30 protein-coding genes (1 of these 30 only partly in view) are annotated in these 57,671 nt (G+C 69.6%); 20 read left to right on the top strand and 10 right to left on the bottom strand.

The features are described from left to right. Both IFU40_RS01140 and IFU40_RS01135 read right to left on the bottom strand, forming a co-directional pair. Nucleotides 1–342, bottom strand: the 5' end (the start) of a protein-coding gene (locus IFU40_RS01140; RefSeq protein WP_191925099.1) for an ABC transporter substrate-binding protein. 978 nt of this gene lie to the left of the window's left edge; only the first 342 of its 1,320 coding nucleotides appear in the window; its start codon is at nt 340–342; the stop codon falls past the left edge of the window. Further along, nucleotides 339–2,522, bottom strand: coding sequence for a glycoside hydrolase family 36 protein (locus tag IFU40_RS01135; protein WP_191925098.1), 2,184 nt, complete (start codon nt 2,520–2,522; stop codon nt 339–341). Before IFU40_RS01135 ends, IFU40_RS01140 begins: the two co-directional genes overlap by 4 nt. A gap of 191 nt (nt 2,523–2,713) precedes the next feature. Here IFU40_RS01135 and IFU40_RS01130 point away from each other — a divergent pair, with 191 nt between their 5' ends. Together IFU40_RS01130 and IFU40_RS01125 are read left to right on the top strand one after the other, a co-directional pair. Further along, the gene (locus IFU40_RS01130) at nt 2,714–7,051 is read left to right on the top strand and encodes a LamG-like jellyroll fold domain-containing protein (RefSeq protein ID WP_191925097.1); all 4,338 of its coding nucleotides are present in this window, start codon (nt 2,714–2,716) and stop codon (nt 7,049–7,051) included. 13 nt (nt 7,052–7,064) lie between these two features. After that, a complete protein-coding gene (locus IFU40_RS01125) occupies nt 7,065–7,649 on the top strand; it encodes a substrate-binding domain-containing protein (protein WP_342343477.1) in 585 nt (194 codons plus the stop codon). Nucleotides 7,650–7,740: 91 nt separating this feature from the next. On the opposite strand, the gene IFU40_RS01120 is transcribed toward IFU40_RS01125, so the two are convergent. Together IFU40_RS01120 and IFU40_RS01115 are read right to left on the bottom strand one after the other, a co-directional pair. Beyond that, nucleotides 7,741–7,920, bottom strand: a complete 180-nt coding sequence (locus IFU40_RS01120) for a hypothetical protein (protein ID WP_191925095.1) — start codon at nt 7,918–7,920, stop codon at nt 7,741–7,743. 202 nt (nt 7,921–8,122) lie between these two features. Continuing rightward, nucleotides 8,123–12,454, bottom strand: coding sequence for a family 43 glycosylhydrolase (locus IFU40_RS01115; protein ID WP_191925094.1), 4,332 nt, complete (start codon nt 12,452–12,454; stop codon nt 8,123–8,125). Between the two features lie 375 nt (nt 12,455–12,829). On the opposite strand from IFU40_RS01115, the gene IFU40_RS01110 reads away from it, so the two are divergent. From IFU40_RS01110 to araA, 12 genes are all read left to right on the top strand, one after another. Next, a complete protein-coding gene (locus IFU40_RS01110; protein WP_191925093.1) occupies nt 12,830–15,811 on the top strand; it encodes an immunoglobulin-like domain-containing protein in 2,982 nt (993 codons plus the stop codon). 319 nt (nt 15,812–16,130) lie between these two features. Then, entirely contained in the window at nt 16,131–16,784 is a 654-nt protein-coding gene (locus tag IFU40_RS01105) for a hypothetical protein (RefSeq protein WP_191925092.1), read from the top strand. Nucleotides 16,785–16,922: 138 nt separating this feature from the next. Continuing rightward, complete coding sequence (locus IFU40_RS01100) at nt 16,923–18,056, top strand: hypothetical protein (protein ID WP_446724818.1); 1,134 nt, start codon at nt 16,923–16,925, stop codon at nt 18,054–18,056. Then, complete coding sequence (locus IFU40_RS01095; RefSeq protein WP_191916471.1) at nt 18,053–18,322, top strand: LPXTG cell wall anchor domain-containing protein; 270 nt, start codon at nt 18,053–18,055, stop codon at nt 18,320–18,322. Before IFU40_RS01100 ends, IFU40_RS01095 begins: the two co-directional genes overlap by 4 nt. Before the next feature lie 217 nt (nt 18,323–18,539). Further along, a complete protein-coding gene (locus tag IFU40_RS01090; protein WP_191916470.1) occupies nt 18,540–19,562 on the top strand; it encodes a LacI family DNA-binding transcriptional regulator in 1,023 nt (340 codons plus the stop codon). 201 nt (nt 19,563–19,763) lie between these two features. After that, entirely contained in the window at nt 19,764–20,768 is a 1,005-nt protein-coding gene (locus IFU40_RS01085; RefSeq protein ID WP_191916469.1) for an ABC transporter substrate-binding protein, read from the top strand. Nucleotides 20,769–20,879: 111 nt separating this feature from the next. Then, a complete protein-coding gene (locus IFU40_RS01080; protein WP_191925090.1) occupies nt 20,880–22,451 on the top strand; it encodes a sugar ABC transporter ATP-binding protein in 1,572 nt (523 codons plus the stop codon). Beyond that, entirely contained in the window at nt 22,451–23,488 is a 1,038-nt protein-coding gene (locus IFU40_RS01075; RefSeq protein WP_191925089.1) for an ABC transporter permease, read from the top strand. Before IFU40_RS01080 ends, IFU40_RS01075 begins: the two co-directional genes overlap by 1 nt. Next, a complete protein-coding gene (locus IFU40_RS01070; protein ID WP_191925088.1) occupies nt 23,485–24,537 on the top strand; it encodes an ABC transporter permease in 1,053 nt (350 codons plus the stop codon). The genes IFU40_RS01075 and IFU40_RS01070 overlap by 4 nt, the downstream gene beginning before the upstream one ends. Next, nucleotides 24,534–25,295: an L-ribulose-5-phosphate 4-epimerase gene (locus IFU40_RS01065; protein WP_191925087.1), complete on the top strand. Its 762-nt coding sequence runs from the start codon at nt 24,534–24,536 to the stop codon at nt 25,293–25,295. Before IFU40_RS01070 ends, IFU40_RS01065 begins: the two co-directional genes overlap by 4 nt. Then, the gene (locus IFU40_RS01060) at nt 25,292–26,899 is read left to right on the top strand and encodes an FGGY-family carbohydrate kinase (RefSeq protein ID WP_191925086.1); all 1,608 of its coding nucleotides are present in this window, start codon (nt 25,292–25,294) and stop codon (nt 26,897–26,899) included. Before IFU40_RS01065 ends, IFU40_RS01060 begins: the two co-directional genes overlap by 4 nt. A 40-nt stretch (nt 26,900–26,939) precedes the next feature. Beyond that, on the top strand, nt 26,940–28,451 hold the full coding sequence (gene araA, locus IFU40_RS01055; protein ID WP_191925085.1) for an L-arabinose isomerase: 1,512 nt from the start codon (nt 26,940–26,942) through the stop codon (nt 28,449–28,451). Between the two features lie 428 nt (nt 28,452–28,879). Here araA and IFU40_RS01050 read toward each other — a convergent pair whose 3' ends face one another. The 3 genes from IFU40_RS01050 to IFU40_RS01040 form a co-directional block, all read right to left on the bottom strand. Continuing rightward, a complete protein-coding gene (locus tag IFU40_RS01050) occupies nt 28,880–31,816 on the bottom strand; it encodes an immunoglobulin-like domain-containing protein (protein WP_191925084.1) in 2,937 nt (978 codons plus the stop codon). 396 nt (nt 31,817–32,212) lie between these two features. Then, nucleotides 32,213–35,551, bottom strand: coding sequence for a family 43 glycosylhydrolase (locus tag IFU40_RS01045; protein WP_191925083.1), 3,339 nt, complete (start codon nt 35,549–35,551; stop codon nt 32,213–32,215). A 92-nt stretch (nt 35,552–35,643) separates the two neighbouring features. Further along, complete coding sequence (locus IFU40_RS01040; RefSeq protein WP_198424663.1) at nt 35,644–38,856, bottom strand: LamG-like jellyroll fold domain-containing protein; 3,213 nt, start codon at nt 38,854–38,856, stop codon at nt 35,644–35,646. A gap of 383 nt (nt 38,857–39,239) precedes the next feature. Between IFU40_RS01040 and IFU40_RS01035 the strand changes: the two genes are divergently transcribed. The 5 genes from IFU40_RS01035 to IFU40_RS01015 all read left to right on the top strand — a co-directional run bounded on the left by IFU40_RS01035 (nt 39,240) and on the right by IFU40_RS01015 (nt 48,192). Continuing rightward, a complete protein-coding gene (locus IFU40_RS01035; protein WP_191925081.1) occupies nt 39,240–41,948 on the top strand; it encodes a LamG-like jellyroll fold domain-containing protein in 2,709 nt (902 codons plus the stop codon). Between the two features lie 53 nt (nt 41,949–42,001). Then, the gene (locus IFU40_RS01030; protein WP_191925080.1) at nt 42,002–44,965 is read left to right on the top strand and encodes an immunoglobulin-like domain-containing protein; all 2,964 of its coding nucleotides are present in this window, start codon (nt 42,002–42,004) and stop codon (nt 44,963–44,965) included. Nucleotides 44,966–45,046: 81 nt separating this feature from the next. Beyond that, a complete protein-coding gene (locus IFU40_RS01025; protein ID WP_191925079.1) occupies nt 45,047–46,099 on the top strand; it encodes a permease in 1,053 nt (350 codons plus the stop codon). Then, nucleotides 46,092–46,832 (top strand): TIGR03943 family putative permease subunit, encoded by a 741-nt coding sequence (locus IFU40_RS01020; protein WP_191925078.1) that lies wholly within the window; start codon nt 46,092–46,094, stop codon nt 46,830–46,832. Before IFU40_RS01025 ends, IFU40_RS01020 begins: the two co-directional genes overlap by 8 nt. Then, nucleotides 46,813–48,192 (top strand): hypothetical protein, encoded by a 1,380-nt coding sequence (locus IFU40_RS01015; RefSeq protein ID WP_191925077.1) that lies wholly within the window; start codon nt 46,813–46,815, stop codon nt 48,190–48,192. Before IFU40_RS01020 ends, IFU40_RS01015 begins: the two co-directional genes overlap by 20 nt. 394 nt (nt 48,193–48,586) lie before the next feature. On the opposite strand, the gene IFU40_RS01010 is transcribed toward IFU40_RS01015, so the two are convergent. The 3 genes from IFU40_RS01010 to IFU40_RS01000 form a co-directional block, all read right to left on the bottom strand. Continuing rightward, a complete protein-coding gene (locus tag IFU40_RS01010; protein WP_191925076.1) occupies nt 48,587–52,735 on the bottom strand; it encodes a beta-L-arabinofuranosidase domain-containing protein in 4,149 nt (1,382 codons plus the stop codon). Nucleotides 52,736–53,012: 277 nt separating this feature from the next. Next, a complete protein-coding gene (locus IFU40_RS01005) occupies nt 53,013–54,422 on the bottom strand; it encodes a hypothetical protein (protein WP_191925075.1) in 1,410 nt (469 codons plus the stop codon). A 292-nt stretch (nt 54,423–54,714) separates the two neighbouring features. Continuing rightward, nucleotides 54,715–55,929 carry an amidohydrolase gene (locus IFU40_RS01000; protein ID WP_191925074.1) on the bottom strand — a complete coding sequence of 405 codons (1,215 nt, stop codon included), beginning with the start codon at nt 55,927–55,929 and terminating at the stop codon, nt 54,715–54,717. Nucleotides 55,930–56,420: 491 nt separating this feature from the next. Between IFU40_RS01000 and IFU40_RS00995 the strand changes: the two genes are divergently transcribed. Continuing rightward, the gene (locus IFU40_RS00995; RefSeq protein ID WP_191925073.1) at nt 56,421–57,614 is read left to right on the top strand and encodes an NAD(P)/FAD-dependent oxidoreductase; all 1,194 of its coding nucleotides are present in this window, start codon (nt 56,421–56,423) and stop codon (nt 57,612–57,614) included. The last annotated feature ends 57 nt before the right edge of the window (nt 57,615–57,671 follow it).

Raw genomic sequence — 57,671 nt, 5'->3', positions numbered from 1 at the left:
CGCGGTGAGCTGCGACGCGGTCGGCTGCCAGAAGGCCAGGTCGGGCTTGTCGCCCGTGGCCACCTTGGTCTGCACGCTCTGCTCGTAGGGGTCGGGGATCGTCACGACGTCGACCTTCGCGCCGGTGGCCGCTTCGAATCCCTTCACGACGCTGTCGGGCACCGTGTTCGAGTTCTGCGCGGCCCAGATCGTGAGGGTGGTGCCGTCGAGTTTCGTGTCCTGCGCGGGCCAGTCGGCAGGACCGGCGGCGGCGCCGCCGCCGGCTCCCGGGTCCGAGCAGCCGGCGAGTGCGAGGGCCGCGACGGTGGTGAGCGCCGCGGCGGCGATGAACCGCTTCTTCATTGAATTGCTCCTTGGATGTGATCAGTGTGATCTGGTGCGGGCGTCGGTGTCGAACCGGTGGGCCGTGTCGACAGACGCAGGGTGCGCGCGGCGAGGGGGCCATCGGTGCCGCGCACGTGGAGGGTTCCCGTTCCGGCATCCCATTCGGTGTGCCAGGCGGGGAGGTCCAGGGGGAAGACCGTGGTCACCTCGACGTCGGAGCCGACGAGGTGGGGGAACGAGAGCGTGATCTCATCGGGGCCGCTGCGCCGCCAGACCGAGACGATCTCGCCGTCACCGGTGCGCAGACCGAGGGCGAGCCAGGCGTCGTCCCAGCGGGGGAGGCCGAGCGGCCAGTCGGGGTGCGATGTCGCGATCTCGGCACGCAGGTCCTTCGCCACGGCGATGGCCGACGCCACCCGCTCGCGCTGTGCGGCATCCATGCGGTTGAGGTGGCCCGAGACGTAGAAGCGTCCGAGCAGGCCCGTGACGAGGCAGAACGTCGACTCCTCGGCATCCATCTCGGGCTGAGGGTAGGCCCAGCTCGCCGCCTGCTCGGGGAGGATCGACAGGGGCGCGGCGACCGCGATCGGGGGGTACTTGCGGAAGTCCTGCTGGTCGGACGTCGACTGCATCGCCAACCGCGAGAGCATCGCGTAGTCCATGCGCATCGCGCCCGAGCTGCAGTTCTCGATCACGAGGGTCGGATGCCGATCGAGCACCCCGTCGAGCCAGTCCAGGACCGCCCGGTTGTGTTCGAGCAATCCGTCGCCGACGCTGTCGGAATCGCGGTCGGTGCCCGGGCCGGGGTTGATGTTGTAGTCCATCTTGAAGAACCCCACGCCGAAGTCGGCGACGAGGCGGTCGACGACGGCGTCGAGGTGACCGCGCGCCGCGGGGTGGCGCAGATCGAGGTGGAAGCGGTCGTGCTCGACGACGCGCTCGCCGTTGCGCTGCAGGAACGCATCGCGGGGGAGGGCGTCGGCGAGAGGACTGCGGATGCCGACCACCTCCGGCTCCAGCCAGAGTCCTGCGACCATGCCGGCCGCATGGATGGCGTCGATGACCTCGCCGAGTCCCCCGGGGAACCGCGTCGTCGAGGGTTCCCACGCACCGACCGTGTCCCACCAGAAGCCGGAGTCGTCGTACCACCCGGCGTCGATGCAGAACACCTCGGCGCCCACGTCGGCGGCGGCGCGGATCAGCGGCAGCAGCTTCTCGGTGGTGGGGTCGCCGTCGAGGGTGTTCATGTAGTCGTTGAACACGACCGGCATGGCGACGTTGTCGGGGTGGTCGCGGCGGGTGGCGCGTCGGTGATCGGTCAACGCATCGACGGTCGCACCCGCGGAGTCACCGACCGCGATGGTCACCGGCACGCTGACGAAACCCTCGGCGGGGTCGAGCACGCGCGTCCACCCCGAGTCGGCGTCGGTCGGACCCGACAGGGCGAGGTATCCGCCCGAGGTGTCCTCGCCGATCTCCCAGCGCCAGGCGCCGTTGTGCTCGATCTGCCATGCCAGCGCCAGGCCCGCCGCGGAGGATTCCAGGATGCCGGTGGGCAGGTGCTGCGCGGTGGACCAGGTGCCGGTCGAGACCGCGCTCAACGCTCCCCGGGGGTTGTGCCCGGTGAGGTGCTCGGCGAGGGGCACGAAGTCGGGGCCGCGCAGGGGCGTGCGTGTCCACCGTCCCTCTCCCAGCCAGTCGCTGGTCCCGGTGATGCGATCCCAGCCTGCGAGGGCGTCGTCGACGCCGTCGCGCTCGGTGAACCCCGCGACCCACGAGGCGACCGCGCGCAGGACGATGCGCCCGGTACCGACGTTGACGACGCGCACGCGGCTGGTGATCGCAGCGACGCCGTCGCGCGTCGTGAGCTCGATGGTCGCTTCAAGGTCGGCCGAGCGCTGGCGCAGGGTCAGCGTGCGCGCATCGCCGCTGGCCGTCTCGGTGTGGTCGACGTAGCGGAGACGGGCGCCGTGCTCGGTGTGCGCGAGGCGCCCTGACGCGGGGCGGTGGCCGGCGTCGGCGGTGAGGATCTCGACGAGCGGTACGCGGTGCACGCGGTGGTGGCCGGAACGGGTGACGTAGCCCGCGCACGTCACCGGGTGCTCGTCGTCCCACTGCAGATCCAGCGACAGCGTGTCGGTGCCCCACTGCAGGCGGGCGGGGGTCGCCCCGGTGGTCGGGGGATGCGTCGTCGTCATTCGTCTCTCCGTCGTGTCGAACGAGAGGGACGCTAACCCATTCTGAAAGCGTTATCAACACCAACGTGAAACCGTTATCAAGAATGCGGCGTCACGCCTTGCCTCCGAGCGCGGCGTCACCTTATGATCTCGCCTTGAAAGCGTTATCAGATCTGATCGCGCCCTGCCCTTCCACTCGACGACGAGGAATGATGAGCACGAAGCCCCACCCCTATCCGCTCCGGCGGCAGGCGGTCGCCCTCTGCGCTGCCGCTCCGCTGGTCCTGAGCCTCATCGGCGCGGCTCCCGCGTCGGCCGAGACCACCGCACCCGCACCCATGGTGAAGTACACCTTCGACGGCGGTGCGACGTCATCCACCATCGCCAACTCCGGCACGAAGGGATCCGCCTTCGACGCGCGCGTGCGCAACGCCGCCTCGCTCGCCCGCGGGACCGGCCCCACGGCCTCCTCGGGTGCCTCCGGCCTCTTCCCCGGCGGCGCCCAGAACTCCTCGAGCACGGCGGCGCCCTACCTCGACATCCCCGCCGGTCTCTTCGACGGGGTGGATGCGCTCACCGTGTCGACCTGGATCAAGTGGGACGGCCGCAACTCCGGCAACCTCCCGTGGGCCTACATCGTCGGCAGTGACGCGCTGCCGAGCGACAACTGGGGCCTGTACTACGTCCCCAACGAAGGCGGGCAGTCCAAGGCGGCCGCCAATTCCGGTACCGAGGTCAAGGCCGTCTCGCCGGTCCCACTGACCGCGGGGGCGTGGACGCAGATCACCTCCGTCGCCGACGGCGAGACGCTCTCGTATTACATCAACGGCGAACTCGTCCGCCGCGAGGCGGCAGCGGTCGACTTCAACACGCTGAGTGCGTCGGCGAGCACGCGGTCGGGTCTGATCGGACGCGTGCCGTGGGCACCGCAGTGGGCGGCGCTCTTCGGCGGCGAGTTCGACGACTTCTCGATCTACGATGCCGCCCTCACCCCCGAGCAGGTGGCCGACGGCTTCGCGCAGTCAGCCGGGCCGGTCACCGCTGTGGCGCAGACCTCCTGGCAGATCGCCACGACCGCGGGCCAGGCGCCCGTCCTTCCGGCCCGTGTCGGAGTGACCCGGGAGTCCGGTCTGCAGACCGACGCCGCCATCCGCTGGGACGCCGTCGCGGCATCCCAGTACTCCACCGCGGGAAAGACCTTCACCGTTGCCGGGGTCGTCGCGGGGACCGACCGTGCCGTCACCGCCACGGTCACCGTCGGCGCGCGACCCACCGAAGAGATCGTGGCCGACCTCGGCCGCCGCACCGGCGACTTCCGCGGCGGCGCATCGGGCACCCTGTACGGCCTCGGCGACGAGCAGTCGCCCACGCAGGCGCTCGTCAACGGCGCCGCCATGACGAACGTGTCGCAGAAGCCACCGTTCGGCACGCAGCACCCGGGCGGTGACGCCTTCAACATCGAGGACACCTTCTTCGACAAGCACGGCGAAGACCTCTACATCTACACGCAGGACTACTACCCCGACTGGCCCTACAACCGCGGAGTCCGTCCCGGCGACGACCGCACGTACGTGCGCGACGCGAACGGGAAGCTCACCTCGGAGTGGACGGCCGGCGGCAACGGGCTGTGGGACTACCTCGAGGTGCTCGAGATCGTGACGGAGGCCGTCGCCACCGGTGCGGACGACCCCGAGAAGTACGTCTTCATCCCCTTCAACGAGCTCGATCTGCAGTGGCTGAACTCCGACGACCTCTACTACCGCTACCTGCAGCAGGGCGGGCAGTCCCACAGCTTCACTCCGGGAGGGGCGAGCGATTGGGCCGCGGCCTGGAAGGTCATCACTGACGTCTACGCCAAGCACGGACTGAGTCGGCCTCTCATCGCGGGCCCCGGCGACGCCGCGTGGCGCGGTGAGGGCAATATCAAGGCCTTCCTGCGCTCGGCGATCGCCACCGACACCGTCCCCGACATCTACGTCTGGCACGAGCTGCGGGGCTATCAGTGGATGCCGGAGCGCACGAACGCCTTCCGTCAATACGCGCGGGACCTCGGTATCGCCGAGGACAAGATCCCCCGGGTCAACATCACCGAGTACGGCGCGAGCAACGACATGAGCTCTCCGGCCAACCTGCTGCGCTGGTTCGCCAGCTTCGAGGCGGCCAAGATCGACGCGCAGACGGCGTACTGGACGGCATCCGGAACGCTCTCCGACAACCAGGCGAAGGTCAACGCCGCCAACGGCGGATGGTGGATGTTCAAGTGGTACGGCGACCTGCACGGTTCGCAGACCGCCGAGGTCACGACGAACCGTGAGAAGGCGATCGCGGCCGTCGACGACTCCCACCGTCGCGCCCAGATCATCGTCGGCGGGGTCGAACAGGGCCGCGACGGTCTGCTGACCGTGCGCGGAGTGTCGAAGGACACCTTTGGGGACTCCGTCGACATCGAGGTCCGCGAGGTCCTCGTGTCGGGGACCGACGGTATCGCCGACACCCCGCGCGTCGTCGCCGCCTACGACGACACCGCGGTCGCCGACGGCACCGTTCAGGTGCGCGTGCCCTCCGCCAGCGCGAGCGCCGCGTACCAGGTGGTCATCACCCCGGCGACCGGACGCGATGTCGAGGCCGCAGCTGCTGAGCAAGCGCCGCACCAGTGGTCGGAGGCCGAGGACCTGGCCATCACCGGCGGCGCGGTGCGTTCGCAGCCGGGCGGCGGCTATCGCCTCTCGGGCGACCGCGACGTCACGGGTCTGACCGGAGCCGACGCCCGCCTCGACTGGCAGGTCGAGGTGACCGAGCCCGGCACCTACCGCTACACCGTGCTCGCAGCCACTCCGGGTCGCGCGGCCCAGCACGCCCTGTTCGTCGACGGTTCGAGTGCTGCCACGGTGCAGTACGGCGCCAACGCGGTCAAGCCCGACAACGTGCGCGGCACCGCACGCGGCACCGCCGAGGTGTACGTCACCCTCACCGCGGGCACGCACACCCTGAGCCTGCGCACCAGCCGCGACGGTCAGAGCGTCCTGCCGGGCGCGGGAGCGGACGGCGGCGTCACCGTCGACCGGGTCGAGCTCACGCGCGTGGGCGTCGACACCAACGCACAGCGCGCCGAGTACCCCGCGACGACCCTGCGTCTCGCGGGCGCCGCGACGCTGGCGGGCGGAGTGGCGACGATCGGCGCGGGCGACCGTGTCGACGTGTACCCCTCGGCCGACGAGTCGGGGTACTACGACGTCGTCGTCGATTGGGCGGGCACCGACCTGGGCCTCACGGTCAACGGCCGCCTCGCCACGACGTTCGCGTCCGGTCAGACGAGCGCTCGCATCCACCTGCCCGAGGGCATCAGCGAGATCGAGCTGCGCAGCACCGGCGGAGCACGTGTGAGCGCGCTCACCACGACCCGCGCGGTCGAGGGCGACGCCGCGATCGTGAAGGTCGAGGTCGAGGATGCCGCGAAGGCCACGCTCGGTGGCACCGCTGTCTCCAAGGGCTTCGGGTCGGAACTGACCAACGGCTCCGGCTCCGGGTACGTCACGGGTCTCGGTATCACCGACACCGACGCGGCCAACGAGGGAACCCTGACCATCCCGCGGGGCGCCGGCTTCGATAGTGCGGGCGCGTACAACGCGATCGTGCATTACTCGAACGACGACATCGAGGGTCGTCACGACTACAACCCGCAGGTCGTCGATCTGGGGCTGCAGGCGCAGGAAGCCGGTCACGACGGTCTGGTGGGGCGTTCCACGTTCCGCTACACCTACACCGCGAACAACTTCTGGGAGGCCGTCATGCCGGTCAACCTGGCGAGCGGCGACGGTGCGGTGACCTTCGGGAACACGAAGCAGACGCTCGTGATCGACGAACGCACGAGCCAACAGGACCAGGTGGTGCTCGACGGCTACGCGATCGCCCCCGATGTGGACTGGATCGCATTCGCTCCGCTGGTCCTGGAGACCGATGGAGTGGCCGTCACCGCTCCCGCAGCCCCGGCGGCGCCGACGGCTTCCGTCACGGGCGCGAAAGCCACCGTCGAGTGGGACGCCCCCGCCGCCAACGGGTCCGCGATCAGCTCCTACGTGGTTCAGCTCACCCCTGCCGACGGAGGCGCGGGACGCACCGTCACCGTCACCGAGAACCTGCAGGCGCGCATGTCCGTCGAGGTCGCCGATCTGCGGGTCGGCGCGTGGACGGCTCGCGTCACGGCGGTGAATGGAGCAGGCTCCTCGCCCGCGTCTCCGCCCTCGGCGAGCTTCACCGTCGCGCCGCCTCTGAAGGTGGACGCGGCCGCTTCCACCCGCAAGATCGCCGGCAAGGCGTACGTCGCCGTCGAGGTCGTGAACCGCTCGGCAGTCCCGGTGGATGTCGAGGTGGTCACCGGCTACGGCAAGAAGTCGTTCACCGCGGTCCAGCCGGGCAAGAAGGTCAGCGCCGTCATCAACTCGGGGAAGGCGTCGATCCCCGCCGGGAAAGCCACGGTGACGGCCACCGGCACGATCGACGGCACGCGCGTCACCTCGAGCGTCGAGGCGCCGTACGCCGCGCAGAGCTGAAAGACCGGGTGGGATCGGGCGCGCCCGGCCCCACCCGACCACCGGACGCCGCGAAATCGGCCGCAGCCGTGAACACCAAGAGCAGTGGGCCGGGTCCTCAGGGGGCCCGGCCCCCCGTCATCTCGGTCACCGCACGATCGCCCATCTCGCCGGTCCGATGGACGGGTTCGAGGCCCGCGAACGCGTCGAGGGCTGGCGTGAGAGTCTCGCCGAGGCGGGACTGCCCGAGGGGCCGCTCGTCGTCGGCGACTGGACGTCGGACCTCGGCTACGCGTTCGGGCGCTCATTCGATCTCGGGGAGACTACGGCGGTGTTCGCGGCGAACGACCAGACCGCGCTCGGCGTCCTTCACGGGGTGCACGGTCGCGGCATCCGGGTTCCCGACGACATCAGCCTCGTCGGCTTCGACGACCTCTCGGACGCGCGGCACTTCCTCCCGCCGCTGACCACCGTTCGGCAGGACTTCTCGGCGGTCGGAGCATCGGCGCTGCGACAGATCATCGCCGCCATCGAGGGGGACGCGACGCCCCGTCACGACATGATCCCGCCGGAGCTGATCGTGCGCGGGTCGACGAAGGCTCCGCAGTCGAGGCGTTGATCGCGGTGTCCCTCCGGAGCGAACCGGGATGCTGATCCACTGATCGAGGGGGCGGACGATCGCGCGACGGGCCGGATCGCCCGCGGCGGTGTCACTCCAGAATGAACGCGCGCCCGTTGATGAAGAGGGTGTCGGGCTCGGAGGCATCCATCTGGAAGACGGCGCTGCTCTCGAAATCGGCCTGCTCCCAGGCGACCAGTCCCATCGGCGCGACGGCCGAGGTGACGAGCAGCCCTCTGGCGAGGACGGAGAGAATCTGACGGCGGGTCATCGGGAATCCTTCTCGGAGCCGTCGACATCGACGGCCCTACGCGGGTTCGGGGAACCCTGGTCGGTGGGAGAGGGGGAACTCTCGTACAACGCTAACCCGGTCGTGTTCTCGGTAACAAGTGGTTTTCCTGAGAGAACGACAAGTGGGCCCCGGCCGAAGCCGGGGCCCACCCTCCTCACCCACCGGTGAGGTGCATTACGTCTCAGCCGCAGCTGCGCGCGCCGTGCGCGGCCTTCACCTCGGTCGCTGCGCCACCCGCGTCGGTCGCGGTGACCGTCACGGTGCCGGCCGCCAGAGACGACTGGCGCACCGTGAAGCTCTGCGTCGTCGTCTTGCCTGCGGCGAGAGCGGCGACCGTCTTCGACCCGTGGGCCGAGGTCATCGTCAGCGAGACCGGGGCATCGTCACGGTTGGTGACCGAGACGGCCAGAACGACCTTGCCTGCCACACACCGGCTGCTGACCGCGGCCGTGACCTCGGGGCCCGCTGAGGGAACGGTCTGCGGCTTCACGCTCTCGAGCGTGGGGATGATCTTCTGCATGAGGCCGTCGTCGCCGAACGTCACCTTGTCGATGGTGGTCTCGCGGTTGTTCCCGTTGCCGTTCGGCATCGCGAAGCGGTGATACGCGATGTACCAGTCGTCGGTGCCCGGCACGTTGATGATCGAGCTGTGGCCCGGCCCCTTGATGCCGAGGGACAGGTCCTTCTCGAGGATCACGCCGCGGTACGTCCAGGGCCCGTTCATGCTCGTCGCGGTGGCGTACCCGACGCGGTAGTTCTCCGATCCGGTGTCGTCGATGGCGTAGGTGAGGTGGTACAGGCCCTTCCGGTAGTTGAAGAACACTCCCTCGCGGAAGTCGGTCAGCCCGTTGATCCGCTGGTAGGTGCCCGGCTTGATCGAGGTCATGGTGTCGGACAGCTCCGCCAGGACGGGGGAGCCGTTGCCCCAGCCGAGGTACCACTTGCCGGTCACCGGGTCGTGGAAGGCGGCGGGGTCGATGGCCTGGCCCGACGTGACGGCCTCGTTGTTGAGGATCATCGCGTTCGGCTCCGCTGTGAAGGGCCCCTCGGGGTTGTCGGCCACGGCGACGCCGATCGTCTTGCGGTCCAGGGCGGCGTTGTGGCCGCTGAAGTAGAAGTAGTACTTCCCGTTGCGCTCGATGATGGTGGGCGCCCACGCGTTGCCCGTGGCCCACGGCACGTTGCCGTTGGTGCCGTCGAGCGTGAGGAAGGGCGTTGTCGACCGCGTCCAGTCCGTCAGGTTCTTCGACTTCCAGACGTAGAACTCCTTGCCGCCCCAGCCGGGGAAGCCGTCGGACGTCGCGTAGATGTAGTACGTGTCGCCGAACACCGCGATGTTCGGGTCGGCGTACAGGCCGGGCAGCACGGGGCTGTTGACCACGCGCGCCTCGATCTTCCACTCCGCTTTCGCCCCCGAGGGGGTCGTCACCGTGTAGGTGACGGGGGTGCGCAGGTCGACGATGGTGCCCGAGGCGGGCGACACCGTCGAGCCGGGGACCGTGGTGAAGGTGGGCGCGAGCTGGGACACGTCGGTGCCCTTGACCACCGGCAGGATGGCGGTGCGCGCCGTGCCGTCGGTGATCGGTGCCGTCTTCAGCTTCTCGGGCTGCGCGAGCGACACGTCCAGCAGCTGATCCTCGATGCCCGCGTTCTGCAGGATCTCGGTGTTCGACAGCGCCCGGTTGTACACCCGGACGTTGTCGTACCAGCCCTGGAAGTACCCGTCCGCGCCGTAGAGCGACTTGCCGAGGTATCCCGCGAGGTTGGTGCCGAGCTCGCTCACCGACGCGTTCAGGGCGAGATTCTCACCGACCTTCACCCCGTCGATGTACATGCGCAGTGTCTTGCCGTCGTAGACGAGGTCGTACTTGTGCCACTGACCACTGGAGATGCTGGCGGTGACGTCGGACTCCGCCTGCCACGTCGCCTTCGTGATCGCGGTGCGGGCCTCGCCGCCGCGCACCCGCAGGAACGAGTACTTGTCCTGGCCCTGTCCGAAGGCGAAGGTGAAGAAGTTGCCGCTCGTGCGCTCCGACTTGATGTCCATCGACACCGTCATCGTGTCGCGGCCGTCGAAGAACCCGGTCGGGAACGAGGCGAAGCCGTTCGCCGCGCCGGTCAGCTTCAGAGCCGAGCCCTTCTCGGCATCCGTGGCGATGGATGCCGTGCCGGAGGCGGTGAGGTCGGCGTCGCCCACCGAGTCGGCGAGCGAGCCGTTCTCGAAGGTGTACTCCGCGATGGGCCCTTGTGAGGGCTCTTCCGGATCGACCGGAGCGTCGCCGTATTTGGCGAGTAGGCGCGTCTCCTCGGCCTTCGACAGCCGCAGGACCGATCCGTGGCGGAAGCTCTGATCGAACGAGAACTGGTCGGCGCCGGACCCGCTGCTGAGCTGACGGAACGTCAGGCTCGCCAGCGAGTCGGTGACGTGCGCGTAGTAGTTGAACTCGTCGCCCATGACCGACCAGCGGCCGTCGGGCAGCGGGTAGACGGTGAGGCCCTCCATGCGACCGCGCAGGCCCGCCGCCGCAGCTTGCCCGGGAGCGATCTTCTGCGTCCACGGACCATCGAGCGACGGGGCGGTGTCGACGACCGTGTCCCAGTCGGAGGTCGAGAACCGGTAGTAGGTGTCGCCCTCCTTCGCGATGGTCGAGTCGATGATGTTCCGACCGCCCTGACCATCGCCCTTCGGGTTCATCGTCGTCCAGATCTCGGGCTCGGTGAACGTCGTGAAGTCACGGGTCTTGGTGAGGTACATGCGCAGCGCCCAGTCGGGCGTGTTGTTGTCGGCCTGATCGCGCGCCGCCCAGTAGACGTAGTACTCGCCGGTGGCCTCGTTGTAGATCGCCTCGGGTGCCCACACGCAGCCGGCCGTGTCGAAGCCGGCGAAGACGATGCGCTGATCGCTCCAGTTCACCAGGTCGGTGGATTCCCAGACGACGAGGTTCTGGCTGGCGTTCAGCTGATCCCAGCCGGAGCCGCCGGCGCCGCCGCCTTCGGCGTGCAGGTCGGTGCCGATGATCCAGTACTTGTCGCCCTCGGGGGAGCGCACGAGGTGCGGATCGCGCACGCCGAGGTCGCCGCCCAGGTTGGCGAGGATCGACTTGTTGTCGTTCAGCTTCTCCCAGTGCAGACCGTCGGTGCTGTGCCCCATGAAGATCTTCTCGTAGCCGCCCTCGGTGGCGAAGTGGGTCCACAGGTATCCGGCCGTGTAGTCCTTGTCGAGACCCGCCGGAGCAGCCTTGACGGTGACCTCGATCTGACGGGTGACGGAGGTTCCGGATGCCGCGGCGGTCAGCGTCACCTTCGTGTCGGTCGCGCCGCGCGTGACGACGCCGGCAGCCTTGCCGTCGGCCGTCGACGTCGAGATCACACCCGACGGCGAGGCCGACCACGTGATGGCCGTGCCGTTGACCGATCCGGCGGCCGGGAGGGTGATGTTGCCGCGCACGTCGGTGGCGTTCGGGATGCTGATCTGGTCGAGATCGGCCTTCGCGAGCTCGGCGTCGCCCGGCATCGCCGCCACGGTGACCGCGAAGGCGCGGGTCTCGGTGGCCGAGCCGCGGGTGAGGGTCGCCGTCAGCGTCGCGGTGGCGGGCTGCTGCCCGGCCGCGGGTCGGGTGACCTTGCCGGCCGCGCTCACCGCGGCGGCGTTGCTGGAGGCCCAGCTGATCGCGGCCCCGTTGACGCCCGTCGCGGGAAGACGCAGGTCGGCGGTCACGGCGCTCAGGTCGCCGAGCGAGAGGGCGGCGGCGTCGCGCTGCAGGCGGGTGGCGTCGGTGGGCACGAGGGCGGCGACGTCGGATGCCGTCAGGGCGGTGTTGTAGACGCGGAAGTCGCGCACGCTGCCGGCGAGGCGGCGGTCGTTGTTGTAGACCGAGCGGCCGATGTAGTTCGCGGCGGTCGATCCCCCGCCGATGGCGCTCGGCTTGGTCGTGACGCCCGTTGCCTGACCGACCTGCGCGCCGTCGAGGTAGATGCGCGCCGTGTCGGTGGCGTCGTCGAGGGTGTAGGTGAGGGTCTTCCACACGTCGCGCTGCAGGTTGGCGTTGCTGTTGACCGTCTGCTCGGTGCTCCAGTTGCCGGTGGCGATCGACGACTTGAAGGTGTTGCCGGTCGCGTAGAGGTACCCGTTGCCGGCTCCACCGGCATCGGTGTTGCCGAAGCCGTAGATGAAGTACGGCGTGCCCTGATCGCCGCGCACGAGGACATCGGTGCTGACGGTGATCGAGTCCAGGCCGGCCAGCAGGTTGTCGGGAAGATCGACATAGTCGTCGGTGCCGTCCAACCGCACACCCTCGCCGCCCGTCAGGGCGGCGCCTCCGACGTAGGTGGCGTTTCGACCTTTACCGGATGCATCGACGGCGGTGGTGCCGCTCGCGTCCGTCAGGGGGTAATGGGCGACCAGTCGGTCGTCGGCGGCGGCGGCGGGCTGCGCGGCGACGAGGGCGCCGGTCAGCGCGAGGGCGAGTGTCGCGACGCTGGCGAGCGCGCGACGGGGCAGGGAGTGCTCCATTGCGATCCTTTCGGACAGCCCACGTTGGCTGCCGTCATGCGGGGATGCTGAATGTTATCGCTCACAGGCGCGCGGAACAAGGCTCGCGGCGACGCAGCCCGCGCGGGCTGGGTCGCGGGCGGAGCCGATCGCCACCGAGGTGGAGCGTGCGGATCGCGACGCCCGTGAAGGATTGCCCCGCGTCAGTGGTACCGCTAACGTGAGCACCACAATCGGCATCCGTCGTCTCGTCCCACGGGAGCGCACGAACGTTTTCCGAGGTCGTCCTTCCCGGGGGCGACCCACGCGTCGCCGCGGTGACGCAGCACCCCACCGCTTCGCTTCGGTCCCCACCGTCGAAGCTGCGCGTACAGCGCCGAGAGAAAGGTCTCGAAGATGAGATCACAGGTCACCCGCCCTCCCCGAGCCGCTCGTTCGCGTCGTGTGTCGAAGGCGCTGGTTGCGTCTCTGACCGGCGTGCTCGTCGCCTCGACGATGAGCATGGTCGCGCCCGCCGCTCACGCCGCCGACGTGCCGGCGCCCACCGCGCACTACGACATGTCGCACTCGGGCACGTCGCTGCTCGACGTCTCGGGCAACAACCGCAACGCCTCGCTCACCGGGTTCACCGACGCGTCGTTCGCCGACGCCGAGGGCGATGCCGTGCTGCGCTTCAAGGCCGACGGCTACGCGGCGCTTCCGAAGGGCCTGGTCACCGGCACCGACAACGACTTCACCGTCGAGTACACGGTCGCCGCGCAGTCGGCGGCGAACCACTTCGGCTGGGTCATCGGCGACGGCATCGGACCGTGGAACACCACGCAGCTCGGCAACCACATCTTCCTCAGCCCGCGCTCGGCGCAGGGCGGCTACACCGACCAGGCGCTCGCCGCCATCCGCGTCAAGAGCGGCAGCAGCAACGGCGAGACGCGCATGCCCGCCGGCGGCGGACTCAACCCGGGGTTCACGACCCTGACGATGGTCGGCAGTGGCAACACGTTGACGCTGTACCGCGACGGCAGCGTCATCTCGACCCTCACGCACGCCAATTCGCTCAGCTCGATCATCCCCACGGGCACCGTGCTCGGCTACCTCGGCCGGTCGCTCTACCAGGGCGACTCGCTGCTGCGCGCCGACGTCACCGACGTCAAGTTCTGGGACGCGGCGCTCACCTCCGAGCAGGTCGGGTCGAGTATGCCCACGGCGTCGCAGAAGTCGTCGACCACCTCGGCGCTCCTGCGCGGCGACGTCGCGACGACCATGCTGCGCTCCAACACCTCGCTCGACAGCGTCTCGAGCAACCTCAACCTCGCCGCGTCCGTGAACGGCGTCGCCTTGACCTGGGCGTCGTCCGACCCCGCCGTCGTGTCGACCACCGGTGTCGTCTCGCGATCGATCAGCGCCAACACCCCGGTGACCCTCACGGCGACGAGCTCGCTCGGCACCCTGACCTTCGACGTCACCGTCATCGCCCCCGACGTCGCCACCGATCTGGATGCCATCTCTCTGGCATCCCGCACGACCGAGAACCTGCCGCTGGCGACGAGGGGCTCCGTCAACGGCGCCGCGATCAGCTGGACCTCGTCGAACCCCGCCCTGGTCACCTCGACCTCGGCCGCGTACGTCACTCCGGCCGTCGGCGCCGCCGACCCGTACCGTGGCGGCGGTGTCGTCGCACGTCCCGCGTACGGCGCGGGAGACGCGAAGGTCACGCTGACGGCGACGGCCACCCTGAACGGGCAGTCCGCGCAGAAGACGTTCGACATCACGGTCGCCGAGAAGGGACGCTGGGCTCCGGATGCCGGATACGCAGCGGCGTACTTCAAATCCGACGGCGACGAGAAGATCTACCAGGCGGCGACGTCGGGCAACGACTTCTTCTCGTTCTCGCCGGTGAACTCGGGCCAGCCCGTCATCACCTCGACGACCGACACGAAGGGTCTTCGCGACCCGTACATCCTGCGGTCCAAGGACGGCGACAAGTACTACATGGTCGCCACCGACCTGTGCATCAGCTGCGGCACGGGCTGGGGCCCGGCGCAGTCGAACGGGTCGCTCAAGATCGAGGTCTGGGAATCGACCGACCTGGTCACCTGGGCCCGCACGAACGGCGCCAACGAGGGCATCACCATCAACCAGCCCGAGGCGGGCATGACCTGGGCGCCGGAGGCGTACTGGGACGACGCGCTGCAGTCGTACGTCGTGCACTTCTCGTCGCGTCTGTACAACAGCGCGGCCAAGACGAACACCGACAACCTGCACGCCCGCGTGTTCTCGGTGCTCACGCGCGACTTCACAACCTTCACCTACCCACCCGCCGAGTGGCAGAACACCGGCTTCGCACGCATCGACTCGACCGTGCAGAAGATCGGCGACTACTACTACCGCTTCACCAAGAACGAGGAGGGCGGTGCGGCCGACGGCCTCGAGGCGGGCAAGGACATCTTCCTCGAGCGGTCGAAGGTGCTGACCGCGCCGACGACGAGGTCCGACTGGAACGCTGACCCCGAGACGACGTGGCAACTGACGGACACCAACATGACGCGCCTCGAGACGAACGAGGTGGGTGAGGGTCCGCAGATCGTCAAGCTCAACGAGGGTGACCCGAACAACGCCGGAGGCGACGGATACGCCTTCCTCGTCGACAACTTCGGTGCGGGCGGGTACCGCGCCTTCGTCACCACCGGCGCCGCCATCGCGAGCAGCTCGCAGAACGATCGCTTGTCACGTCGTGCCGACTGGAACGTCCGCCCGGTCGGCGGCCTGCCCGCCAGCCCACGCCACGGTTCGTTCGTGAGCGTGAACCAGTCGGTCCTCGCCGCCATGCGCGACTGGACATCGGTCAAGGCGGTCGCCTCGACCACGACGCTCACGAGTGAGGGGCGAACGGCCACCGCCGTCGTCGCCGCCGCCGACCGGGGCGATGTCGCGGGCACCGTGACCTTCTCGGGCGAAGGGTGGACGCAGACGGTGAAGCTGAACGAGCGATCCGCCTCCGTCGAGGTGCCGGCCACGGTGCGCTCGGTGACGGTTCGCTACGACGGGTACGCCGACGGCCGTGTCACCGCTTCGTCGTCCGAGGCGCTGTCGCTGGGTCTCCACCTGTCCGCCGCCGTGGCGAACCGCTGTGTCGCCGGAAAGGTGACGCAGGTCGTCACGGTGATCAACGCCGACTCCGCCGCCGCCGATGTCACGGTCGCCGGTGCCTTCGGCAGCAAGAAGATGACCGTCGCGGCGGGCAAGACCGCGTCGACGACGTTCTCGACGCGCGCGACATCGGTCGACGCCGGCACGATGTCGATCGACGCGGTCGCCAGCGGCACGAAGGCCCGCGTGACGACGCTCGCTGTGCCGGCCCCCCGGGGCAGCTGCGGCTGATTCTGCGCCGCTGGCGGGTGGCCCGATTCGATCGGGTCGCCCGCCGGCGCGCGAGGCTTCCCGAGCAGTCCCGCGAGTCGGGAGACCACCGCTGTGACCAGAAGAGGGGTCACGGTTCGAACGCGCGCGCTCCGTCACGGGACCCTCGATCTGGATTTTTCGACCGCCATCAAAACACTTGTCTTCGGACAGTGTTCTCGCTAACATTCAGGATGTCGCGGGGCGGAGGATGTCCCGGATCCTTCCCGTGACGACCGGAGCGTCCGGTGAGCTTGCTAGTCGTTCGACGTCGGTGTCGAACGAAGAATCGGAGTACACAATGAAGTTTTCCAAGGGTGCCGCGGCTCGTATCGCCGTGGCTGCTGCCGGTGGCCTGATGCTCGTGGGCACGGCTGGTGCCGCGTTCGCCGCCGAGGTCGGAGACCAGGACGTCGACGTGAACGTGCAGATCGCGCCTGTCGTGGGTCCGGGCAGCCTGAGCCTGACCGTCGCCGGCACGTCGTCCACGCTGACGGAGTCCCCGTCCGGCGATGCCCAGGTGCGCCAGTTCGACGGCGCCCTGCCCACCGTCACCGTCACCGACACCCGCGACGTCGCCGACATCCCGGCGGACCGATTCTGGTACGTGGTCGGTCAGGCCTCGGCCTTCACCGGCCCGGGCGGCGCCACCATCTCCCCCGACCACCTCGGGTGGACCCCCCGCCTCGTCGACGCCGGCGACACCGGTCTCGTGGCCGAGGGTGAGCCCGTCAAAACGTCCGAAGACACCGGCGACGACGCGGTCGGCCTCGTCGACCAGGAGCTGCTGTACACCGCACTCGAGTCGGCCGCCGTCAAGGAGGGCGGAGAGTCGTCGTGGACCGCCGACGCCGCCCTGGTGTTGAAGACCGATGCCGGTGTCACGCCGGGCGCGTACTCCTCGACGCTGACGCTGTCGCTGTTCGAGGACGTGTTCACCCCGGATCAGCAGTAACTCGACGAAGAGAGGGGCCGGGTCCTCCCTGGACTCGGCCCCGAACTTCGTGCACAGCGACACCTGTCGAACGTCTTCAAGGAAACTCCGGGGTGGTGACTCGGCGTCATGTTCTGGAAAAACCCTCTTCTCGTGCGTATGACGGCTGCCCTGGCCGCGCTCGTCGCTCCTGTTCTGCTTCTCCCCCTCGCCGCGCAGGCGGACACGGGTGCCGACATCACCTGGTCGGTCACGCCCGCCGATCAGTCGGGCCCGGACGACCGGGGCGTCATCGAGCAGCAGTTGGATCCCGGCGCTTCGCGCGAGGATTACCTGGCGGTGCGAAACCTGAGCCGAACCGAAGTGGTTTTCGCGCTCTCGGCGGCCGACGGCTACTACACGGCGAACGGACGGTTCACGATGTTGCCCTCCGACCGTGAGTCCGTCGATGCGGGACTGTGGATCGATCTGCCCGACACGGTCACGGTCGGACCGAACGCCACCGTCGTCGTCCCCTTCACGACCACCGTGCCCGAGGGGGCCATCCCGGGCGATCACGCTGCGGGTATCGCCGCGTCCGTCACCTCGGCGGGGACGGACGCGAGTGGCTCCGAGGTGGGCGTGGAGAGTCGCGTGGGCTTCCGGCTGATGACGCGTGTCACCGGAGACATCGTGCCGTCGTTCTCCGTGACGGGCGTTGACTCGGCGTACGACATGACGTGGAATCCGTTCCGTCCAGGCTCGGCCCGCACCACGTTCACGGTTTCGAACACCGGGAACGCCAGTCTGCAGCTGGGCGGGACCGTGGGGGCGGGCACGGGATCGGCGGTCTTCCCCGTCGAAGGAGCACCGCGCCAGGAACTGTTGCCGGGGGAGTCGCGCACGTTCGCGGTGGCAGTCAGCGACGTCTGGCCCACGGTCTTCGTCCCGGGATCCGTCGATCTCGCTCCCACGGCACGCGATCTCGGGGACAACCCCGTCGCCGTCTCGCCCGGGTCGGCATCTGCTCCGCTCTGGGCCATCCCCGTTCCGCAGGCGCTCGTTCTTCTCGGAATCGGGTTCATCGTCGCGGCGCTCTTCTGGAGACGTCGCCGTTTCGCGACCGCTCTCGACCGCGCGCGCGAAGAGGGACGCGCGGCGGCGAGCCACGGCGCAGCGTCGTCAGATCCTCCCGTAGGCGGCGCGGACGACGGGTTCGGCTCTCCGGTGCCGTCGTCCCCGACGCCCGAGGAGGTGTCCCGTCGCGCGCGCCGCCTGGGCTCGGGCGGGTCCTCCACAGGGAGTTCGTCATGATCCTCGCTCCCGCCGCGGCGTCCACGGGCGACGGCGGTGTGAACATCGATGTCGACATCACCCCCCTTCCCACGCCGATGCCGAGTCCTCCGGTTTCACCCACGCCCGTCGACGGCGTGCCGTCTCCGTCCCCCTCGGAGGTGCCCGACGTCGGGTGGCTGGCCCTCACGGGCGTCGAGCCGGTCTGGTGGCTCATCGGCGGTGCCGCGCTCCTCCTGATCGCCGGAGTCGTTCTGCTCGTGGCCCGTCGGCGCGCACGACCGTGATCCCCTCGCCTCGCTCTCTCGTTCCGTCTCGTCACCGTCGCGTCGAGCCGCACCCGAAAAAGCCGGCGCAATTCTGAGGGTCGCACAACAATCCCGGCGCACTCGGCGCGTAATATCTTTGTGATCGCTATCTCTCTCGATGGGCTCCGCGGTGCGCCGCCTTCTTCAGAGTGGTCGGCGGGCGCCATGATCACGACGTCGGGATCGGAAGAACACCATGCCCCAATCCTCGAGTCGCGGGTGGCAGCGGCCCAGCATCTATGACGTCGCCCGCCGCGCCGGTGTGTCGCATATGACGGTGTCCCGCGTCCTGAACGCCCACCCGAACATCCGGGAAACCACCCGCACGCGTGTGCTGCAGGCGATCGACGAGATGAACTACACGCCGAGTTCGATCGCTCGTGCCCTTGCCACTCGGCGTGCACGTCGCATCGGCGTGCTCATCGACGGCCCCGTTCAAAACGGTCCGAACAGCACCTTGCGCGCGCTCGAGATCGCCGCCCGCGAGGTGGGCTACGCCGTGAGTGCCTTCTCGATCGGCGACGACGACGCGTCGCAGATGGACTCCGGTGTCGTGGAACTCGTCACTCAGGGGGTCGATGCCCTCTGCGTCATCGCTCCGCGCGAGTCGTCTCTCGACCTGCTCCGCCAGCAAGCCACGGGACTGCCCACGATCGTCATCAAGGCCGAGGCGGACGAATCGTGGCACACGGTCGGCGTCGACCAGCGCGCGGGTGCCCGTCTCGCCGTCGATCACCTGGTGGGGCTCGGGCATCGCACCATCGCGCACCTGGCCGGCCCGTTGGACTGGCTCGACGCCCGTGAGCGTGTGCAGGGGTGGAGGAAGTCGTTGGCGGAGGCGGGCCTGCCGGAGGGGCCTTACGTCATCGGTGACTGGACCTCGGATTTCGGGTTCGAGTTCGGGCGGTCATTCGATCTGGGAGAGACGACCGCCGTCTTCGCCGCCAACGACCAGATCGCCCTCGGCGTCGTGCACGGGCTGCATAGTCGCGGGCTTCGGGTGCCGGATGACGTCAGCGTCGTCGGCTTCGACGATCTGTCGGATGCGCGCCATTTCCTCCCGCCGCTCACCACGGTGCGGCAGGACTTCGCGGCGCTCGGCAAGCTTGCGCTGCAGCAGATCATCGCTGCAATCGAAGGCGACATCGAGCCCAGCCATGACATGATCCAGCCGAACCTCATCGTCCGCGAATCGACGCAGGCGGTCACGCCGCGCTGAATCGGCGAACCGCGGCGGGGGATACGCGCACCCGTCACGTCGTGATCGATTCGTGATGTTCGGGGGCTGATTTCGCCGAAATCTCACTTGCATTCGCGATTGTTAGCGCACACACTGGACCTTGCAAGAGAGTGCTGCCACACAGCTGCACGACATTCCTCTCCAACCCGAATGCTGGAGAGATCTCAAGGAGGAGAACCTATGTCCATTTCGAAGCGCATGCGAGGCGTCGTCGGTCTGTTCGGTGCGGGTGCGGTTGTGCTCAGCCTGGCTGGCTGTGCCGGCGGTGCGGATGCAGGCAGCGACGCGAGCAGCGAAGGCGACGTCACGACCGTCGGTTTCGTCGCCGTCGGTCCCGAGGGTGGATGGCGCAACGCCAACGAGCAGGCCGTGAAGGACGCCTTCTCGGCGGACGCCGGCTTCGACCTCAAGTACGCCCCGGCCGCCAGCCCGAGCGACCAGAAGTCGCAGCTCGATGCCTTCACGACCTTCGTCAACGACGAGGTCGACGTCATCCTGCTGACGGCCACCGAGGCCTCGGGTTGGGATTCCGCCCTCGAGCTCGCGAAAGAGGCCGAGATCCCCGTCGTGCTCCTCGACCGTGGTGTCGACGCGTCCGACGACCTGTACGTCACGCGTATCGCCCCCGACAACAAGCAGGTCGCGGCATCGGTGGGCTCGTGGGCGGTCTCCGCCTTCCCGACCGGCGCGAACTACTTCGTCCTCGAGGGCGTCCCCGGCCTTTCGGTCGTCAACGAGCGCAACGAGGGCTTCGACTCCGAGGTCTCCAGCGCCACCGGCTTCACCAAGGTCGGCGCTCAGACCGCCAACTGGAAGACCGACGAAGGCAAGTCGGTCGTCGAGACCGTCCTGAAGGCCAACAACAACGACATCCAGTTCATCTTCGCTCAGAACGACGAAATGGGTATCGGTGCAGCTCAGGCCGTCTCCGCCGCGGGTCTGACCCCCGGCACCGACGTGAAGATCGCCACCATCGACGGCACCAAGGGTGCGCTCGAGGCCCTGTCCGCCGGTCAGCTGAGCTTCGTCGCCCAGTACAACCCGTTCTTCGGTGACACCGCCGTCGACGCTGCCAAGAAGGCCCTCGCCGGCGAGACGGTCGAAAAGACCATCATCGTCAAGAGCGCGACCTTCGACTCGCCCGCCGCGGCCGACACCGCGCTGTCCGAGGGCCTGGGCTTCTAAGCCCCGTCCCACCCGCTCGACAGCACCACTTCAGGAGTGGGGGCGGCCCGACGGGCTGCCCCCGCTCCGCATTCCCCACCCGCTCCGTACCAGCGAGGAAGTTCGTCAGCGATGGCAGAATCCCTACCGATCGTCGAAGTCCGCGGCGCATCGATCACATTCCCCGGCGTCAAAGCCCTCGACGAAGTTAACTTCCGACTGCTGCCGGGAGAGGTCCACACCCTCATGGGTGAGAACGGGGCGGGAAAGTCCACCCTGATCAAGGCGCTGACCGGCGTCTACCAGATCGACTCCGGGTCGATCCTGATCTTCGGCGAGGAGCGGCGCCTCACGGGCACCGCCTCGGCGCAGGCGGCCGGCATCTCGACCGTCTACCAAGAGGTCAACCTCTGCACCAACCTCACCATCGGTGAGAACGTCATGCTGGGCCACGAGATCCGCGGGCCGTTCGGCATCAACTGGCGCGCCACGCACGCTCGCGCCAAGGAGGCGCTGACCGGTATGGGTCTCGGCCACCTCGACTCCCGTGCTCCGCTGTCGTCGATCTCGATCGCCCTGCAGCAGCTCGTCGCCATCAGCCGCGCGATGGTCACCGACTCGAAGGTGCTCATCCTCGACGAGCCGACCTCGAGCCTGGATGCCGCCGAGGTCGAGGTGCTCTTCACCGTCATGCGTCGCCTGCGCGACCAGGGCGTGGCCATCCTCTTCGTCTCGCACTTCCTCGATCAGGTGTACGCGATCAGCGACCGCATCACGGTGCTCCGTAACGGCGGTTTCGTGGGCGAGTACCTGACTCGCGACCTCGACCGCACCCAGCTCATCTCGAAGATGATCGGTAAGGACATCGAGACGCTGCGCGCCCTCGGCTCCAACCGGCAGGTCGACGCCCGTGACCGCAGCGAGACCCCCGTGTACGCCGCCGAGGGCATCGGTCGCGCCGGGGCGCTCTCCCCCACCGACATCGAGATCCACAAGGGCGAGGTGGTCGGCTTCGCCGGCCTGCTCGGCTCCGGTCGCACCGAACTCGCCCGCCTCATCGCCGGCGCCGACCGTTCCGACTCCGGCACCGTGCGCCTCAAGGGCAAGAAAGTCAGCGTCAACTCGCCCGTTTCGGGCCTGGGCAACCACATCGCCTACTCGACCGAGAACCGTCGCGACGACGGCATCATCGGCGACCTGAGCATCCGCGAGAACATCATGCTCGCTCTGCAGGCGAAGCGTGGCTGGTTGCGTCGCATCCCCGCCAAAGAGGTCGACCAGCTGGTCTCGACCTACATGGAGCGGTTCAGCGTCCGGCCGAACGACCCCAACCGTCCGATCCGCCTGCTCTCGGGGGGAAACCAGCAGAAGGTCCTCCTCGGCCGCTGGCTGGCGACCGACCCCGAACTCCTGCTGCTCGACGAGCCCACGCGCGGCATCGACGTCGGCGCCAAGGCCGACATCCAAGAGACCGTCGCGGAGCTTGCCGAGGCGGGGATGAGCGTCGTCTTCATCTCGTCCGAGCTCGAAGAGGTCGTTCGCCTGTCCGAGCGCATCGTGATCATGAAGGACCACGAGAAGGTCGGCGAGATCGTCAACGGCCCCGACGTCACCGCGGAGCGCGTCGTGTCGATCATCGCGGCAGAAACCGAAGAAGAGGCGGAGGCCCAGACCGCGGCCCTCACCGAGGGAGAAACCCACTGATGTCCGTTCTCAAGTCGCTGCTGCGCACCCCGTGGTTCTGGGGCGTCATCGGTATCGTCCTGCTGCTGTCGCTCAACGTCATCAAGGATCCGACCTACCTCGCCGTCGGCATCAACCCCACGACCCAGCAGCTCTCGGGCAACCTGCTCGACATCCTGCGGATCTCGGCGCCGATCATCATGATCGCCCTCGGCATGACCTTCGTCATCGCCACCAAGGGCATCGACCTCTCGGTCGGCTCGATCATGGCCGTCGGTGGCGCCGCCGCCATGGAGCTGCTGCGGTCGCTCAACGCGTCGACGTCGATCGGTGCCATGTTCATGGCGATCGGCCTCGCCCTGCTGCTCGGCGCGGTGCTCGGTCTCGTGAACGGCCTGCTGGTCTCGGTCGTGGGTCTGCAGCCGTTCATCAGCACCCTCGTGATGATGCTCGCCGCTCGCGGTATCGCCCGCGTGATCACCGGCGGACAGAACACCAACTCGCAGAACCAGCCGTTCCAGCAGATCTCCAACGGCCAAGTGTTGGGCCTGCCGATCAGCTTCGTCGCGGCGATCGTCATCGTCGTCATCGTGGCCGTGATCATGCGCCGGACCGCCCTGGGACTCATGATCGAGTCGATCGGTGTGAACCCCGACGCGAGCCGCCTCGCCGGCATCCGTCCGCGCCCCATCCTGATCACGGTCTATGTGCTCTCGGGCATCCTCGCCGCCGGCGGTGGTCTGTTCACGGTGTCGGAGGTCATGACCGTCGATGTCTCGGGCACCGGCTACCAGATGGAGCTCGACGCGATCCTCGCCGTCGTCATCGGTGGCACCTCCCTCGCGGGGGGGAAGTTCTCGATCCTCGGTTCCACTGTCGGGGCGTTGCTGATTGCGACCCTCAACAAGACCGTGCTGTTCCTCGGGGTTTCCGCCGCGGCGACCCCGGCCTTCAAGGCCATCGTCATCGTGCTGCTCGTTTTGCTGCAGTCCGAGCGTGTGAGGACCTCCGTCCTCCAGGTCGGACGCCGCCGTACCCGTAAGGAGGTCGTCGCATGAGCACGACCGTCTCACCCCCGTCGCCCTCGCACGGCACCGAGGTTCCGGTGCGGGGTCTCGCGATCTCCCGCATCTGGGGTCGCAGTCAGTCCGCCATCCCGACGCTGGCCGCCGTGGTTCTCCTCGTCGCGATGCTCGTGTACGCCGAACTGGCGTACGGCCGCGTGTTCCACGCCGGCACCATGTCGAGCCTGCTCGTCAGCTTCGCGCCGACGATCATTCTCGCCGTCGGCATGACCATCGTCATCCTGTCGGGCGGTATCGACCTCTCGGTCGGCGCCGTCGTCGCCTTCACCTCGGTGTCGGGTGTCATGCTGATGAACAACGGCGTCAACGGATGGCTCGCCGTCGTCCTGATGATCGTGTTCGGCGCGCTCTTCGGCCTCGTCTCCGGGGTACTGATCCAGTACTTCAACGTGCAGCCGTTCATCGCCACGCTGGCGATGATGTTCCTCGCCCGTGGTCTGGCATCCATTCTTTCGACCGTGCCGGTGCAGGCGCCCGAGGGAGCCCCCATCCTGGTGCTCGCCACCGACTGGAAGCTGTACGACGGCCCGAAGACCAACGACCTCGTGCTGACGCCCGGTTTCGTCGTCGCCGTGCTGGTCGTGATCGCGGCGTTCGTGCTGCTGCACCGCACCCGCACCGGTCGCACGGTGTACGGCATCGGCGGGGCCGAGAACTCGGCCAAGCTGATGGGCCTGCCCGTCGCCCGCACCCGCGTGATCATCTACGTGCTGAGCGGCGCTCTCGCGGGCCTCGCCGCCGTCGTCTACACGGCGGAAGTGGGTGGCAAGGCGCAGAACGTGACGGGCATCGGCTGGGAACTGGATGCCATCGCCGCGGTCGTCATCGGCGGAACGCTGCTGAGCGGCGGGGCCGGATATGTCCTCGGTTCCGTCGTAGGCTCGCTCGTGCTCGCCGCCTTGGCCATGATCATCACCAAAGACGGTGGCATCCGCCCCGAATATCTGACGATCATCACCGGCGGTATCCTGCTGGCCTTCGTCCTGCTGCAGCGCGTGCTCACCGCGCGGCGCCGAAAATGAGCACCGTCGTCGACCCGCACACCCGCAAGGAGAACACCGTGGCAGCCTCCCCTGCTGACTTCACGCCCGAGATCGCGGCATCCATCGAACGCGTCCGTCAGGACGTCGCGACGCTGCATGCCGAGCTCGTGCGCTACAACCTGATCGTCTGGACCGGCGGCAACGTCTCGGGCCGCGTCCCCGGCACCGACCTGTTCGTGATCAAGCCCTCCGGCGTCTCGTACGACGACCTGGCGCCCGAGAACATGATCCTGTGCGACCTCGACGGAAACGCCCTCCCCGGCACTCCCGGCAGCGAGCGCAGCCCCTCCAGCGACACCGCGGCCCACGCCTACGTCTACCGGAACATGCCCGAGGTCGGCGGCGTCGTCCACACGCACTCCACCTACGGCGTGGCCTGGGCTGCGCGGGGCGAAGAGATCCCGTGCGTCATCACGGCGATGGCGGATGAGTTCGGCGGCCCCATTCCGGTCGGTCCGTTCGCGATCATCGGCGACGACTCGATCGGGCGCGGCATCGTCGAGACCCTTCGTGGGCATCGCTCGCGCGGCGTCATCATGCAGAACCACGGTCCCTTCACGATCGGGTCGAACGCGAAGGATGCCGTGAAGGCGGCCGTGATGCTCGAAGACGTCGCCCGCACCGTGCACATCGCGCGCGAAGCGGGCCCGCTCATCCCGATCCCGCAGGACAAGATCGACGCCCTCTACAACCGTTACCAGAACGTCTACGGCCAGAACTCGGACGCGCGCCGGTGAGCGCCGCGACCCTCTCGGCCGCCGCGGTCATCTCATCGGGACGCGCCGCCCTGGGCATCGAGCTCGGCTCGACGCGCATCAAGGCGTGCCTCGTCGACGCCGACGACCCCACCCGCGTTCTGGCCACCGGCTCGTTCGCCTGGGAGAACCGCTACCGCGACGGCAACTGGACGTACGCTCTCGAAGATGTCTGGACGGGCGTGCAGACCGCCTACGCGGCGCTGGCCGCTGAGGTGCAGCGCCTGCACGGCGTCGCGATCGAGACGCTCGCTGCAGCCGGTATCTCCGCGATGATGCACGGCTACCTCGCCTTCAACGCCGGGGGTGAGCTGCTCGTGCCCTTCCGCACCTGGCGGAACACCTCGACCGAGCGGGCGGCCGGCGTGCTCTCGGAGCTGCTGGGGACGAACATCCCGTTGCGCTGGTCGATCGCCCACCTGTATCAGGCGGTGCTCGACGAGGAAGACCACGTCCCCGACGTCGACTCGTTCACCACTCTCGCGGGCTACGTCCACGAGAAGCTGACCGGCCGTCGCGTACTCGGCGTGGGCGATGCCTCTGGCATGTTCCCCATCGATGTCCGGACCCACGACTACGACGCGGTCATGGCGGCCAAGTTCGACCGCCTCGTCGCGGAACGCGCGCCGGGCCTCCGGCTGCGCGCACTGCTGCCCGACGTTCTCGTGGCAGGCGAAGCGGCGGGCGAGCTGACCGCCGCGGGCGCGGCACTGCTCGATCCGTCGGGAACGCTGCGCGCGGGCGTGCTGTTCTGCCCGCCCGAGGGCGATGCCGGCACCGGCATGGTGGCGACCAACTCGGTCGCCCCCCGCACGGGCAACGTCAGCGCCGGCACGAGCATCTTCGCGATGGTCGTGCTCGAGCGTCCACTGCGTCGGGCGCACGATGAGCTCGACCTCGTCACCACCCCCGCGGGTGACCTCGTCGCGATGGTGCATTGCAACAACGGGGCGAGTGAACTCGCCGCGTGGGTGGGCTTGTTCGAGCGCTTCGCCGCGATCGCCGGCGGCACGCTCGATCCCGACGAGGTGTTCGAGGCGCTGTTTCTCGAATCATTGGACGGAGCGCCCGATGCGGGCGGACTGCTGGCCTACAACCACCTCGCCGGTGAGCCCATCGCGGGCCTGCCGGAGGGGCGACCGCTGTTCGTCCGCACGCCCGACAGCCGTCTGACGCTGGCGAACTTCATGCGCGCGCAGCTCTACGGCGTGTTCGGCACTCTCGCGCTCGGTATGCGCGTTCTCGCCGACGAGGGCGTGGAGCTCGACCGCATGTACGCCCACGGTGGAGTCTTCCGCACCGCGGGCGTCGCCCAGCGCTTCCTCGCCGGCGCGTTGAACGCCCCCGTGGCGGTCGCGGCGACGGCGTCCGAGGGCGGAGCCTGGGGCATCGCGGTGCTCGCCGCCTTCGCGGCGGATACCGCGGGCGACTCGATCGACACCTACCTCACCGACCGCGTCTTCGCACAGACGGGGTTCGACTCCATCGACCCCGACCCGGAGGACGTCCCCGGATTCGCCGCCTACCTCAGCCGATACCGCGCGGGGCTCGCCATCGAGCATGCCGCGATCGCGGCGACGCACTGACCGAGGCCTCCGCCTCCATCCCCACCGAAGGAATACCCGCATGACCCGCACCCCCCTCAAGAACGACCTCGACGGCTACGAGGTCTGGTTCGTCACCGGTAGCCAGAACCTCTACGGCGAAGAGACGCTGAAGCAGGTCGCCGAACAGTCGCAGGCCGTCGTCGAGGGTCTTTCCGGCCTGCCGGTGAAGGTCGTCTGGAAGCCCGTGCTCAAGGACTCCGACAGCATCCGCCGCATGGCGCTCGAGATCAACGGCCGCGACGACGTCATCGGCGTGATCGCGTGGATGCACACGTTCAGCCCCGCCAAGATGTGGATCTCGGGGCTCGACGCCCTGCAGAAGCCGCTGCTGCACCTGCACACGCAGGCGAACGTCGAGCTGCCGTGGAACGACATCGACTTCGACTTCATGAACCTCAACCAGGCCGCCCACGGCGACCGCGAGTTCGGGTACATCCAGACGCGTCTGGGAGTCGCGCGCAAGACGGTCGTCGGCCACGTGTCGAACCCCGTCGTGCGTCAGCAGATCGAGGACTGGGAGCGCGCGGCCGCCGGCTGGACCGCGTCGCGCACCCTCAAGCTCGCCCGCTTCGGTGACAACATGCGCTTCGTCGCCGTCACCGAGGGGGACAAGACCGAGGCCGAGCTGCGTTTCGGCGTGCAGGTCAACACCTGGGGCGTCAACGAACTCGTCGAGGCCGTCGAAAGCGCGTCGGATGCCGAGATCGACGCGCTCGTGCAGGAGTACGTCGACAGCTACGACGTCGCCGAAGAGCTTCTCCCCGGCGCCGCGCGTCACCAGTCGCTGCGTGATGGCGCCGCGATCGAGGTGGGCCTGCGCTCGTTCCTCGAGGAGGGCGGCTTCGGCGCCTTCACCACGTCGTTCGAAGACCTCGGTGCGCTGAAACAGCTCCCCGGTCTCGCGGTGCAGCGCCTCATGGCCGAGGGCTACGGCTTCGGCGCCGAGGGCGACTGGAAGACGGCGATCCTCGTGCGCGTCGCGAACGTGATGGGCGCCGGCCTCCCCGGCGGCGCGTCGCTCATGGAGGACTACACCTACGACCTCGTTCCCGGGGCCGAGCGCATCCTCGGTGCGCACATGCTCGAGGTCTCGCCCTCGCTCACCACGGCCAAGCCGCGCCTCGAGATCCACGAGCTGGGCATCGGCGGCAAGGACGACCCGGTGCGCCTGGTCTTCACCGCCGACCCCGGCCCCGCGCTCGTCGTCGCCCTCAGTGACATGCGCGATCGGTTCCGCCTGACCGCCAACGTCGTCGAGAACGTCGAGGCGCCCGACCTGCCGAAGCTCCCCGTGGGTCGCGCCGTGTGGAAGCCCGCGCCCGACTTCGCGACGTCGGCCTCGTGCTGGCTGGCCGCGGGTGCCGCGCACCACACCGTCATGACGACGGCCGTGGGCATCGAGGTTTTCCGCGACTTCGCCGAGATCGCCAAGACCGAGCTCGTCGTCATCGACGAGGACACCACGGTCCGCGGTTTCCAGAGTGAGCTGCGCTGGAACCAGGCGTACTACCGCCTGGCCCAGGGCCTGTAAGACCCGCCGTCCCCGGATCCTTCGAGATCCGGGGACGGTGCTGGATGCACGCGTCCCGTTCGCTCGGGGAGTGTGTCGCGCGCCGGTTCCCTGGCGCCCGGATCGTGCTCCGGACTCGAGGTGGCGGTGGGCTGCCGAAGAGTCCGGGGCACTTCTGTGTTCCGGCGCTTCGGGAGTGGTGGCCGATGTGTATCGCGGGCGAACCGCGTGCTCGTGGCGCCGTGGGCCCGGCGTTCGCTGTGCCAGCACGATGACGCGCCCGATCGGCGTCCGGCCGGACATCCCACCGGCGACGTCGCAGAGACGGGGGATTGCGCAGCCGTGCGTCGGCGGGGCCAGAGCGGCCCGGGCTCGCGAACGACAGGGGCCCCGGTGGAGGGGGACTCCACCGGGGCCTGCACCATCACCCGAGGGGGACGGTGCGGGGGTCAGCTGCAGGACCTCGCGGTGTGGGCGGCCGTGACCGTCCCCGTCGCCGACCCCTGAGTCACGGTCACCTGTGCCTCGCCGGTCGCAACCGACGCCGAGCGGGTGGCGAAGACGGCCGACGTGGTGGCGCCCGCGGCGACCGTCGCGTTCTTCGAACCGTAGGTCGACGACATGGCCAGCGTGGCCGCCGTGTCACCGTTGTTGACCGCCTTCAGGACGAGCTGCACCTTGCCGGCGACGCAGCGCGCCTCGGCCGAGAACTGCACCTTCACGAGGGAGCGGACGGTGACGGTGGCCTCGACCGGCATGCGCGAGTCGTCCTGTGCGACACCCGACACCGTGAAGGTGCCCGCGGCGCCGTACTTCCCGGCATCCACCGCGTCCCACTTCACGTCGACCGTCTGCACCGAACCGTCGGCCTTGGTCAAGCGTGCCTGCGGCAGCACGGGCGCGGTGCCGGCGTCGGTGGCGACGTCGATGGCGTCCACGGTCTTGACCGCGATGTTCGGCGCGTATGCCTCGAGCACCTTCTGGTATTCGGCGCGCGTGACGGGGATGACGGTGCCGTGGCGCGGCTTGCCGCCGTCGGCGTTCTGCGGCAGGCCCTGACGGAGCTTGCCGCCGAGCGACTGCCAGCTGCCGGAGCGGTCGAGGTCGCTCGTGCCGAACGGCACGTAGTGGTTGGGTCCACCGTGGTAGTTCGGCTGGTCGATGAACAGGAACCAGTCGAGGTTGTTCACGTCGCCCTCGTTGGCCGCGAAGATGTTCGCGCCCTCACCGCTGGAGTAGGTGCCGCCCGGCTCGCCGTTGGGCAGGCCGCTTGCGACGCGCTCCTCGACGAGGGTCCACTGGTTCGCCGCGCCCGACGTGCCCGGGAGGGTTCCCGAGATGGTCGCGAGCAGGTCGGTGGACTTCTCGTGGCGGATCGTCATGCTCGCCTCGTCCTTGGTGAAGCGGTGGTAGACGCCGTCCTTCTTCGCCACGGTCGAGTCGATCAGGCCGAGACCGTTGCCGCGACGGACGTCGCTCCAGACCTTGGCGTCCGAGAAGGTGACGAAGTCGTCGGTGGTGGCATACATCATGCGGTTGTACGTCACGCCCGTGCGGTCGGCCACGTTCGTGGTCGGGTACAGGTTCGACGCCCAGAAGACCACGAACGTGTCGAGCTCTTCGTCCCAGTACGCCTCGGGCGCCCAGGTGTTGCCGGCGAAGTCGGACGACACCTTCACGTGACGCTGCTCCGACCAGGTCACCAGATCGTCGGACTCCCACACCTCGATGTACTTCGAGCCGGAGATCTGCGCGGTGGTGAAGCCGCCGGCCAGGCCCGCGACCTTGAGGTCGGTGGCGATCATGTAGAACTTGTCGCCGTGGGGTGCCCGGATGATGAACGGGTCGCGAAGACCCTCGGTGCCGACGGTCGAGGTGAAGACGGGCGTGCCCTGGTTCAGGGTGTTCCAGGTCAGCGCGTCGTTGCCCTTCGAGGCGGCGATGCTGACGCGCTCGGCGCCGTCTCCCTCGCCGGTGAAGAAGGTCCAGAAGTACGCCTCGGTCTGCTGCGTCGCACCCGGCATGGGCTGGATGCGGGCGGTGAAGCTCCGGCTCGACGTCGCGCCGCCGTTCGTGGCGGCGGCGGTGAGCTGCACGTCGATGGCGGGGGAGCCCGCGGCCGGGCGCTTGACCTCGACCGTGCGGGAGTTGTCGCGGACGCCCGCGCGCAGTTCGGCGTTCGTCGCCCCGGCCGCGGCGATCGACCACGAGATGGTCGAGCCCTCGGCGCCGGTGGTGGGCACCGAGAAGTTGCCGCGGACGTTGTCGAGGTTACGGATCGAGATCGCAGCGAGGTCGAGCGAGACCTTCTCGGAGTCGGCGATCTGCTGCGGGACCGTCACGCTGTAGGTCTGCGTGCGCGTCTCAGCGCCGACGGTGAAAGTGGCGGTGAGGGTGACAGCGGCGTCGCCCGAACCGGCGGCCGGACGCGTCACGGTCGCGGTGGTGCCGCTGACGGCGATGGCGGCGTTGTTCGACGCCCACGAGACGGTGGCGCCCGCGCTCGTGGTCGGAACGGTGAAGTTCGACACGGCGGTGGCGGGGACGGCCACCGCGGCCACGGCGCGATCGAGCGCCTGCGCCCCGTAGAGCGCCTGGACGTCGCTGTCGCTGAGGGCGGAGGAGTAGACGGCGAAGTCGTCGACGAGGCCGCTCCAGGCCGGGTCGTTGTAGGTCGAGCGACCGAGGTGGGCGACGAGGCTCGAGCCGAACGACGCCACGTCGCGACCGATCGCGTTCTGCGAGATGCGCGCGCCGTTGACGTAGACGCTCAGCTGACCGGTGGTGCCGTTGATGACGGTGGTGTACAGGCTCAGGCCGGCCGGCGTGCGCGCGCCCGTGGAGGCGGCGTTGGTGGCGCCGAGGCCGACCTCGGTACCCCACGGGGCGCCCGCGTTGACCGTGTTGGTGACGACCGACTTGACGTAGCCGTTGGGGTTGGCGGGATTGAGCAGCCAGTAGCCCGACGAGAACGACGCGCCCGAGGCGACGGGGGCGCCGATGAAGGCCGCGGCGAGATTGCCATTGCCCGAACGCGGCGTCAGCCACGTCGAGATGGTGAGGTCCTTCTTGCCGACCAGCGGAGCGGCGGGGATGTCGAGGTAGGCCGCGGTTCCGCGGGCGCCGCCCGGCAGCGACAGGCTGCCGCCGGAGATGTCGCCGCCGTTCTGGCGGACGGTGGCGGTGTGGTTGTTCCCGCTCGAGTCGGCGACCGTTGCGCCGTTCGCACCGCCGGTCTCATCGAACGAGTAGTGGATGAGGGGCTGCGGCCCGGTGGCCGCGTGGGCGGCCGTCGCGGTGGCGCCCAATCCGGTCATCGAGAGAGCCAGTGCGGCGGTGACGGCCAGGCCCTTTCTCCACTGAGGTGAACGTGTGCGCGTGCGCATTGCGGGCGTCCTTGCTCTTCGGGTGACGCGATGCGCATCTGAGCCCGGGACGTCGACGTCGGGGGCGCCGTGACACGCGTCATCGCGGTCTTCAGGAGACCGCGGAGCGGTCGAGGGCTGTCTTGTTACCGGGAACACCCGGTAATCAAACGCTAGGACCGGCGTCGTGAGGTGTCAAGCGCGAGATGGGCGGGAGGGCCTCGATGCGCCGCGAGCGCGGTGAGGGACTCAACCCGGTACCCGTGACCCCGGGCGCCGCGACATCGGCGCCCACCGTGCCCCGGCCGGTGCCGTGACATCGGGCACGCCCGGACTCCGCCGCGCGCCGGAACGTCGGAACGAGCGACGAGGGTGCGCCCGCCCACGGGCGGACGCACCCTCGTCGCCGAACGGGTCTCAGCCGCAGTTGCGTGCGGCGTAGTCGGCCGTCACCGTGTCCTGCACCCGCGTTCCGTTCACCTCGGTCGACACCGCCGCCGTGAGGGAACCCGCGGCGAGGCTCGTCGACCGGGTGGCGAAGGTGACCGATTTCGACTTCCCCGCCGCGATGCCGTTCGCCTCGGTGACACCGAACGGCGACGTCACGCGGGCATCGGCGGTGGCGGTCCCCGAGTTGGTCAGCGTCGCGAACAGGGTGGCCTTGCCCGCGACGCACCGGCTGCCGGCGACGATCTGCACCGACGGCTTTACGGGGCTGGTGACCGTGACGGTCGCGGTCACCGTGCGGTTACCGGCTGCGAGCCACTCGGCATCCGTCATGTCGAGGATGGGGCTGTCGTCCTGGCGGAAGTAGACCATCCGGATGCCGGAGTCGCGGCTGCCGTTCTGCGTCGCCTTCGCGTGGAAGACGTTGAGCAGGTTGCCGTCGTCGTCATAGGTGTACGAGTTGTGACCCGGACCCCAGTTGTTCGAGAACGCGCCCTCGTAGCTCCAGATGGAGCTGTTGCGCACGTTCCAGACGGCGGGGTCGAGCAGATCGGCACCGGACTCCGCCGTGAGCAGGCCCACGGCATACGTCCAGTCGATGTTCGAACCCGAGAACGTGATCATGACCTTGCCGTCTCGCTGGATGACGAACGGACCTTCGGTCACCGGCGAGGTGTTGTTCGACCAGCCTCGGTCGGGGAAGGCGACCGTCGAGCGCGCGCTGGCCAGCTGCCACGACCCGGACGCCTTCGGCGTGACCTTGGCGATCTTCAGCACGGCCGGGCCCGTCGAGGGTGCGACCACGCGCTCCGACCACATGACGTAGTCGGTGCCGTCGTCTTCGAAGTGGGTCATGTCGAGGGTGATGCCCTGACCGTACGTGGTGAGAGGCTGACCGGCCTGGTCGAGGACGCGCTGCGGCGCCTCCCAGTCGGCGCGCACGAGCGGGCTGCCGCTGGGCTTCAGCCGCATCGTGTACGACTGCACGCCGGCCCACCAGTTGCTGCTCTCGGCGTTGGCGGCGAACAGGATGTACAGGTCGCCGTCGACGACGTGCAGCTCGGGCGCCCACAACTGGGCGTTGACGCTGGTGCCCGAGAGGCCGAAACCGAGGATGCGGTTGTCGGCGGCGCTCGAAAGACCCGCGATCGTGTCGGCCTGGCGGATGAAGAACTCGTCTTGACCGGCGTCGTCCGTCGCGATGTAGAGCCAGGTCTTCTTGCCGTCGGGCAGCGTGTAGCGCAGCACGTGCGGGTCGGCGCGGTTGGCCACGAGCGGGAAGTTCGTGTCGGTGCGCTGCAGCGTCCCGGTGGCCGTGTACGTGCCGGGCGTGGTCGCGTCGACGTTCGAGGTGTCCCACGTGATGCGGAAGTCGTGCGTGCCGCCGTCGGAGTAGTCGGCGGTGACCTTCTCGGGCAGGGTCAGCGCGTCGCCGGCGGTCAGGCTGACCGGTTTCGGTGCCTGCACGCCGGTGTTGCGCACGCGTCCGAGCCGATCGGATGCCGACCGGGCTTCGGCCGCGGTGACGGGGATGACGCTCGCGGTCTCGGCGTGGGGGACGCCGATACTCGCCGTGCGGCCGGCGGGCTGCTGCCCGGCGCCCTGTGCGGTGACCGTCTGGAACGCGGTGGTCGTGCCGGTCAGGGCGGAACCCGCGGGGCTCGTCCACACCACGCGGTAGGCGCTGACGCGGGCGTCCCACTCGGCCGACACGGCTCCGGTGGCGCCCTGCCCGGGCAGCGGCAGGAAGCTGCGCTCGGTCCAGGTGACCAGGTCAGGAGAGGTGAACACGAGCGCGCCGGCGGCATCGGCCGCGCCCGAGGCGTCGGTGCGGCGGGCGATGAGCCCGTAGCCCTGGTCGCCCTCGAGGCGGAACATGTACGGCGAGCCGAGGTAGCGGGTGGTTCCGTTCGCCTGCTCGGTCATGCCGGTGACCTGGGGGAACACGACACCGGCGCCGCTGTTGAGCGGCGTGTACGCGGTGCCGTCGCCGCTCAGTGCGAGGTGGGCGCTGCGCGTGACCTCGGGGTCGTCTCCGCCGCGGGTGTTCTTCGACGTCGTGTACGTCGCGAGCCGCGACGCGCCGGACTCTGCGATGCGCACCGGGATCTGGGTGGTCGCCGCGTCGGCACCTGAGCCGACGACGGCCTCGAGGGTTGCGGCCGCGAGGCCTTCCGCGGGGGCGGTGGCGATGCTGCCGTTCGCGACGGAGCCTGCTCCCGAGACGTGCGACCACGCCACGGGGAGCCCCTGCGCGGTCACCGGGAGCACGTATCCCCTCTCGAGCACCGACGGCAGCACGAGGGTCGCGGCGGCTTTGGCCGCCTGGGCGGCGGCACTCGGGGCGGGCAGCACGGTGACGTCGAAGGTGCGCGCGGCGGCCTTGCCGCGCACGGTGGCCGTGGCGGTGAGGGTGACCGCGGTCGACGAGGACGGCCGGGTGACCTTGCCGTCGGCGGCGACGATGCCCGAGGGCGACGAGGTCCAGGTCACGCCGCCGGTCGTCGGCAGCACGAGATCGGTTTCGACGGCCGACAGGCTCTGGGCGTTGGCGCCGGCCAGGTCGATTCCGGCGACGACCTCGGATGCCGTGGCCGTGGCATCCGTCGCCGACGCCGCGGCGATGTCACCGGCCGACAGGGCCGCGTTGTAGACGCGGAATGACGAGACACCGCCCTGGTAGAGCGAGTCGCCGCCGTATGCACTGCGCCCGATGTAGTTCATCGTGTGCGTGGTGAGGTCGCTCAGCGCCGCTGTCGAGTCGGTCTTCTGCGCGACGAGGGCACCGTCGATGTAGAGAGTGAGCGTCGAGGTGGTGCCCCCGGCGTTCTTCTCGATGGTCGCCGCCACCGACTGCCAGCGGTTCTCGGCGAGCCGGGTCGTCGAGGTGACGCTCTGCTCGTTGCGCCAGTTCGTCGGGCTGATCGCCAGTCGCGGGGCGACCGGCTGGATGAAGAACTGTCCCGTCGCGTTGTCGCCCGAGCCGCCGATGTTCCAGAGGAACTTCGCGCCCGACAGGGCCACGGGGTTCGTCTCGATGATGATCGTGGCGGAGCTCTGCCCGGCGAGCAGGTTGTCGGGCAGATTCACGTGATTCGACCCGGTGAGCTGCAGCGAGCCGCCCCGCCAGGTCGGGCCGCCGACGACGGCGGCGTCGCGGCCGGCCCCCGAGGTGTCGCGCACCACGGTGCCCTCCGTCTCGGAGAAGTCGTACGACGCCACGAGTGATGCGGGCTCGGCGGCGCTCGCAGCGCCCGAGACCCCGACGCCGCTGACGACGAGGGCGAAGCCGAGGGCGGTGGAGATCACCCCCGCACAGCGTCGGCGGAATGCGCCCCGGGCGGGCGCGCTGGTCTTTCGTGTCACGGTGTTTCTCCTCTTCGTCGAGTCGAGTCGGTCGGTCATCGGCAGCTAGTGGCGCGGTAGTCCGCGGTCACCGGGGTGGGGGCGCCCTTCACTGTCACGGTGACGGTGCCCGCGTCGACGGACGCGCTGCGGGTGGACTGCGTCTTGGACACGGACTTGCCCGCGCCCAGATCGGTGAAGGCGGTCCAGCCGTAGGTGCCGGCGATGGTTCCGGACGCGGGCGCCGTGCCGGTGTTGCTGACCGTCGTGACGAGGGTCACCTTGCCCGCGACGCAGCGCGTCGCGACGCTCGCCTGCACGCCGGCCGGGGCCGCGGCCACCACCACCCGCGCGGTGACGGTGCGGTTGGCCGGGGCGACCTCCTGCTGTGCCGTCAGCGACAGGTCGAGCATGCCGTTGGCGCGGACGTTCACCGCCTTGAACCAGCTGTTGCGGTCGGGGTCGAACAGACCGCCCGCGGCACCGCCGGTGTGCGGCTCGGGGTACGGGCGCGCGTGGTAGGCCAGCACCAGGTTGCCGGCCGGGTCGGTCGCGAACGAGTTGTGCCCGGTGCCGCCCTGACCCGCGCCGCCGATGCGGCCGGTGAAGGTGTCGTTGGTGGTGAGCACGGGGGAGGGCACGAGCGTCCAGCTCGCCGGGTTCTTCAGGTCGGCCGTCTTGTCGGCGCGCAGCATGCCGATGTCGTAGTACTTGTCGACCGTGCCGCCCGAGTAGGTGAGGTAGATGTCGTCGCCGTGCTCGACCATGTAGGGCGCTTCCACGACGCCCTGGTCGCCGCCCTCGGTGGTGTCGGAGGGCGTCGGCGACTGCTTGCCGTACTCCCACGGCTGGCTGATCGCGTAGACCTCGCTGAGTCCGCCGTCGATCAGCGGAACGGTGCCCTTCGGGCCCATCTTCGCCTTGCCGATGAGCAGCTTCGCGCTGTTCGGCATGACCCAGTAGCCCTGTGTCACGCCGTTCTCCTCGCGCTCCAGATACGAGACGTCGAACGCGGCCCCTTCGAGGATGGTGGGTTCTCCCCAGTTCGCCTGGTCCACCAGACCGCCGTTGCGCAGCGACTCCTCGGTGCCGGTGTAGGGGATCAGGACGGTGTTGTCGCACCAGCCGTCGGTGGGCGCGTACCCGCGGTTCATGCCGGCGACGATCCACCATTGCCCGTTGATCTTGTGGAACTCCTGCGCCCAGATGTATCCGCCCCAGCCGTAGAAGGTGTTGGGGTACTGAGCCTGCTTGCCGGGGGTGCCCGCATCGGGGTCGATGACGATCTGCTCGGGGGCGTCCTTGAGGCCCGCGATGGTGGTCGCGCGCTTCAGGCCGATCTTGCGATAGGCGTTGGCGTCGATCAGCTGGTCGTTCGGGGCGTTCGACGGGATCGAGTAGTGCGAGCCCGTGAGATACCAGAAGCCGTCGTCCTCGTTGAAGAAGAGGTGCGGATCGGCCCGCGCGTCGTTGACCATCTCTTCGGCGGTCTGCTGCACGAGACCGGACACCTCGTAGGTGCCGGGCGTACGCGAATCGATGGATGCCAGGTCCTCGGCGTCCCACGTCACGGGCAGGTTCTTGGTGGAGCCGTCGTTGTAGTCGAGGGTGACGGTGCCGGGAAGGGCTGCGGCATCCACCTTCTTCCCGTTCTCGATCTGCACGTCGGCGGGGGCCCGGACGCCGGTGTTCTGCAGGTCGACGTAGTTCTTGTAGAAGATGTCGAACTCGGCCTTCGAGAGGGTGAACGAGCTGGCCTGCGCCTGCGCGGTGAAGCCGGGCAGACCCGCGCCGACCACGCCGAGCGTGCGCACGTCGGCCTTCGTCGCCGCGGTCGGGGTGCTGGTGGCGGTGAGCCCGTCGAGTCGCGCGACGCGGCCTTCACCGGTGAGCTCGTCGGTCCAGTACGCCTTGTACTTCTGGCTGGCGGCGTCGAACTCGATGCGCGGGTTGTTCACGACCGATCCGTCGGAGGCGATCTTGACGGTGCGCTGGTTGCGGAAGGTCGCGCCGTCGGGGGCGTCCCAGACGTACACCGAGTCGGTGGCGTTGTTCTGCGCCGCCACCGCGCCGAGGGTGCCGTCGGCGAACCGGATGAGGGTGGGCGAGCCGACCTGGGCGTTCGGGTTGGTGGTCTGCGAGCCGTTCCAGGTGGCGTAGAGGATGGCCTGCGAGCGGTTCAGCGGCTCCCAGGTCGAGGCGCCCGACGGGCGGGCCGAGACGAACAGGGCGTCGGCGCGGCGGTCGTCGTTGTAGGCGAGGGGGTCGTCTTTCACGCCGTTGGTCGTCGTGACCGTCTTGACGTAGGTGGCGATGTCGCCGCCGGCGTCGAGGATCTGCGCCGAGGCTGTGACGGGGGAGGTGACGCCGGCGATCGTCGCTGTCAGCTCGACCGCGACCGGGCCGGAGGCGGGACGGGTGACCTTTCCATCGGCGGCGACGAGCGAGGCGCCCGCACCGGATGCCGACCACGTCACCGCACTGCCGAGCACCGACGAGGGGAGGCCGCCCGTGATGCGTGCCGGAATACTGAGCGCCGCGGCCGGGTCGCTGGCCGCCGTGGCCAGTCCGAGCTCCGACGGGGTGAGCGCGCGGTTGTAGATGCGCAGGTTGTCGAGGAGGCCGGAGAAGTATTCGCCGCCGCCCCAGTTGGCTCTGCCCACCTGCAGCACGCCGCCGGTCGATCCGAGGATTCTCGAGAGCGTGGGGCCGGTCGAGTTGGTCGACACGAGCTTCTTGTCGACGAACAGCCGCGCGGTGGCGCCCGAGATCACGAGGTCGACGTGCTTCCACTCCGTGGTGGCGGCGGTCGAGACCAGGTTGCCCGATGAGTTGCGCGAGCCCGCGTTGTCGTAACGCTCGACGGTGACACCGGTGGTGCGGTCGAGGAAGCCGAGGTAGTGCTCCTGCGCGTACGTCTGCGTCGCGGCGCTGCGAGCGGCGAACACCGACCAACCGGTGTTCCCCGACGCGGCGGGCTTGCTGTCGTACGAGATCGTGACGTCGTCGAGGCCCGCGAGCAGGGGGGAGCCGTTCGTCTTGGCGACGTTCAGCCAGAAGCCGCTGCCCAGCTGCGCGGCGTTGCCGCTGACGCCGGGCACGAGGCGGGCGGTGCCCTGGGTGGTGGCGGTGGCACCCGCCCCGGCGAAGCTGGTCGTGCCGCTGTCGAACGTGAAGTCGGCGATCAGCGCGTCGTCGGCGCCGGCGGGGCTGGCGGCCCCGGACGTCAGCAGGCTCGCGCACAGGGCCGCCGCAGCGGTGGTGCTCACGGCGACCGCTGTCAGCCGGCGCCGCCGCGCGCGGGTGGGCGGGGTTTCGAGGGGGGCGGGGGGCGTCGTCGAACGGGCCGCGAAGGGCAGGTGCATAACCACTCTCCATTAAGTGACTGACCACAAGGTGCTGTGTTATCGCTCACAATAACCGTACGGATGCCATCTGACCATCACTATTCCTGTTCGAGTCGAAGAGTTCGCCTCGCCTACCCGCCGCCGTGGATGCCTGCGCGTGGGCTCGGCGGCGGCGTCGGCTGCGGTCGTAGCGCGTACGCCGGGCTGGGCGGGGGTGGTCTTGCCCCGGCGTGAAGTGAGCGGTAACATCCGGGGAGTTCCTGCTCCTCAGGGGCACCGATCATCCTGGCAAAGGAGCTGGAGTGATGACCGTACACTCGACCGCCCCCACCGCGTCCGCGCGACCGTCGACCCGACGCCGGAGGAGCGCGATCCTCAGCCTCGCCACCGGCGTCGCCCTCCTCGCCACCGGCCTCGTTCCCCTGGCTGCGGCACCGGCCACGGCGGAGACCGGGATCCCCTCGGCGGGTCTGCGCGCGGAGTACGTCTTCGACGAGACGTCCGGATCGAGCGTGCCCAACGGCGCGCCGACCGCTCTGGGCGCTGCGACCGTCGTGAACGGCACCGACGCGCTGTGGAGCGGATCGTCGCTCGTCTTCACCGGCGGCGCCAAGACCGGCCCGACCGCCAGCTGGGTCCGGTTGCCGAACGACGTCCTCGCCGGCGCGCGTTCGGCGACGGTGACCATCGAGACCAAGCTCGACGCCTCGATGAAGAACAACTTCCACTTCCTCTGGAACATCGGCAGCGACTCCCCGACGCGGTCGTACTTCGCATCGGTCCGCGACAATCCCCGCACCGTCATCACCACGAACGGCGGCGGCGGCGAGGTCAACGCCCGCTCCGGCGCCGCCCTGTCAGCCGACCGCTGGTACAGCCTCACCTCGGTCATCGATGGCGCAGCGGGGCGCGTCACCTTCTTCGTCGACGGCGTGCAGGTGGCATCCACCCCCACCATCCTCTCGCCGGCCGACATCACCGATCAGACCCTCAACGCGATCGGCCGCGCGCCGTACCCCGACCCGATGTACAAGGGCGAGGTGTCGACGTTCCGCGTGTACGACCGGGCGCTCTCGGCCGAGGAGGTCACGCGGGTCTCGGCGGTGGATGCCACGATCCACGCCGACGCCCACCGTCAGGCCGCGCAGGCCGTGGTGGATGCCGTGGCTCCGGTATCCGTCGACGAGAGCACGACGACCCTCCCGACCTACGGGGGCCGCGTGAGCTGGGCGGCAACCGAGTCCGGTTCCACGGTCGCCGCCGACGGGAAGACCCTGACGACGACCCTGCCCGCTGCCGGCTCTGCCGCGCGGACGACCACGCTGACGGCGACCGCCGCGGTCCGCGGGGTGGCCGCCTCGCGTGCCGTGACCGCGACGATCCAGCCCGCCCGTACCGCCGACGACGCGTTCGGATACGCCATGGTGCACTTCATCGAGGATGCCAACGGCTACGCCGAGAAGATCTTCCTCGACGTTTCACGGGGCGACGACCCCGAGGCCTGGGACCCGCTGAACGGCGGCGAGCCGATCCTCGCCTCCCAGCTGGGCACCACCGGCGTGCGCGACCCGTACCTGACCTACAACCCCGAGACCCAGACGTACTACATCATCGCCACCGACCTGCGCGTGTTCGGCGGCGACCGTGGCGCGGCCGGCTGCACCGACTGGTGCTACTGGAGCTCGCAGGGGTCTACGAAGCTGAACGTCTGGGAGTCGAAGGACCTCGTCACCTGGGGAGACCTGCGCCAGTTCGACGTCGCCCAGTCGCCCGCCGGCACCGACGTCGCTGAGCTCGGCATGGCCTGGGCTCCCGAGGCGACGTGGGTCGACGGGTACAACGCCGACGGCAGCGGCGCCTTCGTCCTCTACTGGTCATCGACCGTCTACTCCAACGCCGCCCACACCGGGTCGTCGTACTCGCGTGTCCTGTGGGGTGCGACCACCGACTTCACGCAGCAGACGTACCGCTACGGCGGAACGATGATCGACACCGGCGGCGACGCCATCGACACGACCGTCATCCAGAACGACGGCAAGACCTACCGCGTCACGAAGGACAACGCCTTCGGTCGGGGCATCTACATGGAGTCGACCACGGCGGCCGACTGGTGGAAGCAGTCGACGGCATGGACGACCGTGCAGGAGCGGACCGGCGCGAACTACTCCGGCGGGAACGCGGGGGGCGTCGAGGGTCCCGCGGTCTTCCAGCGCCACGGCGAAGACGCGTGGTATCTCTACGTCGACGTCATCCCCTCCACCGGCTACCGCCCGCTGGAGACGACGAACCTCGATGCCGGGTGGACACCGCTCGTGTCCGACACCTTCTCGATGGCGCCGAGCACCAAGCACGGCGGAATCGTCCCGCTGACCTTCGGCCGGTACGACGGGATCCGCAAGGCGGATGCCGCGGCCGTCGTCGCCTCGGATCTCGGCGACGCCACCGTCACGCAGGGCGCCACCGGTGCGGCCATCACGGCGGCGCTACCGCGTGAGGCGCAGGTGACGCTCGCCTACGGTCGCGGCACCGCGTCGCAGCCCGTGACGTGGAACCTCTCCGGGGTCGACGCGTCGCGGCCCGGCTCGTACCCGGTGACCGGGACGGTCCGCACCGTCGGGGCCAACCTGAACCAGTGGGTGGGGGCGAACGGGTCGACCGCGTACAACGCCGCCGACCGCCGTCTGTTCAGCTCGACCGCGCTGACGGTCACCGCGGACGTCGTCGTCACGGCTCCCGCGCTGACCGTGACGGCCACGGCCGAGACGCGGTGCGCCGCGGGCAAGGCGATCGTCGTCACGCGCATCGCGAATGGCGGCGCGGCACCGGTCGCGCTGCAGGTGGACTCGGCGCACGGCTCGAAGGCGATCGCCTCGCTCGGCGCCGGCAAGAGCACGATCGTGACCTTCACGGCACGGACGAGTCCGCTGGCCGCGGGGGAGGTCACCGTCGCCGCCAGCGCGGGCGGCACCACCTCGTCGGTGACGGCGCCGTTCGCGGCGACCACCTGCCGCTGACCCGCGGCCCCGCCCCGCACCGCCCATCGACGTCGACCGACGATCAGGACACCATGCTCTCTCACACCCCTTCTCGCCACGGTTCGCGTCGATCGACCGATGAGAGACGCACCGCCGGCGTCGCCTCCGCGACGCGACGAGCGCTCGCCGTCGCGGTGTGCGCGGCGGTCGCCGTCAGCGGAGTCCTCGGTGCGGGGGCGGCGACCGCGGCGCCCTCCGGCGTGAGCGACGACGGTCTCGTCGCGCGCTACACGTTCGACGAGACCTCCGGCGACGTGGCCCGCAACACGGCCGACGGCTCCGACGCCGCGGGCGACCCGCTCGATGCGACGGTGCGCAACTACACCGCGTCGCAGCGGGCGGAGGCGGGGACCCTGCAGTTCACCGGGGGCGCCAAGACCTCCACGGGCAACTGGGTCGAGTTGCCCGACGACCTGCTGAAGACCGCCACCTCGGCCACGGTGTCGATCGACGTCAAGGCCGATGCCGCAATGCTCACCTCGAACCACTTCCTGTGGAACATCGGCAACGACGCGACCCAGCAGTACTGGTTCGCGAACGTGCGCGCGCCGCGGTCCGGCATCACGACGGGTTCCGCCGCCGGCGAGAAGAACGCCACCGCCTACCCGGTGAAGGCGAACCGGTGGCACAGCCTCACCGCCGTCATCGACGCCGACGCCGACACCCTCACCTTCTATACCGACGGTCAGCTGTCGGGGGTCATCACGACGACGCTCACCCCCGCCGACATTTCGCAGACCCTCAACACGATCGGGCGCGCGCCGTGGCCCGACGCGCTGTTCGCGGGGACGGTCGGCGCGTTCCACGTCTACGACCGCGCGTTGTCGAGCGGTGAGGTCGTCTCGCTGTCCGAGAGCGACGCCACCACCCACCAGGCGGCGCTCCGCGCCGTCGCCGACACCACGGCGGCCGCCGTCGATCTGGGCGACACCTCGGCGGTGACCGGCGACCTCGACCTCGGGTTGTTCGGCATCCGGGAGATCTCCTGGTCGTCGTCGGACCCCGCGGTCGTCTCCGCCGACGGCGCGGTGACGCGCCCGGCAGCGGGGGAGCCCGCGGCCACGGTGACGTTGAGCGCGATGGCCGAGGCCCGTGGAGTCGGGGCGACGGCGCCGCGGACGTTCACGGTGGTGGTGCCGGCGTTGACCGCCGCCGACGTCACGGCAGACCGCGACGCGCTCGGGGTGCCCGCCGTCGTCCGCGGCAACGTGACGCTGCCCACCCGGGGCGAGCGGGGAGCGCCGGTGGCGTGGACGTCGTCGGCCCCCGCCGTGATCTCCGACCGCGGGGTCGGCGCCGCCGACCCCGGCGTCGTGACGCGGCCCGCGTGGGGCGCGGAACCCGCGCCCGTCACTCTGACCGCGACGGTCGGAACGGGGGCCGCCGCCGTCACGCGCAGCTTCGCCGTCACCGTCGAGCCGTCCCCGCGCGCCGCCGTCGACAGTCGCTACATGTTCGCCTACTTCACCGCCGACACCCCGGAGGGGGAGAAGATCTCGCTCGCCGCATCGCAGGGCAACAGCGCGATGACGTGGGACGTCCTGAACAACGGCACGCCGATCCTCTCGTCGACGCAGGGCACGCGCGGGCTCCGCGACCCGTTCGTCATCCGCTCCGCCGAGGGCGACCGGTTCTTCCTCATCGCCACCGATCTGTCGATCGGCGGGGGCACGTCATGGGAGTCGTCGCTGGACGACGGCAGCCGGCACCTGGAGATCTGGGAGTCGACCGACCTGAAGAACTGGTCGGCGCAGCGGCACGTACCCGTGTCGGGGCCGTTCGCCTCGATGACGTGGGCGCCCGAGGCCTTCTACGACGAGGATGCCGGCGAGTACGTCGTGTATTGGTCGTCGCGGGTGTTCCTGGATGCCACGCGCCCCTACGACAAGGTCGGCACCCCCGACTACACCTACTCGAAGGTCATGTACGCCACCACACGGGACTTCGTCACGTTCTCGGACGCCGAGATCTGGCAGGACGCCGGCGACCGGATCGACTCCACGATGATCGAGGACGACGGCACCTTCTACCGGTTCACCAAGGAGATCACCGGCTGCAACGACGTCGTGCAGGAGTCCGCCTCGTCGCTCCACGCCCTGTCGGTCCCCGGCGACTACGCGTGGACGACCGACGCGACGTGCGTCTCCAAGACCGCCCGCGCAACCGGCCGCACCACCGAGGGTCCGACGATCTTCCGCGCGAACGCGGGCGACACCTCGCTCCCGGCCGGCGTGGACGAGGGCTTCTATCTCTTCGTTGACGACTTCACGGGGCAGGGGTATCTGCCGCTGTTCACCGAGTCGCTGGCGGCGCCGGCGTGGCGCACCGTGGCCGGCGCACTGCCGAAGTCGCGTCACGGCAGTGTCATGCCCGTCACCCTCAACCAGTGGGAGTCGGCCAAGGGTGTGGCCGCCACGCGGACGGCGACCACGACATCCCTGGTCGGCGTCACGGGCGGTGCCGTGCTCGAGCCGGGCGCCAGGGTGGAGGCCGCCGTGGCCGCGACCGACGGCGGCGCCGTCGCCGGGACGGTGCGGTTCGCTTTCGGCGACCGGACGGTCGACGCGCGCGTGATGTCGCGCGACGGGGCGTTCGTCGCCGAGGCCGTCATCCCCGAGGCGGCGGGAGATGTGCGCCTCACCGCCGCGTACCAGGGCTTCGACGTACTCTCGGCCTCCGCGTCCGCACCGGTGGACGTTCGCATCGCCGGCGCTGCGGCACCGCGCGTGGAGAGCTCCGTCTCGTCTCGCTGCGTGGCCGGCAAGGTGACCGTGATGCTCAAAGTGACGAACACGGGATCCGCTCCCGTGTCGGTGGTGGCGTCCAGCGCGTACGGGACGAAGACCTTCCCGGCGCTCGCCGCGGGCGGCACCGCGACGGCGGCGTTCTCGACGCGCGCGGCGGCGATCCCGGCGGGGTCGATGTCCCTCCGCGTCGACGACGCCGGGCAGTCGAGCGAGACGACGGTGCCCATCGAGGCGCACCGGTGCTCCTGACGCGCCGCGGTGGCGGGCGCGCGGTCACCGCCGATCCCGGCGTGAGCGCCGCACGCATCCCCCGATAGGACGATCGACCCCATGCCCACTCCACGCAGTTCTTCCGCAGCGCCCCCGCACGCCCGAGGGGCGCCTGCCCCACCGGCTCTCGGCGGCGGCGCGCGCCGAGTGCTCCTCGTCGCAGCGGCCCTGATCGCGGCCGCGGTCGTCGTCCGGTGGCTGACGATCGATGCCGACGGCTCCCTCCCCAGCGCCCTCTCCGACGGCGTCACTCTCGCCGCCAGCGTCGTCATCGAGTCCTTGCCGTTCGTCTTCCTCGGCATCTCGATCTCGATCGCGGTGCAGCTGTGGGTCCCCTCGCGGGTGCTGGATGCCGTCATCCCGCGCACGGGCATCCTCCGACGCGCCGTTCTGTCGCTGCTGGGGGTCGTCCTCCCGGTGTGCGAGTGCGGCAACGTCCCCCTGGCCCGCGGGCTGATGATGCGCGGGTTCTCGGTCGCCGACTCGGTGACGTTCCTGCTTGCCGCACCCATCCTGAACCCGGTGACCCTCGTCACGACGTACCAGGCGTTCGGGTGGAACGACGGCATCCTGGTATCCCGGCTGGTGGGCGGCTTCGTGCTCGCCAACCTCGTGGGCTGGCTCGTCAGCCTGCACCCCGAGCCGCAGCGGCTGCTCACCCCGCAGTGGGCGGCCGCGTGCGCGTCGGCGGCGTCGTCGTCGCGGGAGCCGGCGACCCTTCGGCGCGCGGCGGTGATGTTCCGCGACGAGGTCTCGGCCATGCTGCCGGCGCTCTTCCTCGGAGCGGCCGTCGCGGGCATCATCCAGGTGGCGGTGTCGCGCGACACGTTGACGGGGATCGGCGGGCATCCCGTGCTCGGCATCCTGGCCCTGATGGTGTTGGCGTTCGTGATCGCGATCTGCTCCAACGTCGACGCGTTCTTCGCACTGTCGCTCGCGTCGTCGTTCTCGCCGGGGGCGCTGGTGGCGTTCCTCGTGCTCGGCCCGATGATCGACGTGAAGATGCTCGTGATGCTCTCCACGACGTTCCGTCTGCGCACGCTCGCCGGAATCACCCTCGTCGTGGCGCTCGGCGCCCTCACCCTCGGTCTGGTGGTGAACCTCCTTGTCTGAGCTCCTCTCCCGATGGGCGGGTCTCGCCCTGTGCGGCATCGGCCTCGTCGCCACCCTCGCGCTCGCGGCCGCGGGCGATCTCACGCTGTACATCCACCCCCGTTACGTCGTGTTCACCGTGCTGCTGAGCATCGTGGGGGCGGGACTGTTCGCGGCGGCGGTCTGGGTCACCGCCACGGGGCGCGAGGCGGCGCACGACCATGACCACGACCACGACCAGCCCGTCCGGCGCCGGTCGTACCGGATGCTGTCGACCGCCGTGACGGGCGTGCTCGTCGTCGTCTCTGCGGGGGCGCTGCTGGTCGCACCCCCGACGACGCTGAGCGCCGAGCGCGCGCTGTCGAGCGCGAGCGCCGTCGACGGCGGCGGTGATGTGCCCCGCCCGTCGCTCGTCGGCAGTGACCCGACCCGGTTTTCGGTCCGTGACTGGGCGAGCATCCTCGGCAGCGGCGCCACCGCCGACGATCTCGTCGGGCAGCAGGCCGACGTGACCGGGTTCCTGCTGATCGACGCCGCCGGCGCCGTCCGTGTCGGACGCTACGCCGTCACGTGCTGCACGGTCGACGCGCAGTTGTTCGCCGTGCCCGTCGTCTCCGCGGATCTGCCGACCGATCTGCGATCGGGCGACTGGGTGCACCTGACCGGCACTTTCGCCGACGATCACGGGGAGACCCACCTGAGCCCGGAGACCGTCGATGCCGTGGAGGAACCCGATGATCCGTACCTCTCCTGAAGCGGATGCCGCCCGCCCGCGCTCGTCGCGCCGCTGGGCCGTCGCCGGCATCGCCGTCGTCGTCTGCCTGGCCGCGGTCAGCACGACCCTCGCCGCGGCGGCGCTCGAGCGCGGGCCGCGCATCCGCGGCGTCGACGGCGATCCGTCGCTCGCGGTGCAGCAGGCCGGCGTCACCCTGGTGTTCCGCGCCGATCAGCCCCTCGACCCCCGCTCGGGGGAGGGGGTGCGAATCGAACCGGCGGCGCCCTTCGAGGTCGAGGTGACCGGATCGACGATGCGCCTGCGCTTCACCGGCACCGTCGACCACGCGCGCGACTACCAGGTGAGCATCCCGGCCCTGCGCGGGCGGGCGACGGGGGCGACTGCGGAGGCCGCTTTCGACTTCGTGACGCCGCCGCTGAGCGTCACCACCCTCGAACGCGGCGGAAGTTTCGACCGCACGGGCGGTGCCGACGATCGGATCGTGCGCCACGACCTGTCATCCGGCTCCGATGAGGTGCTCTTCTCGGCGCCGCGCATCCAGGAGTACGCCGACGACGGCGCGGGCGTGGTCGCCGCGGTGCTGGACGAAGACGGGCGCGCCACCCTGACCCGCGCCGGCCAGGGGGTGGATCCGGTGTCCTTGCCCCTTCCCGGCGACGGCACCGTCGGATTGTTGCGGGCCTCGGCCGATGCGGGTCGCGCGGGCTTCGTCTTCACCGGTACGGGAGCGGACGCTCAGCCGTACACCAGCGCCCTGTTCCTCGTCGACCCCGCCGATCCCGACGCCGGGGCGCGCGTCGTGCTCGACATCGACGGCCTCCCTCTGCAAGCCGACGCGTGGTTCTTCGTCCCCGGCAGCTCCTACCTCGTCGCGCAGGCTCCCACGGGCTCCCTCATCCTTCTGGATGCCACGGGCTCAGCGCCCCCGCGTCTGCTCGGTGAGGTCGGAGCGCTGCGAGCAGTACTCCCGGCCTCGACGTCGCTCGTGGTCGACGGTGACACGGGTCCCGCCGTGCTGGACCTGACGAACGGCACGCTGAGCGACATCGTCGGTGCCGCCGTCGGTGAGGTGTCGACGGGCACGGTGTTCCTCTCCGACTCCTCGTCGGTGCAGTGGACGGCCGACGAGGTCGTGCGTCGGACCGCCTCGGAACCGCCGGCCGAGGTCTTCGAGGCCGGCGCCGGCAGCCGGATCGAAGAGGTCTGCGTCTCGCCGAGCGGGCGGTTCGCGGCGGTCGGCGTGGTTCGAACCGGCGACGAGATCGACGACTACCCCACCCGCGCGGAGTGGCGGGGCCGCACCTCCACCGTGATCGACGTGTCCTCGGGCGCCGCGCTCGCCGAGGTCTCCGGGACGCGACCGGACTGGTGCGCCTGAGGCTCGTACCCGCGCGGGGTGCTGCGGCGCCGCGCGCACGGTCGCGCTACGCCGGGATGCCTGCAGCGCGCCCGCGCTGAGCCCGGGATGCCGGGAGCGCCGGCGGACTGAGCCGGGATGCCGGGGCTCGGTCGAGCAGTGTCGGGGGCCGTCGTGCGACCGCGCAGGACTCGGGTGCCGATGGTGCTCACCCGTCTCCGCTGACGGCGCTGTCGTGCGCGAGACGGACACGTCCGGGAGCGCGGTAACCCTGAGCGAGGATGCCTGGCGTGGCAGGACAGTGACGGGGGTTTCCGCTGAAACGCCCCGGGGCGACCTGTGAAGGTGCCCCGGGGCGTTCCCGGTGGGGTCTTCGGGCGCCTGCGCATCAACGCATCAGTCGCCCGGTGACGATTCAGCCGCAGCTACGAGCGCTGTACCCCGCCTTCTGCGTCGCGGTCGCCGACGTGCCGTCGACCTGACCGGCAGCGGTGATCGTGACCTCTCCCGCGGCGATCTGTGCCTGACGGGTCGTGAACGCCTGGCTGACGCTCTTGCCCGGCGCGATGCTCGCGATGCTCTTCTTGCCGAACGCGGTGGTCAGCTCGATCGACACCGGCACGGCGCTGGTGTTCTTCATCGTGGCGGTGAGGGTCACCTTGCCCGCGATGCACCGCGTCGCGGCCGAGAGCTCGGTCGTGATCACGGGGGCGGCGGCGGCCCGCACGATCTGCACGCGGTACGTCTTCGCCGTCGTGTGATCCTGCGCCAGCGAGCGCACCGTCACCGTCGTCGGCGCGCCGTCCGCGGCCAGGCTGACCGTGCGCTTCTGCGTGTCGTCGATGAGGATGTCACCGAGGTAGACCAGGCCGCTGGGGGTGGCCGGATCGGCGTCGAACGTCGCCGTCGTCGCGTCGCGCGGAACCGTGACGGTGTAATCGTAGGTTCCGTCGGTCAGCTTCGGGCTGATGGTGCCACCGTCGAAGGAGAGCGCGTTCAGGTCGGCGTCGGTGGCGTACGTCGTGGTCGTGGTCGTGTAGACCCCGAACACACCGCCGACGTTGCTGGTGGTGCCGGTGCCCTGGAATCGCACGGTGATGATGGGGATCTTGTTCCCCTTCTCATCGAGCACATAGGCGCCGGCCTGATCGCGCTTGTAACGGTCCTTGGCAGCGATGTCCGCCAGCGCGGAGGCAGGGATCTCGTCGTACTGGATGTAGAACGAGTTGGCCCCGTTGGCGTTGGTGATGCGCTCGGTCTTCAGCTTGACGTCGTTGATGTAGACGTCGAACGTGCGACCGTTGTCCCCACCGAAGTACCGGACGCCGAGGTAGTTCTTCGGCGCGGACGGATCGACGGCCATGTCGTACTGGAAGAACGCCTCGGCCGACCGTTCGCCGTCGCGGTACTGCTGTCCGAGGTGCGCACCGACCGACGAGCGGTTGAACTTGTAGTTCTTTCCGGCCTCGCTGTTGTTGTTGTCGAACGAGGTGAGGGAGTCCGTGGTCATCTCGTCGATGCGGAGCTTCTCTTTCTCGCTCTTGATGAGCGCCTGCGCCGCGGCGGAATCCGGCTGGATGAGGTTCATGTACAGCGCGTAACGAGCGTTGTACATGCTGTAGTACGGCTCGAAGGTCAGCCCGGCGGAGGCGGCGTCGACGTTCTGCAGCTGGAACTTCATCACGGTGCGACCGTTGTTGTCCGTGCCGTTGTCGCGGCGGACGAGGTTCTTCTCGATGTCGTTCTTGAAGGCCTCGACGTCGCCGACGCGGACGCTGTTGGTGACGGACTTGTCGGCGGTGCCCATGCGCACGAGGATGCCCGCCTGCGTGGTCGCCTCGACGTTGGTGCGGTTGAGCTCGGCCGACAGCACGACCGGGCCGTAACGGAACGCGACCCAGTTGGGGTCTTCGGTACCAGCCTCGACCTGCACCTTGGCGGGCAGCTTGTACGAGAGCTGGTCACCGGCCGAGACCGGCACGACCACGTACCCCTTGTCGGTGGCGGCCGCGACGTCGCGCGTCTGACCGTTCACCGTGAGGGTGGGGTTCGGCGACCACGACGGCACCCGCAGGCGCACGGTGGTGCCCTCGGCGAGCGTGCCTCCGTCGAGAGCCTCGACGGTGAAGGTGGCCGTGTCGGAGTTGGGAATGTCGGCCGTCTGAGTCAGTTTCAGGTTCTGCGGCTCCGACGAGAACTCCGTCGAGCGGAACATGTTGACGTAGACCGACTCCCCCTTTCGGAAGTAGATCGAGTCACCGAGCTTGGTGAAGCTCTCGGTCGCCGTTCCGTGGTCGCACCAGAACTCGTCTTCCTTCCGACCGAACACCTTGGCGTATCCGGCCGTCTGCGGCTGGAAGTACGTCATCATTCCGGTCTCGGGGTTCTGCGACGCCAGGATCGTATTGATGTAGGTGTTCTCGTACCAGTCGGCGTACTTCACGTCGGGGTTCACGCGGAACAGTTCGTGCGTGAGCTTGAGCATGTTGTACTCGTTGCATCCTTCGACCGTGGACTGCTCGCCGTAGCCGGTCGTGATGCCGTTGGTGGCGAACTCGTGCAGAGTGCCCGGCTGCTGGAAGTGCTCCGAGTAGCTGTTGCCACCACCGATGTAGGAGTGGTCGTTGACGACCATCTGCCAGAAGTTCTCGGCTGCCTGACGGTACATGTCGAGGTCGGACTTCTCTGTCGCCGTCAGACGCGCATACAGGGTGGGGTTGTCGGTGAACACCGTGTAGCGCTTGAGGGCGCCGACGAGCTTGGGGATCGTCGTGTTGGCGTGCTTTCCGGCCAGGACGTCCTGGTTGGCGGCGAGCTGACGGAACAGCGAGACCTCGTCGAAGAGCTCGGCGGCCTTCTTGTGCTGGTCGTTCTCGGTGAGGCTGTACAGCTCGTACAGTGCCTCGTTCATGCCGCCGTACTCGGTGCTGAGCAGCGCGCTCGGGTTGGCCTGGCGCGAACCCCACACGTTCAGCCACGAACCGAAGCCGCTCGCGACCGAGAGGGCCTTGTCGGCGACCTCCTTCGGCGCGTACTGGTGGGCGTCGATGAGGCCGGCCAGCACCTTGTGCAGGTTGTAGAACGGCACGATGAGACCGTCGGCACCGTGCGGCAGGTACGACACCGGGAAGGGTGCGACGTAGCCGGCGTTCGACGGGTCCTTCTGGCCGTAGGCCGCCTGCGCGGCGGCGAGGCCGTCGACGGCGGTGGTGAGCTTGGTCAGCAGCTGGGCTTTCCGGCCGGCGTCGGTCTCGGTCGAGTACGCCTGCGACAGCGCCGACATGTAGTGCCCGAAGAAGTGACCCTGGAATCGTGCCCCGGTGGTGCGCTCCCATCCGCCGTACGGCTCCACGGTCGTGGGGATGCCCGCGAGCTGGTCGAAGGAGTAGAGGAAGCGCTGGGGGTCGAGCGTCAGCAGCCAGTCGACCATCTTGGCGTTGCTGTTCTGCAGGTACGGGTCCAGCAGCAGCACTTCGTTCAGGTCGGTGTCGTCGACGTAGATCGAGGTCGACACGCCCTCCTTCGCGACCTCGACCGAGAAGGTCTTGGTGCGCGGGGCGCTGCCGGCGTAGGTCGCCGTGGCGGTGAGAGTGACCGTGGCGTTGGCGTCCTTCGGACGCGTCACGGTCGCCTGGCCGCCGTTGAGGGCGATCACGCTGGGGGTGGACGAGGTCCAGGTGAAGGCGGTGCCGTTCGAGGAGGAGGTCGTCAGCCCGAAGCTGGCCGAGGCGCTCCCGGGCACCGAGAGCTGCTCGAGCGCGCGTCCGGCGACGTCGGCCGGGTCGAAGGCCGGGTTGTTCGCCTTCGTCAGGGCGACGACATCCGACGCCGACGCGACGCTGTTGTAGAGGGCGTAGTCGTCGAGCGCGCCACGGACGTAGGCGCCGTTGTACTGCGGGCCGTTGAAGCCGATCGACTTGGTCGTGGTGCTCTCCGACGTCAGCGCACCGGTGGCGGCGCCGCCCGTCGCGGACGCGACCGACGAGACCTGCTGCTCGCCGTTGCGGTAGAAGGTGACTGCCTTGGTGGCCTGGTCGTAGGTGACCGCGACGTGCGTCCACTGCCCGGCGGGGAAGAACGTGTCGCGCGGTCCGTTCACCGCGACCTTGTAGGGCTGACCGCCACCGGGGCCGATCGACAGAGCGAGAGGGGTGTTGGCGTTCTCGGCGGTGAGGTACCAGCCCGCCGAGTTGTAGACGCTCTTGTTCCAGGTGAACACCTGCTCACCGGTGCCCATCGACCCGTCGGGCTTGAACCAGAACGAGAGGGTCAGGTTCTCGGGCTGCAGGGCGGCGCTGGTGCCGAGGCTGACCGCGTCGGTGCCGCGCAGGCTCAGTGCACGGTCGTGGATGCCGTCGACGTAGGCGGCTTGACCGCGCAGCATCGAGGTGGGGATCTGGTTGGGACCCGCGTCGGCGAGGGAGTCGTCGAAGTGGAGGTCGAGGACCTTGGCGGACTCGAACGTGGTTGCTGCTGTGGCGGCTGTGGGGGCGATCACCGCCAATCCACTGGCGAACATCAACGCGGTCGCGCCGAGCGCCACCGTCTTTCGGATTCGGGACATCGTAGTTCCTTTCTGCAGCTCTGCAGAAGTACGGTGGTGCGATCTCAGGATTGTCGGACTCGCGTGAAGACGCGTTCGTCGAGGGGTGCTCGTAGGTGGCCGACGGTCATCATGTTAGTGCTAACAACAACGGATGGCCAGCCCATTCTCGGCTTCCGAAAGTCAACTGTGGATCACGGGTCTCGTGTTTACGTGAACACGATGGAGGTCCATGCCGCCGCCCGGTGATGAATCGTCCGTCCGGCGCCCCGGGAAAGAATCTGTCGTTATCCGGCTATCACGAGGCGTACGCGGCGGTGAGGGTTCGCGTCGACGACGTGTCGCCTGCGCGAGTCGACAGCGTCACGGTCGCGTCGCCCGCCGGTGCGGTCGGCTGACGCGTGTTCATGGTGGCCGCCACCTTCTTGCCCGGGGCGACCGAGGTGAAGGTCCTCTTCCCGAACGGCGTGCCGATCTCCATGTCGACGGCGACGGCGGATCTGTTCGTGACGGTGACGGTCACGTACGCCGACCCGGCGATCTTCCGCGTCGAGGCGACCGCGTCGGCCTCGAGGGCCGGCGTCGTGACCGGCGCGCACCTGCGCTCGACGGTCACGCGGGCGCGGTCGGTTCCCGACGCCACGGGCGACCACGAGACCCGCGTGCCGTCGGTGAGGGTCACGGCCTCGTCCGCTCTGACGAGCTGCGCCCAGTCGCTCGCGTCGCCGGGACGCTCGAGCACGGTGGCCCCGAACGGGGTCTCCGGATCGGTGCGCAGGATCTGCAGCCCGGACGAGCCGGGTGTGAATGCCCATTCGCTGACGTGGAGGGAGGCGTATTTGGCGCTGGCGTCGCCGTCGCGGTAATCGACCCAGTAACGCACGCCGGGCTCTGCGGAGCTCTCCCAGGAGATGGCGCCGCGCTCACGCGCCCCGGCCGCGGCCGAGGCGACGGTAGCGACCGCGGTGGTATCGCAACGCGGGACCAGCTGCGTCGGCAGCATGCCGAGGCGATCCAGCGAGGGGCTCGAGAACGGCGTGAGGGTCCAGCTGCCGCCCATGTTGTCGAGTCGGTTGCCGTACTCCTGACGGTCGCACTCTTCGGGGGTCCGACCGTTCTCGGCGCGGAAGTCCCAGCTGCTCCCACACGCCGTCGAGAAGGCGTGGGCTTGAGACATGTTGTGGCCCCACTCGTGCGCCAGGGTCGATGCGTCGGGGCCGGGCTGGAACGTGCGCCCACCGGCATCCACCGACCAGCCCTGCTCCCCGTTGGCCCATCCCGGGCACGGATCGCCCGAGGGCACCATCACGGTCAGGTGACGGCCGTTGCCGCGCTCCCACCCCAGCTGCTGTGCGGCGAAGTCCTGCCAGACGCTCTCCCACGAGCACGGGGCGTCGTTCGGGGCCGGCATCCACTCGGTGACCTGCTCGATCTCGACCGTGAGCTTGCCGTCCGTCTCGCGTTCGAGGAACTCGGCGGACGCGTTCGCCGAGGCCACGGCGTCGTCGCGAGAGAAGTTCGGGTGCGTACCCGGGGGAGCGACCAGCGCGATCGTCACGCGTGCCGTGTGCGGCAGGACATCACGAGCGATGACGTCGAACCCCGCGGGAGGCATCGACGCGTCTGCCACGGCCGGAGGCGAGGCGAGCAGGCCCGCCAGGACGAGGAGCGATCCCGCGATCGCGGATCCGTGCAGCAGTCTTCGCATGTCGCCTCCATCGGCGGGCTGGGTCGGGCACGATGTTATCGCTCACAAAACGAGAACACCAGGGGAAGCGGCTCACCGGGGGAAGCTCATCGGCCGCGCGGCGATACCCGCCGTCGTCGCGGCCGTGCAGACGCTCTTCGATTCCGAGGGCGTGTCGGCCCACAGCGCGACCGGGACGATGCCGTTCACCGCCTATACGAAGGACAGGCGCCCTCGCTCCGGACGGGCGCCGGTGACGCGCGCCACCGGCGGCCAGAGGGGGCTGTCCTGTCGCCCCGATGTGCGCGGCGGCTCAGCCCAGGAACTCCCGCGCCGCCACGACCAGGTTCTCGACGCCCCGGTCGATGGTCGGCTGCATGACGGGGGCGAAGTACGGCGAGTGGTTCGTCGGGATGTCGCGCTCGATGGTGCCGCCGGCCAGGGCGTCGGCGAAGGCCTGCGGGTCGACGCCGCCCCAGAACCAGAACACCAGCGGAGCGTCCGATTCGCGCGCGAACCACGACACGTCCTCGCTGCCGGTGAACATGCCCGGGTCGACGACGCCGGCCCCGCCGAACGCGCGGTGGAATGCTCCGGTGAGCCGGGCCGTGGCATCCGGATCGTTGATCGTGGGGGGAAGGGTGTGGTCGGTCGAGATGGTGGGGGTCTGCTCGGCTCCGGATGCCTCGGCCTCGGCGCGGATGATGCGCTCGACCTTGCTCATCACGCGCGCGCGGGCGGCGTCGTCGGGGTAGCGCAGGCTGAGTTCGAGCTTCGCCTCGGCCGGGATGATGTTGTTCTTCAGCCCCGCGTGGATCGAGCCGACGGTGACGACGGCGACGTCGCGCGGGTCGACCTCGCGCGAGACGACGGTCTGCAGGCGCATGACGGTGGCCGCAGCCATGACGACGGGGTCGATCGTGGAGTGCGGGCGCGAGCCGTGGCCGCCGCGCCCGTGCAGCACCACGGTGAGACCGTCCGAGGCCGCCATCTGCGTGCCCGGACGCACGCCGATGACGCCGGCGGGCAGGGGGGTGACGTGCTGACCGAGCACGATGTCGGGCTTCGGGTACCGCTCGAGCACGCCGTCGGCGATCATCGCCTGCGAGCCGGCACCGTACTCCTCGGCCGGCTGGAACACGGCGACGACGGTGCCCGACCACTCGTCGGTCGTGGCGACGAGGCGTTCGAGGGCGCCGATGAGCGCGGTGACGTGCATATCGTGCCCGCACGCGTGCATGACGGGAACGGCGTTGCCGGCCGGGTCGGTGCCGCGCGCGGTGCTGGCGTAGGCGAGGCCCGTCTGCTCCTCGACGGGCAGGCCGTCCATGTCGGCGCGGAGCCACACGACGGGGCCGTCGCCGTTGCGGATCGTCGTGACCACGCCCGTGCGCCCCACGCCCTCTTCGACCTCGAGGCCGAGGTCGGCGAGGTGGCGCGCGATGACGCCGGCGGTGCGCGTCTCTTGGAACGACAGCTCGGGGTGCGCGTGCAGGTCGGTGTACAGGCTTTCGAGGTCGACGCTCATGGATCGAGCCTAGTTCGCGCCCGCCCGCCCGTGTGGGGCTCCCGCACGGCCTGTGGCCCGGCCCCGCCTGCCCCGCGCCCGCCGTGCCCCGTGCCCCGTGCCCCGCGCCGGGCACAGGTCCGGTGCCCCCCCCCCCCCCGACCGTCGAGTGTCCAAGACACGCCGCGTGTGCGGGGACGGGTGCGGCGTGTCTTGGACACTCGACGCAGCGTGATCGCCGGGGGATGCGGCGCTTCCCCCCTGTTGAGTGTCCGGGACACGCCGTGTGTGTGGGCGCCGATGCGGCTTGTCATGGACACTCGACGCAGCGTGATCGCCGGGGGACGCGGCGCTACCCCCCCCTGCTGAGTGTCCAGGACACGCCGCGTGTGCGGGGACGGATGCGGCGCGTCTTGGACACTCGACATAGGTTCACGCGGGCGGCGATACCGGATGCCGTGGGGCCCCGCAAGCCGTCCGGTTCGGCCGGGTGCGACGGCGAGGCTGATCGCATGACCACCACACACTTCGACTACCTCATCGTCGGCGGCGGAATGGTCGCCGACACCGCCGCCCGCGGCATCCGCGAGATCGACCGCGACGGGTCGATCGGCATCCTGAGCGACGACGTCGACGAGCCGTACACGCGCCCGGCCCTGAGCAAGAAGCTGTGGACCGACGACGAGTTCACGTGGGACAAGGTGCCGCTGGGCACCGCCGACGACACCGGCGCCGACATCCGTCTGCGCACGCGCGCGACGGCGATCCGCCCCGACGCGCACGAAGTGGATGCCGACGGCGAGACCTTCGCGTACGGCAAGCTGCTCGTCGCGACCGGCGGAAAGCCGGTGCCCCTCCCCGTCGAGGATCGTTCGAACGGCGAGCGGGTGCTGTCGTTCCGCACCGCCGAGGACTACCGCCGCCTGCGGTCTCTAGCGCAGGACGTCGAGCGCATCGCCGTCGTCGGCGGCGGGTACATCGGCTCCGAGCTGGCCGCGGCCCTCGTGCAGAACGGCGTCGACACCGTGCTCGTCCACACCGGGGCCGTGCTGGGCGACGCGGTCTTCCCCGTCGCGCTGGCGGAGCGCTTCGAGAAGCTCTTCCGCGACGCGGGGGTCGAGATCGTCGCCGGCTCCAAGGTCGAGGGCGGAGAGGCGGATGCCGCGGGCGTGCGGCTCTCGCTCGAGAACGGCGACGAGGTGCGCGCCGACGCCGTGGTGAGCGGCCTGGGCATCGATGTCGCGACCGACCTCGCCGAAGGCGCGGGGCTCAAGATCGACGACGGTGTCGTGGTCGACGCGCAGCTGCGGTCGTCGGCCGACGACATCTGGGCCGCGGGCGACGTGGCCAGCTACCCCGATCGTCTGCTCGGGCGCCGCCGTGTCGAGCACGTCGACAACGCCAACGCGCAGGGCACGGCTGCGGGTCGCAACCTCGCGGGCGCCGCCGAGTCCTACACGCACACGCCCTACTATTACTCGGCCGTCTTCGGCATCCGGTACGAAGCGGTCGGAACCCTGGATGCCGAACTCGAGACCGTCGAGGACTGGATCGACACCGAACGGGGCGTCGTCTACTACCTCGACGACGGCCGTGTCGTGGGCGTTCTGCTGTGGAACGTCGAAGAGGCCCGCGACGCCGCTCGAGCGGTGCTCGCCGACGCCGACACCCTCAGGCGCGACGACCTCGTGGGGCGCATCCGCTGACGGTGGCGCGGGCCACGGGGCTTTCGGCCCGTGGTCTGCTCGGCGGCGGCGTATCCG

The organism is Microbacterium sp. CFBP 13617 (genome assembly GCF_014839445.1).
Classification (GTDB): domain Bacteria; phylum Actinomycetota; class Actinomycetes; order Actinomycetales; family Microbacteriaceae; genus Microbacterium.
Note: the sequence above shows the minus strand (reverse complement) of the source record. Positions and strands in the feature narration are given on the sequence as shown.

What these genes read in the sequence shown, in the direction of transcription:
- IFU40_RS01135 (WP_191925098.1), bottom strand. Translation starts at nt 2,522, where the DNA reads ATGACGACGACGCATCCCCCGACCACCGGGGCGACCCCCGCCCGCCTG.
- IFU40_RS01130 (WP_191925097.1), top strand. Translation starts at nt 2,714, where the DNA reads ATGAGCACGAAGCCCCACCCCTATCCGCTCCGGCGGCAGGCGGTCGCC.
- IFU40_RS01120 (WP_191925095.1), bottom strand. Translation starts at nt 7,920, where the DNA reads ATGACCCGCCGTCAGATTCTCTCCGTCCTCGCCAGAGGGCTGCTCGTC.
- IFU40_RS01115 (WP_191925094.1), bottom strand. Translation starts at nt 12,454, where the DNA reads ATGGAGCACTCCCTGCCCCGTCGCGCGCTCGCCAGCGTCGCGACACTC.
- IFU40_RS01110 (WP_191925093.1), top strand. Translation starts at nt 12,830, where the DNA reads ATGAGATCACAGGTCACCCGCCCTCCCCGAGCCGCTCGTTCGCGTCGT.
- IFU40_RS01105 (WP_191925092.1), top strand. Translation starts at nt 16,131, where the DNA reads ATGAAGTTTTCCAAGGGTGCCGCGGCTCGTATCGCCGTGGCTGCTGCC.
- IFU40_RS01100 (WP_446724818.1), top strand. Translation starts at nt 16,923, where the DNA reads ATGACGGCTGCCCTGGCCGCGCTCGTCGCTCCTGTTCTGCTTCTCCCC.
- IFU40_RS01095 (WP_191916471.1), top strand. Translation starts at nt 18,053, where the DNA reads ATGATCCTCGCTCCCGCCGCGGCGTCCACGGGCGACGGCGGTGTGAAC.
- IFU40_RS01090 (WP_191916470.1), top strand. Translation starts at nt 18,540, where the DNA reads ATGCCCCAATCCTCGAGTCGCGGGTGGCAGCGGCCCAGCATCTATGAC.
- IFU40_RS01085 (WP_191916469.1), top strand. Translation starts at nt 19,764, where the DNA reads ATGTCCATTTCGAAGCGCATGCGAGGCGTCGTCGGTCTGTTCGGTGCG.
- IFU40_RS01080 (WP_191925090.1), top strand. Translation starts at nt 20,880, where the DNA reads ATGGCAGAATCCCTACCGATCGTCGAAGTCCGCGGCGCATCGATCACA.
- IFU40_RS01075 (WP_191925089.1), top strand. Translation starts at nt 22,451, where the DNA reads ATGTCCGTTCTCAAGTCGCTGCTGCGCACCCCGTGGTTCTGGGGCGTC.
- IFU40_RS01070 (WP_191925088.1), top strand. Translation starts at nt 23,485, where the DNA reads ATGAGCACGACCGTCTCACCCCCGTCGCCCTCGCACGGCACCGAGGTT.
- IFU40_RS01065 (WP_191925087.1), top strand. Translation starts at nt 24,534, where the DNA reads ATGAGCACCGTCGTCGACCCGCACACCCGCAAGGAGAACACCGTGGCA.
- araA (WP_191925085.1), top strand. Translation starts at nt 26,940, where the DNA reads ATGACCCGCACCCCCCTCAAGAACGACCTCGACGGCTACGAGGTCTGG.
- IFU40_RS01050 (WP_191925084.1), bottom strand. Translation starts at nt 31,816, where the DNA reads ATGCGCACGCGCACACGTTCACCTCAGTGGAGAAAGGGCCTGGCCGTC.
- IFU40_RS01035 (WP_191925081.1), top strand. Translation starts at nt 39,240, where the DNA reads ATGACCGTACACTCGACCGCCCCCACCGCGTCCGCGCGACCGTCGACC.
- IFU40_RS01030 (WP_191925080.1), top strand. Translation starts at nt 42,002, where the DNA reads ATGCTCTCTCACACCCCTTCTCGCCACGGTTCGCGTCGATCGACCGAT.
- IFU40_RS01025 (WP_191925079.1), top strand. Translation starts at nt 45,047, where the DNA reads ATGCCCACTCCACGCAGTTCTTCCGCAGCGCCCCCGCACGCCCGAGGG.
- IFU40_RS01015 (WP_191925077.1), top strand. Translation starts at nt 46,813, where the DNA reads ATGATCCGTACCTCTCCTGAAGCGGATGCCGCCCGCCCGCGCTCGTCG.
- IFU40_RS01010 (WP_191925076.1), bottom strand. Translation starts at nt 52,735, where the DNA reads ATGTCCCGAATCCGAAAGACGGTGGCGCTCGGCGCGACCGCGTTGATG.
- IFU40_RS01005 (WP_191925075.1), bottom strand. Translation starts at nt 54,422, where the DNA reads ATGCGAAGACTGCTGCACGGATCCGCGATCGCGGGATCGCTCCTCGTC.
- IFU40_RS01000 (WP_191925074.1), bottom strand. Translation starts at nt 55,929, where the DNA reads ATGAGCGTCGACCTCGAAAGCCTGTACACCGACCTGCACGCGCACCCC.
- IFU40_RS00995 (WP_191925073.1), top strand. Translation starts at nt 56,421, where the DNA reads ATGACCACCACACACTTCGACTACCTCATCGTCGGCGGCGGAATGGTC.